The sequence below is a fragment of the Aeromonas sp. PS2Canimalfood6 genome, from assembly GCF_048276795.1.
In the GTDB taxonomy this organism is placed as follows: domain Bacteria; phylum Pseudomonadota; class Gammaproteobacteria; order Enterobacterales; family Aeromonadaceae; genus Aeromonas; species Aeromonas caviae.
This window is the reverse complement of sequence record NZ_JBLUXC010000010.1, coordinates 53,274-102,887: the sequence shown is the minus strand read 5'-3', so window position 1 is coordinate 102,887 and position 49,614 is coordinate 53,274. Positions and strand designations below refer to the sequence as shown.

Below are 49,614 nucleotides of genomic sequence, written 5' to 3'. Positions count from 1 at the left end.
AAGAGTGTTTACCGAGATCAATACCAATAAGCGCAACGTTTTCCATGATGGCCTCTCCTGAAAGAAAAACACCCTGTCAGCGTACCGCTCACAGGGTGGGGGTGACCATCTCATTAGACCCGCACGAGCGCGGGTCATATCAGCATATCAGGCATCCGGCTGGCCGAGCATGGCCTTGAGGTGCTCTTCCAGGCTGGGTTCGGGGGCCTTGAGGGTTGAGAGGAACAACTGCTCTATGCCTACCCTGTCCTGGCTCTTCACGATGAACACCAGCCGGGACTGGGCCTTGCCTTCGGGCCACTCCCCCAGCGCCTGCAACGGATAGAGCTGGCCGTGCACGCCGTGGATCACCACTGGCTGGCTCTCCCCTTCCAGTTGCAATATCCCCTTGAGACGCAGCAGGGCATCGCCGTATTGCGCCTGCACCGCATCGATGGCGGCCAGCAGGCGGGAGGGCTTGAGCGGCTCGCCGATGCGCAGGGAGAAACTTTCGATATTGCCGTGCTCGAAGCGGGTGGGCGCGGCCGTCCCCACCTTGGCGGCAAACGGCGTCATCTTCGGCTGCATGGGCGAAGCCAGCCCCTGTTTCGGGGATTCGGTACGCAGCCAGGCCAGCAACTGGCGCACGTCGCGCCCCGCTGCCTCGTTGTAGGCGCCGAGTTTCTCCAGCACCGCAGGTGAGAGCACCCCATTGCTGACCCGCTGGATGGGGGCTGCCGGATTGAGGGCCGCCAGTTGGGCTTCCACCCGCGCAAGGGTCTCTTCATCCACCAGATCGCCCTTGCTCACCACCAGCAGATCCGCCAGCGCCACCTGTTTGACCGCCTCATATTGAGCCGCAAGCTGCTGCTCGATATGACCGGCATCCACCACGGTGACGGTGCCGTCGAAGCGGTAGCGCTGGGCGATAAAGCCCTCTTCCCTCAACGTGAACAGCACGGGGGCCGGATCGGCCAGACCAGTGGTTTCGATGATCAGCCGTTTGAAGGGTTTGATTTTGCGCTGGATGGCCTTCATGAAAAGCCCCTGCAGCGCCTCCACCAGGGAGCCCTGCACCGAGCAGCAGATGCAGCCGGAATCGAGCAGCACCACCTGCTCGTCCACCTGCTGTACCAGATGGTGATCCAGCCCCACGGAGCCGAACTCGTTGATGAGCACGGCGCACTCCCCGAGCTCGGGCTGCTTGACCCAGTGGTTGAGCAAGGTGGTCTTGCCGCTGCCGAGAAAACCGGTCAGCAGGGTCACGGGGATGCGGGTGTCTTGCATGTCTGTCATCGGGTTGCCCCCCCTCTGATCGGCAGGAGGATGAGTAAGCGAGTGTCTTGCATATCGGTCATGTCAGATCCTTACCGGTTGGCGAACAGGTCGCCGAGCCAGCGGTTTTCGAAACGGCCATGGGGGTCAAGCTCCCGCTTCAGGGCCAGGAAGTCGTGCCAGCGCGGCAACAAGGCAGGGAAGTCGTAGAGGTCCATCGCCAGGTGCTTGCCGAAATGGGGAATGCCGCCGAGGGGCACCAGCAGTTGCTGCAACTCGCGCATCTGCTCCATGGAGCCCCCGACAAAGGTCCCGTCCGCCGCCAGATAGACCAGAAAACCTATCCAGCACACCGACTTGTCATGGGCGGCACTGAGCCAGGCCACGGAGGGACCGGTGCAGCGCAGGATGAAGGGGTAGTGCAGCACGCCGGGGTTCGCCTCCTGCCATGCCTGCAGGATTTCAAGGGCCTCCCCCATGCGTTCGAGGGGCACGGCCACCTCGCAGTTGATCTGGGGCGCCGGGATCCCCTTGCAGAGAATCTGGTAGACGTTGCCCACCAGATCCGAGGCGTCCTTGAAGCGGCGTACCGTCTCGAAGTGCTCGCCTGCCCTGGCCTCGTCCTTGGTGTCTCTGGCCATCTTCTGCAGGGTCGCGTCTATGGTGGCATTGAGCGCCAGGTTCATGCGCTCGTCCATGTCTCCCTCCAGCACCAGCGGCTCGCTGCCCCCGGCCCGGTAGCGGGCCACCTCGTCATCGGAGGCGGGATCCACCAGCCAGATGTGGCTCTCGCCGGTCCAGGCGAACCACCAGCTCTTCACGAAGGCGTGCTCCCGGTTGAGGCGCTCGTTGTGTTCCAGCAGGAAGGGGTAGTCGGTGGTGAACTTGGTGCAGCGCATGATGCGGTTGGGCACGGTGTTGAGGGTCACATCCAGCAGGATGCCGAGCATCCCCATGCCCATCACGAAGGCGCCGAAGCGCGGATCGGTGCGATCCACACGGATGATGTCGCCGCTCGCCAGCATCACGGTCAGGGCAGCCACCGCATCGCACAGGGCAGACTGGTGCAGTCCCTGCCCATGGGTGCCGGTGCTGAGCGCACCGCCCAGGGTCTGGATGCCGATGACGCCGGGGGACGCCGGCAGCATGCGATCCATGGCGATGAGGTCGGCATAGATGGTATCAAGCGGCGTCCCCGCCAGGTAGGTCACCGTATCGGCAGTCTTGTCCAGCTGGCCGCGCAGGTGGTGCAGGTCCACCAGCAGCGCCTGGCTGCCTTCGGCGTAGACGCTGTGGATGGGTTCGAAAGAGAGGCCGGAGCCGATGAGCCGCAGCTTGCGCTCGGGGTATTCCCGCAGCAGTTGCTGCAGCTCGTCACGGGTCGTCGGGCGCCACACCTGATCAAGGGCGCCGAGGGGGTTGGTTCTGGACCAGTTGAACAGCACCTCCCGATTGCCAATCGCCTTGATGCTGTGAAATGCCTGGAACCTGACCGTCATACCGCGCCTCATCTGACTTCAAAATGAGCGCCAATTCTACCGAAAAGTGGCTGCCAAGGCATGAAAAACAAGACCCTACAGTCGGGGGTGGATAGGGGGAGCGCCCCTCCCCGCCTCAGCGCGTCTGCTGGGTCAATGCCAGCAACATGCCGAATCCCACCAGCAGGCCCCCGAACACCCGATCGATCCAGTGGCGTACCGCCAGCAGTCGGTCCCGCACCGCAGGGGTGGAGAAGAAGAGCGCCACCGCACCAAACCAGAGGGCGTGCGCCAGCGCGATGAAGGCGCCATAGCCGATCTGGACCGCCAGCGGCGTCTGCGGCTGCACCACCTGCATGAAGAGGCTGACGATGAAGATGGTGGTCTTGGGATTGAGCACATTGGTCAGAAATCCGGTGCGCAGCGCACCCAGACTGGAGAGGGCAGGCTGACAGATGCTCTCTTCATCGGCAGCCGGTTTGGCCCGCAGCATCTTGATGCCGAGAAAGATGAGATAGGCGGCCCCTGCCAGCTTGATGAGGTTGAACAGCCAGAGGGATTGCTGGATCAGCAGGCCCACCCCCAGCAGGGTGTAGGTCACGTGCACGCAGACCCCGGCCGCGATGCCGATCGCCGTCAGCACGCCGGTGCGGCGCGAGAGCAGCAGGCTGTTACGCGACACCATGGCAAAGTCGGGCCCGGGGCTGATGACGGCAAAGAGGGTAATGGCGACAACGGCTAACAGTTCGGTCATGAAAATAGTCCTGATTACATGGAATATCGGCTATTTTATTTGGCCATGATGCCAATAACGAACGATAACTTCTGACATGAACGGTGAGAATAATTCACAGAAAAACCTGTCGCTGCCCGCCCTGACCGCACTGCGCTGTTTCGAGGTGGCGGCCCGCACCGAACACTTCAGCCGCGCTGCCGACGAGCTGCACCTCACCCACGGCGCCGTCAGCCGGGCGGTGCGCCTGCTGGAGGAGGATCTGGGGGTCATGCTGTTCGAGCGGCGCCAGCGCCGGGTCTTTCTGACCGAGGCGGGCGAACGGCTCTATCAGGCGGTCAGGGAGGGGCTGGGCGGCATCCGCCAGACGGCGCAGGCACTGCGCCAGCAGGGGCGACCATCCTCATTGGTCATCTCCTGTGAGCCGACCCTGCTGATGCGCTGGCTGATCCCGCGCTGGCCCGCCTTCCAGGCCCTGCACCCCGAGCTGGACGTGCATCTGATGGCCGGTGGCGGCGCCCTCAACTTCGGTAGCGGCATCGATCTCGCCATCCGGCGCAACGACTTTCACTGGCCTGCCGAGCTCTACAACCAGTTGCTGTTCGAGGAGCGGACCGGCCCTGTCTGCCCGCCGGGCAAGGTGGCGCACTTTTTTGAATCCAGGGGGGATGTGCAGGCCCTCAGGCCAACGGCCCCCCGTCTGCACACCAAGACCCGTCCGGGCGCCTGGTTGGAGTGGCAGCAGCACGCAGGCATGTCCGCCGACGAGGAGGTGCCGGGTCAGACCTTCGAGCACTTCTATTTCAGCCTGCAGGCGGCAGTCGCCGGGCTGGGAGTCGCCATCGGCCCCTACCGCCAGGTGTGCGACGATATCGAGGCCGGTCTGCTGGTGGCACCGCTCGGCTTCGTCCCCGACGGCACCGGCTATCACCTGCTCGCCCCCGCCCCTCCCGAACCCGGCAGCCCCCACGACATCCTGGTGAACTGGCTGCACAGCCTGGTGGGCGCGGCCTAGCCCTGGGCGGTGCGCCCGGCAGCGACCTGTATCTCTCCCGCCGTCAGCTCCCGGCAGAACTGGCGTATCGGCATGGGGCGGGCAAACAGGTATCCCTGCAGATACTGGACCCCCTTGCCTCTCAGATAGGCGGCCTGCTGCTCCGTCTCCACCCCTTCGGCCACCAGGGACAACCCCAGCCGTCCCCCAAGGTCGATGACGTTGTCCACGATGTGCTCGGAGAGGGACTCCGTCCCGATACGGCCGATGAAGGAGCGGTCGATCTTGAGATAGTCCACGTGGAATTGCTGCAGATAGATGAGGCTGGAGTGGCCGGTGCCAAAGTCATCGATGGCGAGCTGCACCCCCATCTCGTCGAGCTGGCGAAACAGGGAGAGGGTCTGCGGGCTGGTCACCAGCAGCTCCCGCTCCGTGAGCTCCAGCACCAGCACCACCCGTCCCGGAACGAAGTGGCCGAGGAAGTCGCGGCACTCCGCCACCAGGGAGAGGTCCCGGCAGTGGATGGCACTGATGTTGAAGCTGATGTGAAATGCCTCGGGCAACTGCTCCTGTACCGGGTGGAGTGTCTTGGCCACCGTCTTCATCAGGTTGACCGTCATGGGCACGATCAGGCCAGACTCTTCCGCCTGGGGGATGAAGAGATCGGGGCGGATCAGCCCCTCGGTGGCATGTTGCCAGCGCATCAGTACCTCGGCTCCCACCATCTTGCCGCCCTTGCTGGCGATCAGCGGTTGCAGATAGGGGACAAACTCCCTGGATCGCAGCCCGCGTCTCAGCTCGTCCGTCAGGGCCCCCGGCCGCCCAAGCAGCCATCACACCAGCAGTGAGAGCACCAGCGAACTGGCTCCCAGCCAGATCAGCTGCAGATGGCGAGCCTCCCACAGGGCACGCCAGTAGATCGGCATGGCATAACCGGCGTGGATGGTGAAGGGGTAACGCTGGGAGGCGAGTATCAGGGCAAACTTGCTGTGCAGTTTCGGCGGATCGCTTTGGAAGTGGCCGGACTCATCGAGCCAGGCGGACCCCACCTGCAAGAACAGCTCGCTGGGATCGCTGCTCAGGGTGAGCATGAAACTGAGCTGGCTGCTGTCAATGGCGCTCAGTGCCGCATCACGCCCCCGCTCCTGACGCACCACCAGCAAGGGGTGATTCTTGCGCACCAGGTTGCCGCTCATCAGCAGCAACTTGCGATCCGTGTAGCGGGAGCCGTCATCCACTTCCCTGGCAGGCCCAAACAGCGAGGTGCAGTTGATGATCCCCTGTCGCACCAGATTGATGGAGCGCAGGAACGGCTCCAGCGCCACTCGCTTGCGCAGCAGCAACAGGTTGTCGCTGCAGGAGCGACCGGCCAGCGGCAATACCTCGAGGTTGGCCCGCTCGGCCTGATCCAGCATGCGCTCCAGCAAGGTTCTGGCCTTGCTGGCTGACGCACTGGCATCGTTCTTCAGCTCCTGCTCGTAGCTGTCATGCACCATCCACCCTCCCATCACCAGGGGCAGGGCTAACACCAGCAGGGCACAACCAAGGCGCCACTTCATGCGGGCCAGATCAATCCGGAACAGAAACATAGCAACCACGCCGCAATGCGCGGGCCCGCTTCGCAGGTACCGCGGTATAAAAATGCCCACCAGGAAACGGTGGGGCCATCATGGCCAGACAACGAAAGCGCAACGCGCGTACCAGGCAAATCGACGACGCCGTTGCTGGGCATGGCGGGTCATTATCGCGCAGCCCCCTGAAATGGAAAATGCCGCGTCGAGACGCGGCATTGTTATTTTCAGTGGTCAGACCGGCGAGTCTCAGACCGCTTGCTGCAGGATCACCGCATCGGCCTTCTTGGTGTAGGAGGCGATCTCGTTGAAGTTCAGGTAGCGGTAGGTGTCGGCAGCAGTGGCGTCCAGGGTCTTGGCATACTGCAGGTACTCTTCCACGGTCGGGATCTTGCCGATGATGGCGGCAACCGCGGCCAGCTCCGCAGAAGCCAGATAGACGTTGGCACCCTTGCCCAGACGGTTCGGGAAGTTGCGGGTGGAGGTGGAGACCACGGAGGCCCCTTCCGCCACGCGCGCCTGGTTGCCCATGCAGAGGGAGCAGCCCGGGATTTCGATGCGAGCACCGACCCGACCGAAGATGCCGTAGTAGCCCTCTTCGGTCAGCTGATCCTTGTCCATCTTGGTGGGGGGGGCGATCCACATGCGGGTCGGCAGCTCGCCCTGATACTTCTCGAGCAGTTTGCCAGCGGCGCGGAAGTGGCCGATGTTGGTCATGCAGGAACCGATGAACACCTCGTCAATCTTGTCACCCGCCACGTCGCTCAGCAGACGGGCGTCGTCCGGATCGTTCGGCGCACACAGGATCGGCTCCTTGATGGTGGCCAGATCGATCTCGATGATTTCGGCGTACTCGGCATCCTTGTCCGCTTCCATCAGTACCGGGTTGGCCAGCCACTCTTCCATCCCCTTGATGCGGCGGGTGATGGTGCGCACGTCGCCGTAGCCTTCAGAGAGCATCCACTTCAGCATCACGATGTTCGACTTCAGATACTCGATGATCGGCTCTTTATCCAGCTTGATGGTGCAACCAGCGGCAGAGCGCTCGGCGCTGGCGTCCGCCAGCTCGAATGCCTGCTCCACCTTCAGGGTCGGCAGACCTTCGATCTCGAGGATGCGGCCGGAGAAGATGTTCTTCTTGCCCGCTTTCTCGACGGTCAGCAGCCCTTTCTGGATGGCGGCGTAGGGGATGGCATGGACCAGGTCACGCAGGGTGATGCCCGGCTGCAGCTCGCCCTTGAAGCGCACCAGCACGGATTCCGGCATGTCCAGCGGCATCACGCCGGTGGCGGCGGCGAAGGCCACCAGACCAGAGCCAGCCGGGAAGGAGATGCCGATGGGGAAACGGGTGTGGGAGTCACCACCGGTACCCACGGTATCCGGCAGCAGCATGCGGTTCAGCCAGGAGTGGATGACGCCGTCGCCCGGACGCAGAGAGACACCGCCGCGGTTCATGATGAAGTCCGGCAGGGTGTGGTGGGTCTGCACGTCGATGGGCTTGGGATAAGCGGCGGTGTGGCAGAAGGACTGCATGGTCAGATCGGCAGAGAAGCCGAGGCAGGCGAGATCTTTGAGCTCGTCGCGGGTCATCGGGCCCGTGGTGTCCTGAGAGCCGACCGTGGTCATCTTGGGTTCGCAGTAGGTGCCCGGGCGGATGCCCTCCACGCCACATGCCTTGCCCACCATCTTCTGGGCCAGGGTGAAGCCCTTGCCGGTGTCGGCAACAGGCTGCGGACGACGGAACACGGTGGAGAACGGCAGACCCAGCGCTTCGCGGGCCTTGTCGGTCAGGCCGCGGCCGATGATCAGCGGAATGCGGCCACCGGCGCGCACTTCATCGATCAGCACCTCGGTCTTCAGTTCGAACCGGGCCAGCACCTCGTCGGTGCCGTGGCGGGTGATCTTGCCCTCATAGGGGAAGATGTCGATGACATCGCCCATTTCCAGCTTGGAGACGTCCACTTCGATGGGCAGGGCGCCGGCATCTTCCATGGTGTTGAAGAAGATGGGGGCAATCTTGCCACCGAGGCAGACGCCGCCGGCACGCTTGTTCGGCACGAACGGAATGTCGTCGCCCATGAACCAGAGCACGGAGTTGGTGGCGGATTTACGGGAAGAGCCGGTACCGACCACGTCACCCACGTAAGCCAGCGGGAAGCCCTGCTCTTTCAGGGAATCAATGGTCTTGATGGGGCCGATGACGCCATCCTTGTCCGGGGTGATGCCGGGACGGGCGTTCTTCAGCATCGCCAGGGCGTGCAGCGGAATATCCGGGCGGGACCAGGCGTCCGGCGCCGGCGACAGATCGTCGGTGTTGGTTTCGCCGGTCACCTTGAACACGGTGACGGTGATCTTCTCGGCCAGGGCCGGGCGGTTCAGGAACCACTCGGCGTCAGCCCAGGATTGCAGCACCTGCTTGGCGTGGGCATTGCCCGCCTTGGCCTTCTCTTCCACGTCGTGGAAGGAGTCGAACATCAGCAGGGTGTGGGAGAGCCCCTTGGCGGCAAGCGGCGCCAGGGTGGCGTGATCCAGCAGGTCGATCAGCGGTTGAATGTTGTAACCACCCTGCATGGTGCCCAGCAGCTCGACGGCTTCGGCGGCAGTCAGGATGGGAGAGTGGGCTTCGCCCTTGGCGACGGCGGTGAGGAAACCGGCTTTGACATAGGCCGCTTCATCAACACCGGGGGGAATGCGGGAGGACAACAGCTCTTTCAGAAAGTCTTCTTCGCCAGCGGGCGGGTTCTTGAGAAGCGTTACCAGGGCGGCGACCTGCTCTGCATCCAGAGGTTTGGCAACCACGCCCTCGGCGGCACGTTCTGCGACGTGTTTACGGTATGTTTCAAGCACGACTAATTCCTCTTTGGTCTTTTTTTGGGGTTCGCCCACGCTCGCGGCGATCGTCCTTGCGGGACACCCCGTAGGGTGCTCCCCACTATATAAGTTTTAACGACTAATTAAAATCCAAACCCTGTTTACTTATTCACCACAAAATCGTAACCAATTAAACAGCCTGGTATTTTTTGAAAATTAATTGAACGCCCTCAACCAGAGTTAACAAATTGGCATCATTTCGGCATTATTCGAACGTACTGCCCAATTGCAGATAGAAGACGTCATTGCCCCCCTCCGCCATGCCGTAGCCGAGGAACACAGGGCCGAGGAAGCTCTCCACCCCGACATAAACCGACCCGGCGGTAAACGAGCTCTCCAGACTGATATCCTCACCCTTGTTCCAGACCCCGCCCTGCTCCAGAGATCCACCCAGATAGAGCGGCATCTTGAGGGCACCAAAGTCATTATCTGCCACCCGATAGATGTAACGCAGGCCACCAAACAGGCTGTAGCGACCGCTCAGCTGGTAGCGCTGGAAACCGGAGAGGCGGAACAGCCCGCCCAGATCCTGAATATGCAGCGGCACCACCTCTTCACTGCCCGAGCCCCCCCCTTCGAGGATCAGGTTGAGGCTGTGCCTGTCCCATGACCAAGGCTTGATCATCGAGAGCTGATAATTCCAGCCTTCACTGCGGCCATCTGCTGACTCGAGTCCATCCACACTGACGTGTGAGTGGCCCAGTTTCATGTCCCATTTCATCCCCTGATAGGGGAAATAGCGGCTATCCAGATTGTCGTGTTCAAAGCGGACATAGGGGCCCCACGCCGTGGCATCCATCTCCAGCCCCTTGAAGTTCTTCACATCAATCGTGCCCAGTTGTCCCTCCAGTCCCATCGACAACCGGCTCCAGGGCTGGCGGTTCCAGCCCACCGCCAGATCACCGCTGAAAAAGGAGTATTCGGAGTCGAGATAGCTTATCGAAACCATCTCGGGATCCGGATTGGGGAAAAACAGGCGGCGCAGGGTCTGGTCATAGGCCAGACTCGCCTCACCATAGAAGGTCTGGGAGGGTTCGAGCGGGGTATAGAAGTCGGTCTTGATATGTTTGGCCGTGCCCAGCGACGCCTCGGTCAGCCACTCGGCACCCCACTCGTTGACGTTGGTGAGGGTATAGGACATGCCGACGTTGTAGTTGGAGGTGTTCTCGAAGTCATCGGTGAAACCGAACTGGAAGTTGAGGTAGCCCGGCCCCCAGTTCTTCTCGCTGGCGTCCACCACCAGCACGTTCTCCCCGTCCCGCTCCTCCACCTCGTAGGTGATGCGATCGAACGACTCCAGGGCGTAGAGGCGACGGATCCCCGCCTCCAGGCTCTCGTAGGTCTGCACCTTGTCCGGACGCACGTTCAGCATGGCCCGCACCGTGTCGTCGGAGAGGCGCGACTTGTTGATGATCTCCACCTTGTCGATGTAGTAGGCGGGCTGGCCGCTGCGCTCGGCGCGCCGGCTCAGCTTGCCGTTGCGATAGTCGGCGTAGGCGGCGGGCGAGAGAGAGAGTGCATCGAGCCGGGCCGCTGCACTGTTGGCGACCGCCTCCCCGATCTTGATCCCCTCCGGCATCAGGGCGAAGTCGGCGATCCCCATGTTGCCGAACTCGGGGGTCAGCAGGATGTCCCTGGGGCCCAGCAGCGCCTTCTGCTTTTCGGTCCCCACCTGGGTCATGTAGGTGGTGAGCTGATCGATCATGGCCAATCCCGACTTGAGGGACTCCCGGGTACGCAGCTTGGCGCTGATGTCCACCGCGATCACCACGTCGGCCCCCATGGCCTTGGCCACGTCCACCGGCATGTTGTTGACCGTGCCACCATCGGCCAGGATGCGGCCGTCCCAGTCCACCGGCTTGAGGGCACCGGGAATGGACATGGAGGCCTGCATCGCCTTGGCGAGGCTGCCGTGATCCAGCACGAAGGGGGTCACCGTCTCCATGTCGGTCGCCACCGCGCGATAGGGGATAGGCAGGTTGTCGAAGCTCTTTTGCGCCGGCAGGTTGGAGGTGGCGTGGCGCAGCAGGCTGGCCATGGACTGTCCCTGGAAGAAGCCGTGCGGCAGCTGGGTCTGGTCACCGTTGACCCCGATGTCGGTGCGCAGCTGGTACTTCTCGGTCTGCTGCTTCTTGCGCAGGGATAGCTCGTCGCGCCCCACCTTGTCCTGATAGCCCTTGTTCCAGTCGATGGCCAGCGTCGTGCGCTCCACCTCCTCGGCGCTGAGCCCCATGGCATACATGCCCGCCACATAGGAGCCCATGCTGGTCCCGACGATGATGTCCACCGGGATGTGCTTTGCCTCCAGCACCTTGAGCACCCCGATATGGGCCGACCCCTTGGCACCGCCGCCGCTCAGTACCAGGGCGATCCTCGGACGCTCCATCTTGGTTGCCCCCGGGTTTCTGGCCGAAGGCGCGGGATCATTGGCTCCGGCCGCCGCCATGAACGGCAGGGTCGCCAGCAGGAGCACGAGCAGGTGGGTCCATCCCCGATGAAAGATGCGCATATGAGAGTCCATAAATCCGGTGCGAGTCGAGCGGGCAGGCCGCCAGTCAGGTGCAGCCTACTATAAGTGCAAGCACTTTAACCGCAAGCCGGGGTGCTGGCGAGGGGTCGCCCCGCTTGCGACGATGTCTCGGCAAAATCGGGCGCCAATCCAGCCCAATCCGGGTGTGAGCGCAAACGTTAATCGACAATAAAGGCCCCCGCCGCCTCAAGAGCGCGCCAAATCAGCCGCTATTATGAGTTCAACCCTGGTTCACACTTCCGAGTCACCCTTATGTTCGCAAGCCTGACACTGAAACAGAAAATTCTGGCCACCGTCATCCTCGCCGTGGCCCTCTCCTGCCTGCTGGTGGGCTATTTCAGCCAGCGTTCTGCCCAGCAGCTGATCGAGGACCGCATGTTCGAGCAGGAGCTGCCCAACCTGACCCAGCGCATCGGCAAGGAGATCGAAAAGGATCTCACTTCGGTCGCCAATGCCGCCAGACAGCTTGCCAACGACCGCTTCGTGCTGGACTGGGTCGAGCGCGGCATGCCCAAGGAGCAGGAGTCCATCCTCATCAACCAGCTCAAGGACATGACGAGCCAGTATGGTCTGGTCACCGCCTCCTTCGCCGATCGTCAGAGTGCCGCCTACTACAACCAGGACGGTTTTCTGCGCATCCTGAACCACGAGCAGGACAACTGGTTCTATGACTACACCAAGAGCCGCCAGGATCTGATGCTTAGCATCTTTCGGGAGAGCAACGGCGAGGTGAAACTGTTCGTCAACTTCCAGCAACTCGACGGACGCGGCCTCGCCGGCCTCGCCAAATCCCTCGACAGCATGGTCAGCATGCTCGCCAACTTCCGCATCGGCGACAGCGGCTTCGTCTTCATGACAGACGGCAGCGGCAAGGTGAAGCTGCACCCCGACGCCACCCGCATCGATCGGGACAACCTGACCCAGCTGGCCAGCGGCAGCAGCACCAACCTGCTCAACAAGCAGCCCTTTGCCGCCACCCATGCCGAGGTCGACGGCCAGCCCGTGATCCTGGCCAGCAGCTACATCCCTCTGCTCGACTGGTATCTGGTGGCCCAGGTGCCGGAGGCCGAAATTTATGCCGAACTGGACAGAGCGCGCCTGCACATGGTGCTGGTCAGCCTGGCCATCGCCGTCGGCATGGGGCTGCTCGGCGTTCTCCTGGCGGGCTCCGTGAGCCGCCCCCTCAACGAACTGGCCCGCCTGTTCCGCGAACTCGGCAGCGGTGATGGCGACCTCACCCATCGCCTCAAGGTCGATGGCCGTGACGAACTGGCCCAGGTGGCGACCGGCTTCAACAACTTTGTCGCCAAGATCCACGGCTCCATCGAACAGGTGGCGAGCAACTCCCGCCAGCTCGCCGCCACCGCCAACGAGGTGGCAGCCAAAGCCCAGCTCACCCAGCACAACTGCACCGCCCAGCGGGATCGCACCGTCCAGGTCGCTACCGCCATCCACGAGATGGGGGCCACCGTCAGCGAGATCGCCGGCAATGCATCCCTGGCAGCCGACGTCGCCAAGCAGGCCAACGAGCAGGCCGATGCGGGGGCCCAGGTCGTCGCCCAGGCCCGTCACGGCATCGTCGGCCTCTCCGGTGAAATCGAACAGGTCGCCGGGGTCATCGAGTCCCTGGCGAGCCAGACCGACTCCATCGGCAGCATCCTCGACACCATCCGCAGCATCTCGGAGCAGACCAACCTGCTGGCCCTCAACGCCGCCATCGAGGCCGCCCGTGCCGGCGAGCAGGGCCGTGGCTTCGCCGTGGTGGCCGACGAGGTGCGCAACCTCGCCAGCCGCTCCGCCGCCTCCACCGCCGAGATCCAGGGCATGATCAACAGCCTCCAGGAGCAGAGCGCCCGCGCCGTCAGTGCCATGGCCCAGGGACGCAACCAGAGCCTGCGGGTGGTGACCCAGGCCGACGAGGCCAACGGCGCCCTCGACCAGATCACCGGGCACATCACCCAGATCAGCGACATGAACATCCAGGTCGCCACCGCCACCGAAGAGCAGTCCAGCGTGGTCGGGGAGATCAACCGCAACGTGGAGGACATCAACCAGCTCACCATGGAGACCGCTGATATCGCCCACCAGTTGACCGAGTCCAGCCGCAGCCTGCAACAGCTCTCCGGCGAGCTCGACAAGCTGGTCGGCAACTTCCGGTTATAAGATGAAAGGGCGCTGCGGCGCCCTTTTTTCACCGGGTCGACAGGGAATACCGACCCCCATGACGGCGAACCGTCATGACAAGCCGCTACAGTAGCGACACAGCAACACACCAAGGAGTCAACATGCTGGCAGGCAACCTCACCATCAAAACCCAACTGATCCTGGCCGTCACCGTGCCCTGTCTCGCCCTGCTGCTGGTTGGCGCCGCCAGTCTGCGCAGCATGGACAACATCAGGCAGCAGGCCGAAGAGCTGTTCCAGAATACCGCCACTCCCATGCGGGCCATGGCGGAAGTGGCCTCCCGCATCCCGCGCATGCGCGTCGGCATCGACATGATGCTGCTGCAGGACACCTCCCTGCGCGACGAAAAGGGGGTGCAGACCCGGGTCAAGGAGACCCGCGAGGAAGACATTCCCGAGATGCGCCAGGCCATGGAGCAGGCCGTCAAGGCCCAGGTCGATCCCGACGCCCGGGCCAGGGCCCAGACCCTGCTCGATCAATTCACCCGGGTGGAGCGGGAGGAGCTGACCCCCATGTTGCAGGCGCTCTCTGACAACAAGATGGACGAGGCTCGCGCCATCTACCGGGATCGCTACAGCCAGAGCTACGGAGTCATGCGCAAGGGCGCCAATGAGCTGCTCGACGGGTTGATAGGTCAGGCCCAGCATCGCAACGACCTGAGCGAAAACAGCTATGACAGCGGTCGTACCCAGATGATCGCCATCATCGTCATCGCCATCGCCATCTCGCTGCTCGTCTCGACCCTCATTCTCATCGGGCTGCGCCGCCGGGTCTCCTTCCTGCAATCCCATATTGGCGAAGTGGCCCGCCACCTCGCCCTCGACAGCCGCGCCAGTCTCACCGGCAAGGACGAGCTGGCCGAGATTGCCCACAGCTTCAACCAGTTCGTGACCCGGATCCACGGGGCCATCGTGCAGGTGGCGAGCAACTCCCGCCAGGTGGCCGCCACCGCCAGCGAGGTGGCCGCCAAGGCCCAGCTCACCCAGCACAACTGCACCGCCCAGCGGGATCGCACCGTCCAGGTCGCCACCGCCATCCACGAGATGGGGGCCACCGTCACCGAGATCGCCGGCAATGCATCCCTGGCCGCCGACGTCGCCAAGCAGGCCAACGAGCAGGCCGATGCGGGGGCCCAGGTCGTCGCCCAGGCCCGTCACGGCATCGTCGGCCTCTCCGGTGAAATCGAACAGGTCGCCGGGGTCATCGAGTCCCTGGCGAGCCAGACCGACTCCATCGGCAGCATCCTCGACACCATCCGCAGCATCTCGGAGCAGACCAACCTGCTGGCCCTCAACGCCGCCATCGAGGCCGCCCGCGCCGGCGAGCAGGGCCGAGGCTTCGCCGTGGTGGCCGACGAGGTGCGCAACCTCGCCAGCCGCTCCGCCGCCTCCACCGCCGAGATCCAGGGCATGATCAACAGCCTCCAGGAGCAGAGCGCCCGAGCCGTCAGCGCCATGGCCCAGGGCCGCAACCAGAGCCTGCGGGTGGTGACCCAGGCCGACGAGGCCAACGGCGCCCTCGACCAGATCACCGGACACATCACCCAGATCAGCGACATGAACATCCAGGTCGCCACCGCCACCGAAGAGCAGTCGAGCGTGGTGGGCGAACTCAACCGCAACGTGGAGGACATCAACCAGCTCACCATGGAGACCGCCGATATCGCCCATCACCTGACCGAGTCGAGCCGCAACCTGCAGCACCTCTCCGGCGAGCTCGACAAGCTGGTCGGCAACTTCCGCCTCTGAGCGTCCGGCACCTCTTCCTGACCCGCACCAGGGCGCTTCGGCGCCCTTCTTCATGACCACGGCAAGCCGTGACGCACGGGGGATACGTCGTCTCCCACCGCCCTGCCACATGCCTCATAATCAGGAAAACGCGAGGAGGTATGATGGGCAAGCTGGTCGTGATGATAGTGCTGGGGGGGCTGCTCAGTGCCTGCAGCAGCGGGCCCGTGCGGGTGCACGGGGCCGATGTGAGCGTGGACGATACCCGGATCCGGGTCAGCGACGGGGATCGCGGAGGCGACGGTACCTTCTGCCCACCGGGACAGGCCAAGAAGGGGCGCTGCTGACCGCTGGGTGCCGAAAGACAGACAACAAAAAGCCGCTCCATGGAGCGGCTTTTCTTATGAAACGGGCAGAAGATTATTTTTTCTTCTTGGCCTTGGCGTTCGGCAGGTCGGTGATGGAGCCTTCGAACACTTCGGCAGCCAGACCCACGGACTCGTGCAGAGTCGGGTGAGCGTGGATGGTCAGCGCGATGTCTTCGGCGTCGGCACCCATCTCGATGGCCAGACCGATTTCACCCAGCAGTTCACCGCCGTTGGTGCCCACGATGGCACCACCGATGACGCGGCCGCTCTCCTTGTCGAAGATCAGCTTGGTCATGCCGTCGGAGCAGTCGGACGCGATGGCGCGACCGGAAGCAGCCCACGGGAAGGTGGCGACTTCGAAGTTCAGACCCTGTTGCTTGGCTTCCTTCTCGGTCAGACCCACCCAGGCCATCTCAGGCTCGGTATAGGCGATGGACGGAATCACTTTCGGGTCGAAGTAGTGCTTCTTGCCGGCGATGACTTCGGCCGCCACGTGGCCTTCGTGTACACCCTTGTGGGCCAGCATGGGCTGACCGACGATGTCGCCGATGGCGTGGATGTGGGCCACGTTGGTACGCAGCTGCTTGTCGACTTCGATGAAACCGCGCTCGTTGACGGCAACACCGGCCTTCTCGGCATCCAGCATCTTGCCGTTCGGCACACGGCCTACGGCAACCAGCACGTTGTCGTAGCGAACCGGCTCGGCCGGGGCGTGCTTACCTTCGTAGGAGACGTACAGGCCGTCTTCACGGGCTTCAACGGCGGTGACCTTGGTCTCCAGCATGATGTTGAATTTCTTGGCAACGCGCTTGGTGTAGATCTTGACGATGTCTTTGTCGGCAGCCGGTACCAGCTGGTCGGCAAATTCCACCACGTCGATCTCGGAACCCAGGGAGGAGTACACGGTACCCATCTCCAGACCGATGATGCCGCCACCGATGACCAGCAGCTTGCCAGGAACGGTCGTCAGTTCCAGCGCATCGGTAGAGTCCCATACGCGGGGGTCGTCATGGGGGATGAACGGCAGCTTCACCGGACGGGAACCGGCGGCGATGATGGCGTTGTCGAAGGTGACGGTGGTCTTGCCGTCGGCGCCTTCCACTTCCAGCGTGTTCGGACCGGTGAACTTGCCGAAGCCGTTCACGACTTGGACTTTACGCATCTTGGCCATGCCAGCCAGACCGCCGGTCAGCTGGTTGATGACCTTCTCTTTCCACAGACGCACCTTGTCGATGTCGGTCTGCGGGGCACCGAAGACGATGCCGTGCTCGGCCAGCGCCTTGGCTTCTTCAATGACTTTGGCGACGTGCAGCAGTGCCTTGGACGGGATGCAACCCACGTTCAGGCAGACGCCACCCAGGGTGGAGTAACGCTCGACGATAATGGTATCCAGACCCAAGTCAGCCGCACGGAAGGCAGCGGAATAACCGGCAGGGCCAGCACCCAGTACTACGACCTGGGTTTTGATTTCTTTACTCATCATGACCTCTTTGTCGTTCTTATATCCCCGGACAGCACAGTCTTATGCCAAACAAGGCCGCTGCAGCCGTGAAAAAAACGGGGCAAGTTTACAATCCTGTTAACGAAATGAGAAGCAAAAAGGGCGGGCTCTGGGCCCGCCCTCTCACTTACAGGACCAGTCGACGAATGTCGGACAACACACCACTCAGGGTGGTGATGAAGCGGGCACCGTCGGCGCCATCGATGACGCGGTGGTCGTAGCTCAGAGCCAGCGGCAGCATCAGGCGCGGCACGAACTCTTTACCGTTCCACTTCGGCTTCATCTCGGACTTGGAGACGCCCAGGATGGCCACTTCCGGCGCGTTGACGATCGGGGTAAAGCTGGTACCGCCGATGCCACCCAGGCTGGAGATGGTGAAGCAACCGCCCTGCATGTCGGCAGCGGTCAGCTTGCCGGCACGGGCCTTCTTGGAGATCTCGGCCAGATCGCGGGACAGCTCGTGGATGCCCTTCTTGTTGACGTCGCGAACCACCGGAACCACCAGACCGTTGGGGGTATCCACCGCCACACCGATGTGGATGTACTTCTTCATGATCAGCTTGCTGCCGTCTTCGGACAGGGCGCTGCAGAAGCGCGGATGGGCTTCCAGGGCCTTGGCGGCCGCCTTCAGGATGAACACCAGCGGGGTGATCTTCACGTCCAGCTTCTGCTTCTCGGCCAGGATGTTCTGCTCTTTGCGGAACGCTTCCAGATCCGTGGTATCGGCTTCGTCGAACTGGGTAACGTGGGGGATCATGGCCCAGTTGCGGTGCAGGGCAGGACCGGAGATCTTCTGGATACGGGTCAGTTCCAGCTCTTCGACCGGGCCGAACTTGCTGAAATCAACCTTCGGCCAGGCCACGACGCTCATGCCGTTGCCAGTGCCGGTGCCGGCAGCCGGAGCGGACTCGGCGCGCTTGACCGCATCCTTCACGTAAGCCTGCACGTCTTCTTTGACGATGCGACCCTTGCGACCGGAGGCTTTCACCTTGGCCAGGTTGACGCCGAACTCGCGCGCCAGACGGCGTACAGCCGGGGAGGCGTGGACATAGGCGTCGTTGGCGACGAAATCGGAAGCGGCAGCAGCCTGGGCAACCGGTGCAGGAGCGGCGGCAGCCGGCGCGGCAGCAACGGGCGCCGCGGCAGGAGCCGGAGCAGCCACGGCAGCCGGGGCGGCACCCGCCACTTCGAATACCATGATCAGGGAACCGGTGGAGACCTTGTCACCCGCCTTCACCTTGATCTCCTTGACCACACCGGCGAACGGCGCAGGCACTTCCATGGAGGCCTTGTCGCCTTCCACGGTGATCAGGGACTGGTCGGCTTCAACCTTGTCACCCACGGCAACCATGATCTCGGTGACTTCGACTTCATCGCCACCGATATCCGGCACGTTGACGTCCTTGGCACCGGCGGCAACCGGAGCAGCGGCAGCCACGGGGGCAGCAGCAGGAGCCGGCGCGGCAACAGCGGCCGGGGCAGCGCCCGCCACTTCGAAGACCATCACCAGGGAGCCGGTAGAAACCTTGGCGCCGGCGGCAACCTTGATCTCGACCACGCGACCGGCGAACGGTGCCGGGACTTCCATGGAGGCCTTGTCACCTTCCACGGCGATGATGGACTGGTCGGCTTCAACCATGTCGCCCACGGCAACCATGATGTCAGTCACTTCGACTTCGTCACCACCGATGTCCGGCACGTTGACGTCCTGGCGAGCGGCAGCAGCAGGAGCGGCGGCCGGCGCGGCAGCAACCGGGGCAGCAGCCTGGACCGGAGCCGGTGCGGCAGCACCCTCGGCTTCGAAGACCATGATCTGGGAACCAGTGGCAACCTTGTCGCCCACCTTGATCAGGATCTCTTTGACGATACCGGCGGCGGGGGCCGGGACTTCCATGGAGGCCTTGTCACCTTCCACGGCGATCAGGGACTGGTCCAGCTCGACCTTGTCACCCACGGCCACCATGATCTCGGTGACTTCAACTTCATCGGCACCGATATCCGGCACCATAATCTGTTTGGACATTGCGCTTTATCCTCTTGCGTGCATCCGCGTGGCTGCCTGAGCATCACCACGCGCATCCCGCGTTATCCGTTTAAACCCAGGCAAGGTCGCGCCGGATACCCGGCGCGACACTCAATCCTCTTACGCGTACAGCGGGTTGACCTTGTCGGCATCGATGCCGTACTTGGCGATGGCTTCGGCCACAACCTGCTTGTCTACCTCGCCGCGCTTGGCCAGTTCGGTCAGGGCAGCAACCACTACGTAGAACTCGTTCACTTCGAAGTGACGACGCAGGTTGGCACGGCTGTCGGAGCGGCCGTAACCGTCGGTACCCAGGACACGGTAGTTCTCGGTCGGAACGAAGGCACGCACCTGATCGGCGAAGGACTTCATGTAGTCGGTCGCAGCGATGGTGGCTTCGGAACCCAGTACCTGAGCGATGTAGGGCACACGCGCTTCGGCGGTCGGGTGCAGCATGTTCCAGCGATCCGCGTCCTGACCGTCACGAGCCAGCTCGTTGAAGGAGGTGACGCTGAACACGTCGGAACCCACGCCGTACTCGCTGGCCAGGATCTGGGCAGCCTTGCGCACGTGACCCAGGATGGAACCACAACCCAGCAGCTGTACCTTGGCCTTGGTGCCGGCCACGGTTTCCAGCTTGTAGATACCCTTGCGGATGCCTTCCTCGGCGCCTTCCGGCATGGCCGGCATGGCATAGTTCTCGTTCAGGGTAGTGATGTAGTAGAACACGTTTTCCGGGTTCTCACCGTACATGCGGCGCAGGCCGTCCTGTACGATCACCGCCACTTCATAGGCGTAGGACGGGTCGTAGGAGATGCAGTTCGGGATGGTGTTGGCCAGGATGTGGCTGTGACCATCTTCGTGCTGCAAGCCCTCTCCGTTAAGAGTGGTACGACCGGAGGTCGCGCCCAGCAGGAAGCCACGGGCTTGCTGGTCACCGGCTGCCCACGCCATGTCGCCGATCCGCTGGAAGCCGAACATGGAGTAGTAGATGTAGAACGGGATCATCGGGCAGTCGTTGGTGCTGTAAGAGGTGGCAGCAGCCAGCCAGGAGGACATGGCGCCCAGCTCGTTGATACCGTCTTGCAGAACCTGACCCTGCTTGTCTTCCTTGTAGTAGGAGACGATGTCGCGGTCTTGCGGGGTGTACTGCTGACCGTGCGGGCTGTAGATACCGATCTGGCGGAACAGGCCTTCCATACCAAAGGTACGGGCTTCGTCAGCCAGGATCGGGACGATGCGCTTGCCGATGGACTTGTCTTTCAGCATCACGTTCAGGGAACGCACGAACGCCATGGTGGTGGAGATTTCGCGCGCCTGTTCACCCAGCAGCGGACCGAAGGCATCCAGCGCCGGGATTTCCAGCTTGGTGGTGCTCTCGCGCAGACGGGTCGGTACATAGCCCTTCAGTGCGGCACGGCGGGCGTGCAGGTACTTGTGCTCTTCGGTACCCTCTTCGATCTTCAGGTACGGCAGGTTTTCCAGCTGCTCGTCGGTGACCGGCAGGTTGAAACGATCGCGCAGGTGACGCACGGAGCCCAGATCCATCTTTTTGACCTGGTGAGCGATGTTCTTGCCTTCGGCCGCTTCGCCCATGCCATAGCCCTTGATGGTCTTGGCCAGGATCACGGTCGGCTTGCCCTTGGTCTGTGCAGCCTTGGAGAAGGCGGCGAACAGTTTGCGGGGGTCGTGACCACCGCGGTTCAGGGCGAAGATCTCCTCGTCGGTCATGTCTTTGACCAGCGCGGCGGTTTCCGGGTAACGGTTGAAGAAGTGCTCGCGCACGTAGGCACCGTCACGGGACTTCATGGTCTGGTAGTCACCGTCCACGGTCTCGTTCATCAGCTGGATCAGCTTGCCGGAAGTGTCTTTCTTCAGCAGCTCATCCCACTTGCGACCCCAGATGACCTTGGTCACGTCCCAGCCAGCGCCGGCGAACAGGCCTTCCAGCTCGTTGATGACCTTGCCGTTGCCGACAACCGGACCATCCAGACGCTGCAGGTTGCAGTTGACCACGAACACCAGGTTGTCGAGCTTTTCACGCACGGCAACAGTCAGGGCACCCTTGGCTTCCGGCTCGTCCATCTCGCCGTCACCCAGGAAGGCGTAAACGGTCTGCTCGGAGCAATCCTTGATGCCACGGTCGGTCAGGTACTTCAGGAAACGCGCCTGATAGATGGCGGCGATGGGGCCCAGACCCATGGAAACGGTCGGGAACTGCCAGAATTCCGGCATCAGTTTCGGGTGCGGGTAGGAAGGGATACCCTTGCCATCCACTTCCTGACGGAAGTTGTCCAGCTGCTCTTCGGTCAGGCGACCTTCGGCGAATGCGCGGGCGTAGATGCCCGGGGAGATGTGACCCTGGAAGTAGACCAGATCGCCACCGTCCTTCTCGTTGCGGGCACGGAAGAAGTGGTTGTAGCAGACTTCGTAGATGGTCGCGGAAGAAGCGAAGGAAGACATGTGACCACCCAGGTCCAGATCTTTCTTGGAAGCGCGCAGCACGATCATCATGGCGTTCCAGCGGATGATGGCGCGAATGCGGCGTTCCATTTCCAGGTCGCCCGGGTAAGCCGGCTCGTCGCTGGACGGGATGGTGTTGATGTAGTCGCGGTTTGCCTTGGCAGCCACGTCCACACCGCTTGCGCGGGCTTTCTCGGCCAACTGTTCAAGGATGAACTGAGCGCGTTGCGGACCCTCTTCACGCAGCAGGGATTCCAGAGAGGCAAGCCACTCCAGCGTTTCTATCGGGTCCACATCGTTCTTCAGGATATCAGACATGGCTGGTTCCTATGTTGTTGTGATTGCACGGCATTGCACGGCGAAGGGCGCAAGCATTCGACAATTAAGAAAGCCTTGTGGGATTAGTTTTCCTGCTGACGGATCCGACGCATGGATCGCTGGATCCGGCTGTCTTCCCTCTGCATATCCAACAAGGTGTCCTCGATAAAGGCCAGGTGCTCATGACAAGCAGCCCTGGCCCGCTCCGGAGCCCCCGACAGGATAGCCTCGATCAGGCTCGCACGATGGCGACGGATCTTGGCGACCACTCCCGGACGGCGATTCAAAATTTCGTTATTGCGTAAAATGTTCTGCTCAAGCATGGGGCCCATGGCCCGCAACAGGTGCAGCAGCACCACGTTGTGGGAGGCCTCGGCCACGGCCAGATAGAACTGGGTCACGGCGGCCGATTCGACCACCAGCGAGCCTTGCTGACCGGCTTCTTCGATGGCGGCTTGCGCCAGGCGAATCCGTTCGAAATCAGCCTCGGTGCCCCGCAGCGCAGCATAGTAGGCACAGATGCCTTCCAGCGCGTGACGAAACTCCAGCAGGTCGTACTGGGCTTCCGGGTGAGTGCTGAGCAGTTCGAACAGGGGGTCGGCGATCCCCTTGCTCAGGGCATTTTGTACGTAAGTGCCACCGCCCTGACGACGATACAAGAGTCCTCTCGCTTCCAGGCGCTGGATGGCTTCGCGCAAGGAAGGGCGCGACACCTGAAACTGGATGGCGAGTTCCCGCTCGGGCGGCAACTTCTGGCCCGGCTGCAGGCTGCCTTCCAGAATCATGCTTTCCAGCTCGGCGACAATGGCGTCGGCCAGCTTGGGCTGAGTTATCTTGATATAGGGCATGAGGCTACTTTGTTAAATTGGTATTACCAATTTTATGGTTGGGGCGAAAATTAGCAGAGGGCTTGAAAAAAGTCCACCCAAAAGATGATCTGAATCAAGAAGCTCGGTTGCCACTTTGGGGGTAAAAACGCGGAATCATGATATAGCTCATAGAAAATGGTCTGACCAATATTTGTGAGCTTGCTCACCGATAACATTTGTTCAACAGCATGAAAAATGGCTTGCCAGACAAGGCAAGCCATTGATTCTAAAAACACAAAATAATTTTTAGATTTTTCATTCAAAGTGAAGCTTTTCCCGATAGCGAGGCCATTCGAAACTGTCACCCGGATCCGTCTTGCGGCCCGGCGCGATGTCGCAGTGGCCGACAATACGGTCCGCCGTGATGGCGGGATAACGGTGAACAATCGCCCGGCTGAGGTCCGACAGCACCTCGTATTGCTTGTCGCTGTAGGGAAGCTCGTCGGTCCCTTCCAGTTCGATCCCGATGGAAAAATCGTTGCACGCCTCCCTCCCCTCCCAGCTCGAGACTCCCGCATGCCATGCCCTGGCGCCAAAAGGCACGTACTGTACCAGTTCCCCATCGCGGCGGATCAGGCAGTGGGCCGAGACCCTCAGTTGATGAATACCGGCGAAATAGGGGTGAGCACCGGGATCGAGCCGCCCCAGAAACAGATCGTCGATAAAGGGGCCACCAAACTGCCCGGGGGGCAGGCTGATGCCGTGTATCACCAGCAAGGAGACATCCTCCGGGCTGAGCCTCTCATTGTGATGGGGGGAAGGCACCTTGCGGGCCTGCTCGCACCATCCTTCACGATCGATGGAAAACAGGGTTGTGGGTTGTGTCATCGTCTGCTCGACTCACAAATGGAAGCGATGTGCCTCTGGCGGGATGGGAAAACTGGGAACAAGTCTCTGAATTCATGGATAACGCTATGTTAGGCTGAGCCATTCACTCGCGCGATATGGGACACACTATGCACCCGATGGCACGCCGTCTCTGGCTGCTCGCCTGGCTCTCGCTGCTGGGTCTGCTGACCCTCTACTTTCATGGTCGTGAACAACCGTCGGTGACCGCCAGCGGCGATCTGCTGCTCAAGGCCGATGCCAGCGGCCATTATCGTCTGGAGGGTGCCATCAACGACCAGCCGGTGCAACTGCTGCTGGACACAGGAGCAACCCGGGTGACCATACCGAGCCAGGTGGCCGCCCGGCTCGGCCTCGTCGCCACGGGCCGCAGCCGGGTCAACACGGCAGCCGGAGAGATCCAGGTCGAAACCAGCCGGATCGAAAGTCTGGCGATGGGTCCGCTGACCCTGTACGATTTGTCCGTCTTTATCAATCCGGCTGCCGATGGGGAGGAGATCCTGGTGGGCATGAATGCTCTGGGCAGGCTGGAATTGCGCCAGAAAGACAGGCAATTGCTTCTCAGACCCTTGCAGGAATAAGGCATGTTACAACAGGACATCCGCCGCGCCGTGCGCGCCGCACTTCTCGAAGACTTGGGCGATGCCCTCACCGCGCTGGATCAACCGGATGCCAGCGCCGACATCACGGCCCAGCTGATCCCGGCCGATCGCATCTCGACCGCGCGAGTCATCACCCGCGAGGCGGGCGTCTTCTGCGGCCAGCCCTGGGTCGACGAGGTCTTTTTGCAACTTAAGGCCCAGCTCGGTGGCGAAGTGAAGGTCGAGTGGAAAGTGCAAGATGGTGAACGCCTTGCCCCCAATCAGGAGCTGTTCCGCCTCCATGGCCCCGCCCGCGTGCTGCTGACCGGCGAGCGCAATGCGCTGAACTTCGTGCAGACCCTTTCCGGGGTCGCCACCCTGACCGCCCGTTATGTGGCCGAGCTGGAAGGCACTGACTGCCGCCTGCTCGATACCCGCAAGACCCTGCCCGGCCTGCGCAGCGCCCAGAAGTATGCGGTCACCTGCGGGGGCGGCAAAAACCACCGTATCGGTCTGTTTGATGCCTACCTCATCAAGGAGAACCACATTCTCGCCTGCGGCGGCATCCCTGAAGCAATCAGCGAAGCGCGCCGTCTCAATCCGGACAAACCGGTGGAAGTCGAGGTCGAATCCCTGGCCGAGCTGGAGCAGGCCCTGGCCGCACGGGCCGACATCGTGATGCTGGACAACTTCGACATCCCCATGATGCAGGAAGCCGTTCGCCTCAATCAGGGCAGAGCCAAGCTGGAAGTCTCCGGCAACGTCACCCTCGATACCCTTGCCGGATACGCCGCGACCGGGATCGACTTCATCTCGGTGGGAGCGCTGACCAAGCATGTGCGGGCACTGGATCTCTCCATGCGCTTTGTCGAGGCTTGAGCAAGCCCCATCCGTTGCTCGTGCCCAAAAATATTACAGGGCTCGAAACTTGCAAAAGGCGCCATCGGCGCCTTTTCTTTATGCAGGATCCCACGACATAAGGAGTGTGAAGATGGGCCCTCCCGCCTCATGACAAGTGCCAATGGAAGCCATTTAATCTTTGATTTTTCTACACATTTCACTAAATGACATAAAAGTGGCTAACAAGCTCCCCGCCTCTGTTGCCAACCCGAAGCGCTCGGATAAGATACCAGCGTGGATAGCATTCCACCGGTGCTTATCAGGAAACATGGAAAAAAGGATATTTCACATGAAAAGACAGTCAGGGTTTACGCTAATCGAATTGATGATCGTCGTTGCGATCGTCGCCATCCTCGCCGCCATCGCCTTGCCGGCGTATCAGAGTTATACCAAACGCGCCAAATTCTCTGAGGTGATTGCCGCTGTAGGTCCGGCCAAAACCGCCGTAGAAGTCTGCGTTCAAGGGTGGGCTGGTGCTTCTGCAGCGATTGGTGATAGTTGTGCAACAGCAGGTAGAAATGCAGTGTCTGGGGCCAGTGCACAAACCGATAATTTTGATAACGTCGCTGTTTCCAATGCTGGTGGCACCATTACCATTACCGGCACAGCAGCCGCAGCTCTGGATAATTCCACTTATCAACTGGTAACTTCTGGTGCAGTTACGCCTAATGGACAAGTGCTCTGGAATATTTCAGGGTCTTGTAAAACAGATGGTATGTGCTAGTGCATGACCTCTAGCCTTAATAGCGGCCTGGCCACCAGCCTGGCCGCTTCTTCCCTCCTCAGTGAGCCAGACTCACAGCGCTATCTGAGCCAGGCCAGGGCGCAGCGTAAGCCCTTTGTCACCTTCCTGATTGAGAACGAGATCCTCGACAGCAAGGCGCTCGCCGATTTCTGCGAGCTGGAGTATGGGGTACCTCTGCTGGATCTGGCGGCCTTCGATCTCGCCGAGATCCCGCAGAAATACCTCAATCAAAAGCTGATTGAAAAGCACCATGTCCTGCCCATCTACACCCAGGGGCATACCCTCTATATCGCCATGTCCGATCCGACCAATGTGTCGGCTCTGGAGGATTTTGGTTTCAGTTTTGGCCTGCACACGGAAGCCCTGCTGGTCGAAGAGAGCAAGCTGACCGCCGCCATCGGCAAGCTGATGGAGAGCGAGCAGGATACCCTGGGCATAGATCATATCGACGAGGCCGAGATCTCCGAACTCGAGGTCTCCGACGAGAGTTCCCGCCTCGACGAGAGCGTCAACACAGCGGACGATGACGCCCCCATCGTCAAATACATCCACAAGATCATGATGGATGCCATCAAGCGCGGGGCCTCCGACCTGCATTTCGAACCTTACGAGACCAAGTACCGGATCCGCTTCCGGATCGACGGCATACTGCACGAAATCGCCACCCCGCCGGTGAACCTGGCAAACCGTTTCGCAGCGCGCTTAAAAGTCATGGCGCGGCTCGACATCGCCGAGCGGCGTCTGCCCCAGGATGGCCGGATCAAGCTCAAGATTTCGCGCAACAGATCCATGGACATGCGGGTCAACACCCTGCCCACCATGTGGGGGGAGAAGATCGTCATCCGGCTACTAGATTCATCTGCAGCCAGGCTCAATATCGATCAACTCGGCTTTGACGACCGCCAGAAGGGGCAATACCTGCATGCCCTCTCCAAACCCCAGGGGATGATACTGGTCACCGGCCCCACGGGGTCGGGAAAGACGGTGTCGCTCTATACCGGTCTCAACATCCTCAATACCAACGAGGTCAACATCTCCACCGCCGAGGATCCGGTGGAAATCAACCTGCCCGGCGTGAACCAGGTGCAGATCAACCCCAAGGCGGGGCTCACCTTCGCCAGCGCCCTGCGCTCCTTCCTGCGCCAGGATCCCGACATCGTCATGGTGGGGGAGATCCGGGATCTGGAAACCGCCGAGATCGCCATCAAGGCCGCCCAGACCGGCCACCTGGTGCTGTCCACCCTGCACACCAATTCGGCGGCCGAGACGCTCACCCGGATGATGAACATGGGTGTCCCCGCCTTCAACATCGCCTCCTCGGTCACCCTCATCATGGCCCAGCGCCTCGCCCGCAAGCTGTGCGATCACTGCAAGGCGCTCGAGGTGGTGCCGGAAGCCGAGCTGCTGGAGCTGGGCTTTACCCAGCAGCAACTGGCCGCCGGCTTGCGACTGTTCAAGCCCGTGGGGTGCAAGGAGTGCTCGGGAGGCTACCGAGGGCGGGTCGGGATCTATGAGATCATGCTGATGTCAGACAACATCGCCAAGCTCATCATGCAGGGAGCCAACTCGCTTCAAATCGCGGCCATCGCGCAGAAGGAAGGGATGCGTACCCTGCGGACCTCGGGCCTGGAAAAAGCCCGCCTGGGGGTCACCAGCCTGGCCGAAATAAACAGGATCACTACCAACTGAGTACGCTGTGTTCGAGTCATCTCACCGGGTGACGCTGCTGCCAACACCCCGATGATGTTTTCCAAGCCAAGATGAGCCGGACTGGCAGCAGCATCCGGCCACCGTCGCCCAATTGCAGGATGCAGTGATGGCCACATTAGCTCAAAGAAAGAACGTCCCCAAGAAGGTTTTCTCATTCCGCTGGCACGGCTTCAATCGCAAGGGACAGAAGGTGTCCGGCGATTTCCAGGCCGACAGCATCAATACCGTCAAGGCGGAACTGCGCAGGCAGGGCGTCAATGTCACCAAGGTCAGCAAGCAGGGCCAGGGGCTCTTCTCCAAGGGCGGCGCCAAGATCAAGCCGATGGACATCGCCGTCATCTCCCGCCAGATCACTACCATGCTCTCCGCCGGCGTGCCTCTGGTGCAGAGTCTTCAGATCATTGCTCGCGGCCACGAGAAAGCGGCTGTGCGCGAGCTCATCGGCCAGATCGCCGCCGATGTGGAAACAGGCACCCCGCTCTCGGAGGCGTTGCGCCGCCATCCTCGCCACTTCGACGACCTCTATTGCGACCTGGTCGAAGCCGGGGAGCAATCCGGCGCCCTGGAGACCATCTACGACCGTATCGCCATCTACCGCGAGAAGAACGAAGCCCTCAAATCCAAGATCAAGAAGGCCATGTTCTATCCGTCCATGGTCATTCTGGTGGCCATCGTCGTCACCTCCATCCTGCTGCTCTTCGTCATTCCCCAGTTCGAGGATATCTTCAAGAGCTTCGGTGCCGAGCTGCCTGCCTTCACCCGGTTCGTCATCGCCATCTCCCGCTTTATGCAGGAGTGGTGGTACGCCATCTTTGGCGGCGCGGCTCTCGCCGTCTTCCTCTATGTGCGGGCCTGGCGAAAATCCCAGAAGGTCAGGGACAACACGGACAAGTTCATCCTCACCATTCCCGTGGTGGGCAACATACTGCACAAGGCGGCCATGGCCCGTTTTGCACGCACCCTCTCCACCACCTTCTCCGCCGGTATCCCACTGGTGGATGCCCTGGTCTCGGCGGCCGGAGCATCGGGCAACTATGTCTATCGCACTGCGACCATGGCCATTCGCAACGAGGTGGTGGCCGGCATGCAGATCAACGTCGCCATGCGCACCGTGGATCTTTTCCCCGACATGGTGACCCAGATGGTGATGATCGGTGAGGAATCCGGCGCCATCGACGACATGCTCTCCAAGGTCGCCGCCATTTTCGAACAGGAAGTGGACGACATGGTCGACGGCCTCACCAGCCTGCTCGAACCCATCATCATGGTGGTGCTCGGGGTGCTGGTCGGCGGCATGGTCGTGGCCATGTACCTCCCCATTTTCAAGCTGGGCTCTGTGATACACTGACCCCCTCGACAGAGGGCCGGGCGGTACATTTCCCCCGGCCATCTGCCATCCCCGTTCCCGACACAAGCGATTGATCTATGGTGCCTTTGATCGAACTGGCCCAGGGCTTGCCCTGGCTCTATCTCTCCTTGATTTTCCTTTTCTCCCTGATGGTGGGCAGCTTCCTGAACGTGGTGATCCATCGCCTGCCCATCATGATGGAGCGGGCCTGGCATGCCGAATACAGCGACTATTTCGGTGACGGTGAAGAGACTCCTCCTGCAACCGGACGATACAACCTCATGGTGCCTCGCTCCCGCTGCCCCCACTGCGACCACCCCATAGGGGCGCTGGAGAACATTCCCCTGCTGAGCTGGCTATGCCTCAGAGGGCGCTGCCGCAACTGCCACGCTCCCATTTCGGCTCGCTATCCCCTGGTCGAGCTGCTCACCGCCCTGCTGTCGGTCTCGGTGGCAGCCGCGCTTGCCCCTGGCTGGGGCACCCTTGCTGCTCTGCTGCTCACCTGGACATTGGTCGCACTGACCTTCATCGACCTGGACAAGATGCTCTTGCCGGATCAGCTCACCCTGCCCCTGCTCTGGGGTGGCTTGCTGTTCAATCTGGCGGGCGGTTTCGTGCCCCTAGCCGATGCGGTGATCGGTACCATGGCGGGCTATCTGGTGCTCTGGAGCCTCTACTGGGCCTTCAAGCTGCTGACCGGCAAAGAGGGGATGGGGTACGGGGATTTCAAACTGCTGGCGGCGCTGGGCGCCTGGCTGGGCTGGCAAGCCTTGCCCATCGTGCTGCTGCTCTCTTCGCTGGCAGGCGCTATCATCGGCATCGGTCTCATCCTGCTGCGCAACCACCACCAGGGCAAACCCATTCCCTTTGGCCCCTATCTCGCCATCGCGGGCTGGATAACGCTGCTGTGGGGCGATAGCATCACCCGCTGGTATCTTGATGTCGTGCTCTAGCAAAAGGATCTCTGACCCATGTATGTAGTCGCAATCACAGGGGGAATCGGCAGCGGCAAAACCACGGTTGCCAACCGCTTTGCCGAGCTGGGCATCGAGGTGGTGGATGCGGACATCATCGCCCGCGAGGTGGTGGAGCCCGGCACCCCTGCTCTGGCTGCCATCGCCGCCCATTTTGGCCCGGATGTCGTTGCCCCCGATGGCCAGCTCGATCGCCGCCGGCTGCGAGAGCGGATCTTCACCGACTCGCAGGCCAAGGAGTGGCTCAATGCCCTGCTCCATCCCCTCATCCGCAGCGAGATGCTGCGCCAGTGTGCGGCAACCCGCTCCCCCTACTGCCTGCTGGTCGTCCCCTTGCTGGTGGAAAACAGGCTCACTTCCCTCGCCGATCGGGTACTGGTGATCGATGTGGACGAAGCGACGCAAATCGAGCGTACCTGCCGCCGCGATGGCGTCAGTCGGGAACAAGCCCAGGCGATACTGGCGTCCCAGGCGAGCCGCAGCGAGCGCCTGGCGATGGCCGACGACGTCCTGGACAACCAGAGTGGTACGAGTGAGACCATCGGACAGCGAATTTTCGCCCTGCACCAGACATATCTGGCATTTGCCTCTCAACAAGCCCACCAACTGTGAGTACACTAGGCCGGTTTATGGCTGGCCAGGATTAGGCATGATTTACGATTTTCCCCTCAATGAAAAAAGCCGGACCTATCTTCGTCTGGAGTCCCTGTTTTCCCAGATCCGCGACAATCTGGAGAGTGACCAGTCCTGGGCACATATCGCCTTCTTCAAGGGGTTGTTCGATTTGCAGGAGTTGCTGGAGCGTGGTGACCTGCGTGCCGACCTCATCAAGGATCTGGAACGCCTCGGCCAACGCCTGAGCCACTGGGCCAGTCTACCTGACGTCGACCTCGAGCAGATCCAGCGGATGCAGCAGGAGAGTACCCAGCTCTCCCGCAACTTGCTGAACTCCCCGCGCCCCGGTGCCCGTCTGAAAGAGGATCGCCTGCTCGGCTCCATTCGTCAGCGTTTCTCCATTCCGGGGGGGCTGTGCGCCTTCGACGTACCTCAGCTGCACCACTGGCTGGCGACCCCGGCCGTCACCCGCCACCAGCAGATGCAGCAATGGCTGAGTGACATCACCCTGCTGATGAACGCCATCTCCCTGTTGCTGCGCCTGTGGCGCGAGTCGGGCAACTTCAGCGACCAGGTGGCCACCAACGGCTTCTTCCAGGATACCGCCGAAGGGGCTGAACTGATCCGCATCCGTCTGGCGGGCACCCAGCCCTGCTATCCGACCCTGAGCGGCCACAAGAACCGCTTCGCCCTGCGCTTCCTGCCGACGACGGAACAGCAGATAGGCGACGTCTCCTTCCAGCTCGCCTGTTGTTGAGGAGCGCCCCATGGTGACCAAGGTAAAGTGCCCGACCTGTCAGAGCGAGATCGAATGGGGTCCGCAGAGCCCGTTTCGCCCCTTCTGCAGCAAGCGCTGCCAGCTGATCGACCTCGGCGAGTGGGCGGATGAACAGAAGCGCATCCCGGGCGAGATCAACCCGGATCTGCTGCCCGATTCGGAACAGGGCGATCCCTGGCAATAAACACTTCACGATCAAAAAAGGGCCCTCAGGCCCTTTTTCGTTGGTATCGATTCCCTTTCAGGCAAGCGAGGCCTGCAACCGCGCGACGATGGGGCCGTTGGCATCCGGGAAGCGGTATTCGTGCAGCGAGGCCAGTGGCACCCAGCGACACTCCTGCCCCTCCTTGCCAAAGGGCTCGCCGTGGAAGCGGGTCACCTTCCAGATATCCAGCAAGACCTGCTTGTCGGGGTAATCGTGGTGCAGCTCCATGAAGGGGGCACAATCCTGCACCCGGATCCCGATCTCTTCCCACAATTCCCTGTCCAGCGCGGTGAGCAGATCCTCCCCCGACTCCACCTTGCCACCAGGAAACTCCCAGCGATCCCCCTGATGGCGATCGGCTGAGCGTTTGGCGATGAAGATATCGCCCCGTTCGTTCTCGATGACGCCCACCGCCACCCAGATCCGTTTCTTCTGTTCCATCATTGTCCTCAGCGTAAACACGGCAAACGGGCGATCCAGGGGGCAAGCCGAATGGCCTGCCGATCCCCCCGGGCCCTGAAGAGATCCTGCCCGACATGCTCATTGCCCGGCGGCGCAACCTGCGGCCAGGGCACCGCACCGGGCGGAGTGAAACAACGATCGTGTACCCGCGCGCTCTGGCGCAGATAGCGCCATAAACAGTCTCGCAAGAACCACTGGTCGATGTTCGGTGTTTCCATGGTACTGGGCTGATAGCTCGCCATCAGCGGCGCAAGGGGAGGCAGCACACCGGCCACACCGCCCCACATGCCGGCCAGCACCAGATCGGTGTGGCTCCACCAGTCACGCATGATATGGAACCAGCGCCCCGATGCAAGCCAGTCATCGACCGCCAGCCGCTCCCGCAGATTCATCACGGAGTCCGCATCGCGCACAAGAAAGCGCCCCACGCCGGGATCATTGGCGACCTGGAAGCGCCAGCAGAGGCGCTGACGCTGGGATTGGCCATCGGGCTGCACCTTTATCTCGGCGCCATGTTCCTGCAGGCAGGCCAGAAACCCCTGAGGGACACTGCCATCCACATAGAAGCGCACCCGCCAGCCAGGATAGAGGTAAGCTGCGGCCAGCACATTGTCGAGCGCTCCCCGCAAATAGCGAGGCTGTGCTCCCCACAAGGAGAAGGCGATGACTGCCTGCTTCTCCCCCTGCTCCGCGAGCCAGTCATCCGGCCCCTCTATCGGCAGCACCCACCCTGCGACAGGCTGCGAGACGGCCTCATCCTTGAGAGTCAGGGCACGGGTTCCCGCTTGTGCCGCTTCTTCATGGCGTCCTAGCTTGGCAAGGGAAGTGCAAAGCCCGTCATGGACCAGATAATCATCCGGCTCGCGCCGCACCAGTTCGACCAGGTGCATCACGGCCCGCTCATGTTGATCGGAGCGCGAGAGGCAGACACAGAGATTGCGCAGCACCTCAGTGTTATCGGGCGCGGATCGGTACGCCAGCGTCAGCACCTGGGCCGCCGAGGCGGGATCGCCGGACAAAAAGAGGTAATAGGCAAACTGCAGTTGCAGGGGAACAGATTTGTTCGTCTCTGCGTTCAGCCTGCTCAGCACACAACGGATCGCCTCCTGGCGTCTCTCCTGCAGCCAGTGCCCATGTGCCTCCCCATCCCATCCCGCCGGCAATCTGCTCATCGTCCCCTCCTTGGTCCGAAAATGAATACACCGCCCGAAGGCGGTGTATTCATCATGGCAGGGTGTCAGGTCAGCTGACCGTGACAGTGCTTGTATTTTTTACCCGAACCACAGGGGCAGGGATCGTTGCGCCCGATCTTCTGCTCGTCGCGCACGAAGGTGGTATGGCCCTCGGCCCCACCCGTATCCTCGTCAGCCAGCTGGTTTTCGGCCGTGGCATGGGTGTAGGTACGAGGAGCGGCTTCGGCCTGCTGGCGCTGCTGCTCTTCCATCGCCTCCACATCCCGCTCCTGCACCTGTACCCGGCTCAGGATGCTGACCACGTCGCGCTTGAGGGTCTCCAGCATCTGGGTGAACAGATCGAAGGATTCGCGCTTGTACTCCTGCTTGGGGTTCTTCTGGGCGTAGCCGCGCAGATGGATGCCCTGGCGCAGGTGATCCATGGCCGCCAGGTGCTCCTTCCACAGACCATCCAGCGTTTGCAGCATCACCGCCTTCTCGAAGTTGCGCAGCACCTCCTTGCCGACCAGCTCTTCCTTGTGGGCATAGAGCTTGGTGGCTTCATCCAGGATACGTTCGCGCAGCTTCTCTTCATACAGCTTGTCGTCTTCCGCCAGCCACTGCTGCAGCGGCAGATCCAGGGCGAAATCGGACTTCAGACGCGCTTCCAGACCCGGCACGTCCCACATCTCTTCCAGGGACTGGGGCGGGATGTACTCGTCGATGATGGCGCCGTAGACGTCGTCACGGATGACGTGAATAGTCTCGGAGATGTCGTTGGTGTCCAGCAGTTCGTTGCGCTGCTCGTAGACCACCTTGCGCTGATCGTTGGCCACGTCGTCGAACTCGAGCAGGTTTTTACGGATGTCGAAGTTGCGACCTTCCACCTTGCGCTGGGCATTCTCGATGGCCTTGGTCACCCAGGGATGCTCGATGGCCTCGCCCTCTTCCATACCCAGCTTCTTCATCATGCCGGTCACGCGGTCGGAGGCGAAGATCCGCATCAGGGTATCTTCCATGGAGAGGTAGAAGCGGGAGGAACCCGGATCACCCTGACGACCGGAACGGCCGCGCAGCTGGTTGTCGATACGGCGGGATTCGTGACGCTCGGTACCGATGATGTGCAGGCCACCGGCCGCCAGTACTTCGTCATGACGCACCTGCCAGGCCGCTTTCAGCTCGGCAATCTGCTCGCTTGACGGGTTTTCCAGCTGGGCGATCTCCGCCTGCCAGTTGCCGCCCAGCACGATGTCGGTACCACGACCGGCCATGTTGGTGGCGATGGTGACGGCGCCGGTCTGGCCGGCCTGGGCGACGATCTCCGCTTCCATGGCATGGAACTTGGCGTTCAGTACCTTGTGCGGGATATTTTCCTTGGTCAGGATGCCGGAGAGCAGCTCGGAGTTCTCGATGGAGACGGTACCGACCAGCACGGGCTGGCCGCGCTTCACGCACTCGCGGATGTCCTGCACGATGGCCGCGTATTTCTCCTGGGCGGTCAGGTAGACGAGATCGCCCATGTCTTTGCGCACCATCGGCTTGTTGGTCGGAATGACCACGGTATCCAGGCCATAGATCTGCTGGAATTCAAAGGCTTCGGTATCCGCAGTACCGGTCATGCCTGCCAGCTTGTCGTACAGACGGAAGTAGTTCTGGAAGGTGATGGAGGCCAGGGTCTGGTTCTCGTTCTGGATCTTGACCCCTTCCTTCGCCTCGACCGCCTGGTGCAGACCGTCTGACCAGCGACGACCCGGCATGGTGCGGCCGGTGTGCTCGTCGACGATGACGATCTCGTCTTTCTGGACGATATAGTCGACGTTGCGCTCGAACAGGGTGTGTGCGCGCAGGCCGGCATTGACGTGATGCAGCAGGCTGATATTGGTGGCGGAGAACAGGGAGTCATCCTCGGCCAGCAGTCCCTCTTTCTTGAGCAGCTCTTCCACGAAGATCTGGCCGTTTTCGGTCAGCAGCGCCTGGCGGTTCTTCTCGTCCACCGTGTAGTGGCCGTCGCCGGTGTACTCCTCGGAGTCTTCCTTGTCCTGCTTGACCAGCAGCGGGATCAACTTGTTGATCTGGGTGTACATGGCGGAGCTGTCTTCCGCCGGACCGGAGATGATGAGCGGGGTGCGGGCTTCATCGATGAGCACCGAATCCACCTCATCCACCAGCGCGTAGTTGAGCGGACGCTGTACGCGCTGTTCCGGCGAGAATGCCATGTTGTCGCGCAGGTAGTCGAAACCGAATTCGTTGTTGGTACCGTAGGTGATGTCGGCAGCGTAGGCATCGCGCTTCTGGGACGCATCCATGCCGGGCACGTTGCAGTCCACCGTCATGCCGAGGAAGGCGAACAGCGGGCGGTTGGCTTCCGCATCACGCTTGGCCAGATAGTCGTTCACCGTCACGACGTGCACACCGCGGCCGGTCAGAGCGTTCAGGTAGGCTGGCAGCGTGGCCGTCAGGGTTTTACCTTCACCTGTCTTCATTTCGGCGATGCGGTTGGAGTTCAGCACCATGCCGCCGATCAGCTGGACGTCGAAGTGACGCATGCCGAACACACGGCGGGAGGCTTCACGGACGGTGGCGAACGCCTCCGGCAGCAACTGCTCCAGTGTTTCGCCCTGCTCCAGACGTTGACGGTACTCGGCGGTCTTCGCCTGCAGTTCCTGATCGGACAGTGCCTCGAACTGAGGCTCCATCGCATTGATTTGTTTTACAATTTTGCGCAAAGCCTTGAGCGTTCTGTCATTCCGGCTGCCGATAATCTTGGTGAGCAGTGTGCTAATCATGGGTACCAACTGTTTTGGTTATATAAGCGTTCCGTCACTGGAACCTGAAGAAAAAACCTAACCCCGTCTGGCATTCAGAAAGCGCGCGGGGTTGACCTGACGACCATCTTTCAACACTTCGTAATGCAAATGAACTCCGGTTGCACGACCGGTTCGCCCCATCAGGGCAATCTTCTGGCCCTCATCGACCAGGGTGCCCACATCCACCAGCAACTTGGAATTGTGGGCATAGCGGGTGACCAGACCATTGCCATGGTCAATCTCCACCATGTTGCCAAACTCCGGATGGCGCCCTGCCCAGCTGACAATCCCCTTGCCTGTCGCCAGGATGGGGGTGCCGGGCCTGCCGCGGAAATCCACCCCTTTGTGCATCTTGGCGCGACCGTTGAAGGGATCGACCCGCCCACCGAAGCCGGAGGAGATCCAGACACGCTCCTGCTTGACCGGTGAGCCGGGGATGAAACCCGCATCGGTGATATGGTGGTTCATGATGAAGGATTCAAGTACCGACAGCTGTTCTTCGCGGCTGCTGAGCTGACGGCTGAGGTGTTCCATGGAATCTTGCAGTTCACCCAGGCTGACTTCCAGGTCTGCATCGTAGGAAGGGCCGCCCATCGGGGGCAGCTCCTTGAAGTTGAACTCCTCGGGATCGAGGTCCGCCTTCTCGGTCAGGCGCTCGCCGAGGGCGTTGAGGCGACCAAGTTGTCCCTGCATGGTGCCCACCTGGGCGGCCAGCATGGCAAGCTGTTCGCGGGCTTCATCGGCCCCTTGCGTGGATTTTTGCTGCTGCGCCAGGGTCAGCGCCACTTCCAGCGCCTCCATTTTCTGCTGCCAGCTCTGCCAGAGCCAGCCGCCCCCCAAGGCCAATACAGTGAAGAGAATACCGCCGACCCAAGCCAGACGTTGTTTGGGTAAGTGCAACCTGCGGCGCTGCTTACCGTGGAGGATCAGGGTAATACTCATAGAAATCTGTCTTCTCGGTCAGGTGAGGCCAAGGGCCTGCACGGGCAATAAAACCGGGAGATAATCGGTATTAAAGGATGGAATAAACAAATGACAGGACGTCGGTGCGGAGAGATGACCGACGTCCTGTTGCACAGCTATCAGGCCAGAACCAGACCGTTGTCGTAGTAAGCGATAGGCGCTTTGTCGCCCTCACCCTCGAAGGTCACCAGTTCCCAGGCCTCCTGCTGGGCCAGCAGGGCACGCAGCAGCTTGTTGTTCAGGGCATGGCCCGTCTTGTAGGCACGGAATTCACCGATGATACTGCGATTGCACATGTACAGATCGCCGATGGCATCCAGCATCTTGTGCTTCACGAACTCGTCTTCGTAGCGCAGACCATCTTCGTTCAGCACCCGGTAGTCATCCAGCACCACGGCGTTTTCCAGGCTGCCGCCCAGTGCCAGGTTCTGGGAACGCAGGTACTCGATATCACGCATGAAGCCGAAGGTACGGGCACGGCTGATCTCTTTCACGAAGGAGCTGCCGGAGAAGTCCAGCACGCAACGCTGGTTGCGGCCTTCAAACACCGGATGTTGGAAATCGATCTCGAGATCCATCTTGAAGCCGTTGCGATAGGGGTGGAATTCCGCCCACTTGTCGCCGTCTTCAACCCGGATGCTCTGCTTGATCCGCACGAACTGCTTGGGCGCGTTCTGTTCACGAATACCCACTTCCTGCAGCAGATAGATGAACGGATGCGCACTGCCGTCCATTACCGGGATCTCGGGGGCATCAACCTCGACATAGAGGTTGTCGATCCCCATCCCGGCCAGAGCGGCAGACAGATGTTCGATGGTCGACACGCGAACACCGGCTTCGTTCACCAGAGCGGTACAAAGCACAGTATCACGCACCTGATCGGCGTTGGCTGGCAGCGCGACCACAGGATTCAGATCGGTACGCAAGTAAACGATCCCTGTGTTAACAGGCGCCGGACGGAACGTCATAGTGACTTTCCGGCCCGAATGCAGGCCCACACCGGTGGCCTGGACACTCGTTTTCAAGGTTCTTTGTCTAATCATGGGCGTATCCGCTTTAACAGCTCAAATTCCTGACCAGATGGTCGTTGCCGGGCCATCTTAGCACAATCCTTAAGCAACAAACAAACCAGAGCCATCAGAGGCTTAGTCTGCCTGCTTGCGCAGGAACGCAGGAATATCGAGATAATCCGGTTCGCGACGAGCTTGCGGCTCGGCGTTCACCACCTTGGCCGGGGCCTCTTCCATCACGCGAGACTGCAGGGCTTCGCTGATCAGGGGCTGACGGGCCGGACGCTCTTGAACCATGTTGTTCTTGACCAGGGTGATGTCGGGCTTGCGCTCGGCACCGATACCGGTCGCTACTACGGTAACGCGCAGTTCGTCGTGCATTTCCGGGTCGATTACGGTACCCACCACCACGGTGGCGTTCTCGGACGCGAAGGCCTTGACCGCGTTACCCACGGTCTCGAACTCTTCGATGGTCATGTCCATGCCGGCAGTGATGTTGACCAGGATGCCGCGGGCACCGGCCAGATCCACATCTTCCAGCAGCGGGCTGGAGATGGCCTTCTCGGCCGCTTCTTCGGCACGGTCGTCACCGGAGGCGGAGCCGGTACCCATCATGGCGGTACCCATCTCGCGCATCACGGTACGCACGTCCGCGAAGTCGACGTTGATGAGGCCCGGGCGGGTGATCAGCTCGGCGATGCCCTGTACTGCACCCAGCAGCACGTCGTTGGCCGCCTTGAAGGCGTCCAGCAGGGAGATGCCGCGACCCAGCACCTTCAGCAACTTATCGTTGGGGATGGTGATCAGGGAGTCGACGTTCTTGGAGAGCTCTTCGATGCCGTGAGCGGCGAAGCCCATCCGCTTCTTCCCTTCGAAGGAGAACGGCTTGGTCACGACGGCAACGGTCAGGATACCCATCTCGCGGGCCACTTCGGCCACGATCGGTGCAGCACCTGTACCAGTACCACCACCCATGCCGGCAGCGATGAACACCATGTCGGAACCGGTCAGCAGCTCGCGCAGCGCTTCCCTGTCTTCCATGGCGGCGTCACGACCCACTTCCGGGTTGGCCCCGGCACCCAGCCCCTTGGTGATGCCACCGCCGATCTGCAAGGTGGTATTGGCACTGGAGTTGCGCAGTGCCTGGGCGTCGGTGTTCACGGTGATGAACTCGACACCTTCGATGTTTTGACGAACCATGTGCTCGACTGCGTTGCCGCCGCCGCCACCCACACCTATCACCTTGATGACGGCTTCGTCAGTGTGGCTATCCATAAATTCAAACATGTTGTCTCTCCGCTTTATTTGCCTGACTCAGCAAAATCTTTAGAACTCGCCACGCAACCAGTTGCTGACCCGTTTGACCAGCCCACCTACGCTTGCCTTGGCGGCATATTCCTTGTTACTGCCGGTGGATTGGTTGGTGCGGCCGTACTGCAACAACCCGACCGCAGTCGAGTACACCGGTGCCTGTACGTAGTCACTCAATCCCCGGATATTCATGGGCTCGCCTACCCGGACCTGGCTCTGGAAGATCTGCTCTGCGCACTCCACAATGCCTTCGATCTGGGCCGCGCCACCGGTCAAGACCACACCGGCGGCCAGCTGATGCTTGACCCCCTGTGCCTTCAATTCGCTCTGCACCCGCACCAGCTCATCATTCACCATGGAGAGCAACTCGGTGTAACGGGGTTCAATCACTTCCGCCAGTGTCTGCCGTTGCAGGCTGCGCGCCGGGCGACCGCCGACACTGGGCACTTCGATATTGTCTTCCTTGCTGACCAGGCGGCCGAGGGCGCAGCCGTAGCGCACCTTGATCGCTTCCGCATCCAGCGGCGGCGTGCCGAAGGCATAGGCGATGTCGCTGGTCACCGTGCTGCCCGCATAGGGAATCACCTTGGTGTGACGCAGGGCACCGCCGGTAAAGAGCGACATGTCCATGGTGCCGCCACCGATGTCCACCACGCAGACACCCAGCTCCTTCTCGTCTTCGGTCAGCACGGCGTAGCTGGAGGCCAGGGCGGAGAAGATCAGCTGATCCACCCGCAGACCCACCTTCTCCACACACTTCTCGATGTTGCGCGCCATGTCGTTGTGGCAGGTGATGAGATGCACCTTGGCTGCCATCCGCACGCCGGAGAGGCCGACCGGGTTCTTGATCCCTTCCTGATAGTCGATGGCGAACTCCTGGGGCAGCACGTGCAGCACCCGGAGCTCGTCAGACAACCGCACCGACTTGGCGGTGTGGATGACGTTGTCCACATCCTCCTGGGTCACCTCTTCGTCGGAGATGGGCACCATGCCGGTCTCGTTGCGGCAATCGATGTGCTTGCCGGACAGCCCCAGATAGACGGAACTGATCTGGCAGTCTGCCATCATCTCGGCCTCTTCCACCGCGCGGCGCAGGGACTTGACCACGGAGTCGAGGTCATTGACCCCGCCCTTCTCCATCCCGCGAGAAGCGTGGCTGCCCATGCCGATGACATTGAGTTCGCCATCAGGCAATACTTCGCCAACCAGTACCGCCACCTTGGTCGTGCCGATATCCAGTCCGACAATCAAATTTCTATCTGCGGTGTTGGTCATTCACTTTCTCTTCGCTTTTCTTCCAGCCAACTGCCATCCCGGTGTCGTATCGAAGATCCACGTAAGCAACCCGCTCACGGGGCTCGATGACGGGAAAGGCATCGATAAACCGCTGCAGACGAAGCGCGATATCCGAGCGCCCCACAAACAGCTGAATGTTGCCATCCAGGGTCAGTTCCCAGGCATGGCGGGGGGTCAGATTCACCCCCAGCAACTTGTATCCCTTGGCCGCCAGCAGCGTTTCGTACTGATGGCTGGCTTCCAGCACCTTGGCGGCCTGATCATCGGGCCCGGACAACTGCATCAGGGGCTTCTTCACCCTGTCCGGGGCACTGAATACCTCACCCTTGGTGTTGACGAAGCGGTTGCCGTTCCAGCGAGCCGCCACATCCTGTTCCGTGAGATAGACCTTGATCTTGTTCGGCCACTTCTTTCGTACCGAGACCTGGGCCACCCAGGGCAGAGCGTTCAGACGCGCCTGCAATTCGTTCACATCCAGCTCGAAGAAGTTGCGAAGTTCGGCACCATCCAGCACGGCAGCACGCAACTCATCGGCCTTCAAATATTCGTGTTGCCCCTGCAGCAACAGCTCGCTCATGGGCAACCGACTGGCATCCGTCAGCCAGTCTTTAACATCCAGCGCAGTCTGGTAGAGCCCCCACATGACCAGGATGAAAAATGCCACCCCGGCGATGAAGCCCCCCTTGGTGCGCCCTTGTGCCCTTGCCTCCACCCGATCGATCCCCGTAAAACGCGCCATGCCGGCCACTTGCAGACCGGTTCGCCATTATATAGGCCTCGGCTTGGCGGTCAAAATACTCATTGGGCCCTCAGGCACCGGATTTCATGCTATCCACGCTCAATTTCATCTCGCCGAGACGACGGGCCAGCGCACCGACGTTACCCGCCCCCTGGGTCAATACCAGATCCCCCTCGCCAATCAGGTCGGCCAGCACCGCGGGCACATCGTCCGGCGTTGCGACAAAGATGGGCTCCAGGGTGCCGCGGGAGCGGATGGAACGGCACAAGGCACGGCCATCGGCACCGGGAATGGGCTCCTCACCGGCGGCATAGACCTCCAGCATCACCAGCACGTCCACCTTGGAAAGCACATCCGCGAAATCTTCGTAGAGATCCCGGGTCCGGCTGTAGCGGTGCGGCTGGAACACCATCACCAGCCGCTTCTCGGGCCAGCCGGCGCGAGCGGCGTTGATGGTCACCTTCACTTCGCTCGGGTGATGACCGTAATCGTCCACCAGCATGGCCTTGCCACGGCCGGTTTCAAACTCGCCATATTGCTGGAAGCGGCGCCCCACCCCTTCAAACTTGGAAAGTGCCTGGATGATGGCCTCGTCGCCGATGCCGTCTTCGGTTGCCACCGCAATGGCGGCGGCGGCGTTGAGGGCGTTGTGGATGCCCGGCAGATTCAGGGTCACCTCCAGCTCACCCGCCCCTGCACGGCGCACCCGGAAGCGGCTGCGATTGCTGGTCTGCACGAAGTCCAGCACCTGCACATCGGCATCATCGCTCAGACCGTAGGTGAGGGTGGGACGGGCGATCTCCGGCAGCATGGCGCGGATCACGGGGTCATCCACGCACACCACGGCCAGGCCGTAGAACGGCAGGTTGTGCAGGAAATCGATGAAGGTGGCCTTCAACCTGGAGAAATCGCCACCATAGGTGTCCATGTGATCCGCTTCGATATTGGTCACGATGGAGACCATGGGTTGCAGATGCAGGAAGGAGGCGTCGCTCTCGTCCGCCTCGGCAATCAGATAACGGCTGCTGCCCAGGCGGGCATTGGTGCCGGCGCTGTTGAGCAGACCGCCGATGACGAAGGTGGGGTCGCGATCCGCCTCGGCATAGATGCTCGCCACCAGACTGGTGGTGGTGGTCTTGCCGTGGGTCCCAGCAATGGCGATGCCGTGACGGAAGCGCATCAGCTCCGCCAGCATTTCGGCGCGGCGCACCACGGGAATACGCAGCTCGCGGGCAGCCAGCAGCTCGGGGTTGTCCTGCTTGATGGCGGTGGAAACCACCACCACGCTGGCACCGTCCACATGCTCGGCACTGTGACCGACAAAGATGTGTGCGCCCAAAGAGGCCAGGCGTTCAGTCACCCCGTTGCGGGCCAGATCCGAGCCGGTCACCTGATACCCTTCATTGGCAAGCACTTCCGCAATACCGCCCATACCGGCGCCACCGATGCCGATGAAGTGGATGCGACGCACGCGGCGCATTTCGGGGATAACGGTACGCAGTTTTGCCAGTTCAACCTTGGTCATAGTTCTTTCTCAATTCGCGGCCACAGGCCATTTTCATTCGGCGACACATGTATTCGAGGAGCGGGTGGGTGGCTTTGGCCAGCACCCCGTCCGTCAATCTCGTTCGACTCACCCTGTCGCGAGCCGTTTGCACTCATCGGCAACCCGTTCGGCGGCATCGATGATGGCGACCCGGCGCGCGGCCTGGGCCATGTTAAACAGGGTTTCCCTGCGCCCGGCGAGCCAGGAGAGGCGCGACGCTAGAGTGGCCGGCGTCAGCTCGGACTGGGGCAGGAACTCGGCCGCACCGCCGTCGACCAGGGTCAGGGCGTTGCGGGTCTGGTGATCGTCCACCGCATGGGGCAGGGGCACGAAGATGGCGGCCACACCGGCGGCGGCCACTTCGGAGACGGTCAATGCGCCGGCGCGGCACACCACCAGGTCCGCCCAGGCATAGGCATCCGCCATGTCCTTGATAAATTCACTCACCTCGGCCTCGACCCCCAGCCCGGCATAGGAAGCAGCCACGGCCTCCTCGTTGCCCTTGCCGCATTGGTGACGCACCTCGATGGGCACACCGGCAGCTGCAACCGCAGGAGGCACCTGCTCGTTGAGGACCCGGGCCCCCAGGCTGCCACCAACCACAAGCAGGCGCAGAGGATCGCTGCTGCTGCGCAGTTGGGGATCCGGCAGCGCCACCACCTCGGGGCGCACCGGGTTGCCCACCACTGCGGTACGGGCATTGGGGGCGAAGGCACCCGGGAAGGCCATCAGTACCCGCCTGGCGATACGGGCCAGCAGCTTGTTGGTCAGGCCGGCGGCGGCATTCTGCTCGTGCAGCAGCAGCGGAATGCCGGACAGCCAGGCGGCCACGCCACCCGGGCCGGAGGCGAAGCCCCCCATGCCCAGCACCACATCGGGCTGGATGGTCTTGAGCACCTGGCGGGCCTGCAGCACGGATTTGATGACACGGTAGGGCGCCGCGAGCAGACGCTTGATGCCGTTGCCACGCACCCCCTGGATGTCAATGAAGGAGATGGGATAACCATGGGCAGGCACCAGCTCCGCCTCCATCCGGTCGGCAGTGCCGAGCCAGTGGATGGTCCAGCCCTGGGCCTTGAGGCGATCGGCGACGGCCAGGCCGGGGAACACATGGCCCCCGGTACCACCCGCCATCACCAGTAACGTCTTGCTCACGCAACCTCCCGCACGCGCGCCTGGGCACTTGCCTGGCGCAACTCGAAATCGATACGAATCAACATGCTCACCGCCACCATCATGATGATGAGACTGGAGCCGCCATAACTGACCAGTGGCAGGGTCAGCCCCTTGGTAGGCATCATGCCGCTGGCGGCACCGACGTTGACGAAAGTCTGGAAGCTGAACCAGATGCCGATGCCGATGGCCAGATAACCTTCATAGAGCCGCTCGGCCACCAGCGCCTGGTGACCCAGCTTGAGCGCCTTCACCGCCAGCGCAAAAATCAGGAAGAGTGCGCCAAGCACCCCCACGTAGCCCAGCTCTTCGCCCAGAATGGCGAACACGAAGTCGGTGTGGGCCTCCGGCAGGTACTCCATCTTCTGGATGGAGTTGCCGAGCCCCTCGCCAAACCAGCTCCCCCGACCAAAGGCCATCAGGGACTGGGTCAGCTGATAGCCGCTGCCAAAGGGATCGGCCCAGGGGTCGAGGAAGGAGGTCACCCGCCGCATCCGGTAGGGCTCCGCGATGATCAGGGTCACCACGGCGCTCACACCCACCAGGATGAGACCGATGAACTGCACCAGCCGGGCACCGGCCAGGAACAGCATGCCGAGGGAGGTGACGAACATCACCACCACTGACCCGAGATCCGGCTGGGCCAGCAGCAGGATGGCCACCACGAACAGCACCGCCATGGGTTTCATGAAGCCGATGAAGCGCTCGCGCACCTCGCTTTGACGGCGCACCAGATAACCCGCCAGATAGACGAACAGCGCCAGCTTGCCGAACTCGGCCGGCTGCAAGTTGAAGGGGCCCAGCGGCAGCCAGCGTACCGAACCGTTGACGCTGCGCCCCACCAGCAACACCATCACCAGCAACACGATGGCCAGCAACAACATGGGGCCGTTGTAGTGCTGCCAGCGTGCCATGGGCACCTGCAACACGAACCAGGAGATACCCAGCGCCATCACCAGGAACATGCCGTGGCGCTTCACGAACATGAAGGGATCGTTGTTGATGGCGATCCCCTCAGGAATGGAAGCGGACGCCACTATTACCAGCCCGACGCCCATCAGGGCGAGGGCCAGTACCACCAGTTGCCGATCATAAAGACCGGCGGGGCGTACCGGTAGCAACCAGCGCTGTAAGAATCCCGCAACCACGCGCAGGGCGTTCATAAGCCCATCACCAGTTCGGTGAAGCGATCGCCGCGCGCTTCAAAGGATTTGAACTGATCCAGGCTCGCGCAGGCCGGCGCCAGCAGCACCCAGTCACCAGGCCTGGCGTCGGCCGCCGCCTTGGCGACAGCAGCGTCAAGATCGGCAACCCGCTCGGTCTGTTCGCCCAGGGCCAGCAGCACCTCGGCATCCTGACCAAAACAGTACATGTGATCGATCTGGCTGCCGAGCAGCGCCTGCACCGGGCCGAAGTCCTGCCCCTTGCCCTGGCCACCGGCCAGCAGCAGCAGGCGGCCCTTGACCGCTTCACGCACCCCGGCCACGGCGGCCAGGGTCGCCCCCACGTTGGTGGCCTTGGAGTCGTTGATCCAGCGCACCCCATTTACCTCACGCACGAAGCGGGCACGGTGAGGCAGGCCTTCAAAGCGGCGCAGCACGGCAAGTTGTGCCTCGCGGGGAATGCCCACCGCATCGCACAGGGCCATGGCCGCCAGGGCATTGGCCTGGTTGTGGGCACCCACTATCTTCATCTCGTCCACCGCCAGGAGCGGCTCACCGTGCAAGGTCAGCCAGTGACGGCCCTCCAGCTCGCAGCGACCGTAGCCGTTGCAGTCGAGGCCGAAACTCTGCCACACCTGACCCACATCGGGCAGGGTCTGGGGATCGTCGCGATTGATCAGGATGTGCTGGGAGTACTGATGGATCTCCATCTTGGCGGCGCGGTAATCCGCCATGCCGGTATAGCGATCCATATGATCTTCACTGAGGTTCAAGACCACGGAGGCGGCGGCCCGCAGGCTGTAGGTGGTCTCCAGCTGGAAGCTGGAGAGCTCCAGCACGCAGAGATCCATGGGCTGCTTGAGGAGCGACAGCGCCGGGGTGCCGATATTGCCCCCCACACCGACCTTGAGTCCCGCCTCGGCGATCATCTCACCCACCAGGGTGGTGACCGTGCTCTTGCCGTTGGAGCCGGTGATGGCGATGACGGGCGTCTGGGTTTCACGCACGAACAGTTCGATGTCACCGACGATGCGCACCCCGAACTCGGCGGCGGCCTTCAACTCCGGAGTCGCCAGGGCGATGCCCGGGCTCGCCACTATCATGTGCGCCTGCTTGAGCCGCTCAGCGTCCAACCCGTGGATGAGCTCCACCTCGGGGGGAAGCTCGTCCTTGCCCGGCGGGTTGGCACGGGTGTCCATCACCAGCGGCGTGACGCCGCGGTCGAGGAAGTAATCGACGCAGGAGAGTCCGGTTTTGCCGAGTCCGATGATGATGACCATGGCTTACCTCACCTTCAGGGTGGCGAGGCCAAGCAGCACCAGCATGAGGGTGATGATCCAGAAGCGCACGATGACACGCGGCTCCGGCCAGCCCTTCTTCTCATAGTGGTGATGGATGGGGGCCATGCGGAAGATCCGCACGCCGCGCAGTTTGTAGGATCCGACCTGCAGGATCACCGAGACGGTCTCCATCACGAAGACGCCCCCCATGATCACCAGCAGGAACTCCTGGCGCACCAGCACCGCGATGGTACCGAGCGCGCCGCCCAGGGCCAGGGAACCCACGTCCCCCATGAAGACCTGGGCCGGGTAGGTGTTGAACCAGAGGAAGCCCAGGCCCGCGCCCACGATGGCGGTACAGACGATCACCAGTTCGGAGGTGTAGGGCACGTAGGGAATGTGCAGGTAGTTCGCGAAGTTGACGTTGCCGGTCGCCCAGGCGATCAGGGCGAAGCCCCCCGCCACCATCACGGTGGGCATGATGGCGAGGCCATCCAGACCATCGGTCAGGTTGACCGCGTTGGAGGTGCCGACGATGACGAAGTAGGTCAGCAGGATGAACATCAGGCCGAGCTGGGGCATCACGTCCTTGAGGAAGGGCACCACCAGCTGGGTTTGGCCATCGTGGGTGGCCGTGGCGTAGAGGAAGACCGCCACACCCAGCGCGACCGCGGACTGCCAGAAGTACTTCCAGCGGGCGATGAGGCCGTCGGTGTTCTTGCGCACCACCTTGAGATAGTCATCGGCAAAACCGATGGCGCCATAGGCCCCCAGCACGAACAGCACCAGCCAGACATAGGGATTGTCGAGGCGGCACCAGAGCAGCACAGAAGTGAAGATGGCGGCAATGATCATCAGGCCGCCCATGGTCGGGGTGCCCTTCTTGCTGAGGTGGGACTCGGGACCGTCGTTGCGGATCACCTGGCCGAACTTCATGATCTGCAGGCGACGGATGAGGCGCGGCCCCATCCAGAGCTCCACCACCAGACCGGTGATGATCGACAAGATGGCGCGAAACGTCAGGTAGGAGAAGACGTTGAAGAAGGTGAAGTGCGGGGTGAGCAGTTCCGCCAGCCAGACTAGCATGTGGCTGACTCCTGATGGCCCTTGACCATCTCGACGATATCTTCCATGTGGGAGCCGCGGGCACCCTTGACCAAGATCGCGATTTCTTGATGTGTATTTATCATTTGCGCAAGCACTTCAAACAACGACGCCTTGTTATCGAAATGTCGGCCAGCCGCGGCATCTGCGGTGTGGCGACTCTGTTCCCCTACGGTCAGCACGGCATCGAGGCCCTGCTCACGGGCGTGGTGTCCGACCCGGGCATGCTGCGCGGCGGACTCCTCACCCAACTCTTTCATGTCACCGAATACCAGCACCTTGTAGCCGTTCATGGCGGTCAGGGCATCGATACCCGCCAGCACGGACTCCACGCTGGCGTTGTAGGTGTCATCCACCAGAGTGAGGCCACCCCAGCGTTGCACGCAGAAACGGCCCTTGACCGGCGCCATCTGCTCCAGCCCCGCCTTGACGGACGCAAGCAATGCGCCCAGGGCCAGGGTACCGGCGGCAGCAGCCAGGGCGTTGGCCACGTTGTGGCGACCCGGAATGGCCAGGGTCAGATTCACCTCTCCCAGGGGCGTCACCATCACGAACCCGGCACAACCCTGCTCGTTGAGCACGATGTCGCGGGCGTGGAACGGCTGACGCTGATCCTCAAGGGAGAAGGCGCAGTGGATGCCCTTTTCACGCCACTTCGGCCAGAACTCGTTGTCGGCATTGACGATGGCGGTGCCGCCCTCGCCTAACCCTTCGAAGATTTCGCTCTTGGCATGGAACACCCCTTCCAGGGAGCCAAAGCCTTCCAGGTGCGCGGCAGCGACGTTGTTGATGATGGCGGCGTCGGGTCTGGCGAGCGACGTGGTCCAGGCGATCTCGCCCGGGTGGTTAGCTCCCAGCTCCATCACCGCGAACTGGTGTTGCGGCTCGAGGCGCAGCAGGGTCAGCGGCACCCCCACCTCGTTGTTGAAGTTGCCGGCGGTGGCCAGCACCTCCCCTTCACAACGCAGGATGGCCGTCGCCATCTCCTTCACCGTGGTTTTGCCACAGCTGCCGGTGATGGCGAGGACTTTCGGATTGATGCGCTCGCGCACCAGCCTGCCCAGACGTCCAAGCGCCTTGAGGGTGTCGCCCACCACCAGTTGTGGAATGGCCAGCGGCAATTCGCGCTCCACCAGCAGGGCACTGGCGCCGGCGGCAACCGCCTGGTCGCAGAAATCGTGGGCGTCGAAACGCTCGCCGCGCAGGGCCACGAACAGCGCCCCCGCGCCCAGGGTACGGGTGTCGGTGCTGACCGCCGTGATCTCATGGTCGCCCCCGATCAGACTGGCATCGAGCACCTGCGCCAGGTCGGCAAGCCTGAGGGTCATCATTTGAATGACTCCATTAATGTGTGCAAGGCGGCTGCGACGGTTTCCCGATCGCTGTAGTGCCGCTTGTCGGTTCCAATGATCTGATAATCCTCGTGGCCTTTGCCGGCCACCAGGATGATGTCCTCTTTGCTCGCTTGACTCAGTGCCAGCTGGATTGCCTTGGTCCTGTCGTGCTCAATCTGCACGGCGCCGGGATCGCGAAGACCCGCCACCATGTCGGCCATGATCCGGGCCGGCTCCTCGGTACGGGGATTGTCGTCGGTCAGGATCACGCAGTCCGCATGCAGCTCCGCCATGGCAGCCATCATGGGACGCTTGCCGCGATCCCTGTCGCCGCCGCATCCCACTAGGCACCAGAGCCGACCGTGACAGTGCACCCGCAGGGCCTGCAATGCCTTCTCCAGCGCATCCGGGGTGTGGGCGTAATCGACCACGGCGAGCGGCGCATCACCACCGCCGAAGCACTCCATGCGACCGGTCACCGGTTGCAGTCTGGGAGCCGTCGCCAGCAGGTCATCGAAGTCGTAGCCGAGCACCAGCATGGCGCCCATGGCGCCCAGCACGTTGCTGACGTTGAAGCGGCCGAGCAAGGGGGCGGATAATACACCATTCCCCCAGCTGGAGTTAATGCGCGTATCAAAACCTTGTTGGTGGAAATGGGGATCCTGCGC

At 61.9% G+C, this 49,614-nt stretch carries 38 protein-coding genes and 1 pseudogene (1 of these 39 cut by a window edge); 13 read left to right on the top strand and 26 right to left on the bottom strand.

Going from position 1 to position 49,614, the window contains the following annotated elements; translation table 11 throughout:
• Window positions 1-147 precede the first annotated feature (147 nt).
• The 3 genes from ACNPAA_RS06775 to ACNPAA_RS06765 all read right to left on the bottom strand — a co-directional run bounded on the left by ACNPAA_RS06775 (window position 148) and on the right by ACNPAA_RS06765 (window position 3,486).
• The gene (locus tag ACNPAA_RS06775; RefSeq protein ID WP_029314837.1) at window positions 148-1,275 is read right to left on the bottom strand and encodes a CobW family GTP-binding protein; all 1,128 of its coding nucleotides are present in this window, start codon (window positions 1,273-1,275) and stop codon (window positions 148-150) included.
• Window positions 1,276-1,346: 71 nt separating this feature from the next.
• Window positions 1,347-2,753, bottom strand: a complete 1,407-nt coding sequence (locus tag ACNPAA_RS06770) for a D-arabinono-1,4-lactone oxidase (protein WP_128297046.1) — start codon at window positions 2,751-2,753, stop codon at window positions 1,347-1,349.
• Window positions 2,754-2,868: 115 nt separating this feature from the next.
• A complete protein-coding gene (locus ACNPAA_RS06765) occupies window positions 2,869-3,486 on the bottom strand; it encodes a LysE family transporter (RefSeq protein ID WP_103244165.1) in 618 nt (205 codons plus the stop codon).
• Between the two features lie 76 nt (window positions 3,487-3,562).
• Here ACNPAA_RS06765 and ACNPAA_RS06760 point away from each other — a divergent pair, with 76 nt between their 5' ends.
• Window positions 3,563-4,480 (top strand): LysR family transcriptional regulator, encoded by a 918-nt coding sequence (locus tag ACNPAA_RS06760; RefSeq protein WP_417891656.1) that lies wholly within the window; start codon window positions 3,563-3,565, stop codon window positions 4,478-4,480.
• Here ACNPAA_RS06760 and ACNPAA_RS06755 read toward each other — a convergent pair.
• The 3 genes and pseudogenes from ACNPAA_RS06755 to ACNPAA_RS06745 form a co-directional block, all read right to left on the bottom strand.
• Window positions 4,477-6,048: pseudogene (locus ACNPAA_RS06755) on the bottom strand (EAL domain-containing protein). The gene ACNPAA_RS06760 and the pseudogene ACNPAA_RS06755 sit on opposite strands and share 4 nt — an antisense overlap.
• A 231-nt stretch (window positions 6,049-6,279) precedes the next feature.
• Window positions 6,280-8,877, bottom strand: coding sequence for a bifunctional aconitate hydratase 2/2-methylisocitrate dehydratase (gene acnB / locus ACNPAA_RS06750; protein ID WP_201872794.1), 2,598 nt, complete (start codon window positions 8,875-8,877; stop codon window positions 6,280-6,282).
• A 229-nt stretch (window positions 8,878-9,106) separates the two neighbouring features.
• Complete coding sequence (locus tag ACNPAA_RS06745) at window positions 9,107-11,410, bottom strand: patatin-like phospholipase family protein (protein WP_201872795.1); 2,304 nt, start codon at window positions 11,408-11,410, stop codon at window positions 9,107-9,109.
• A 273-nt stretch (window positions 11,411-11,683) separates the two neighbouring features.
• Here ACNPAA_RS06745 and ACNPAA_RS06740 point away from each other — a divergent pair, with 273 nt between their 5' ends.
• The 3 genes from ACNPAA_RS06740 to ACNPAA_RS06730 all read left to right on the top strand — a co-directional run bounded on the left by ACNPAA_RS06740 (window position 11,684) and on the right by ACNPAA_RS06730 (window position 15,689).
• Entirely contained in the window at window positions 11,684-13,594 is a 1,911-nt protein-coding gene (locus tag ACNPAA_RS06740; protein WP_161469882.1) for a methyl-accepting chemotaxis protein, read from the top strand.
• Window positions 13,595-13,716: 122 nt separating this feature from the next.
• Window positions 13,717-15,363, top strand: coding sequence for a methyl-accepting chemotaxis protein (locus tag ACNPAA_RS06735; RefSeq protein ID WP_252593306.1), 1,647 nt, complete (start codon window positions 13,717-13,719; stop codon window positions 15,361-15,363).
• Window positions 15,364-15,506: 143 nt separating this feature from the next.
• Entirely contained in the window at window positions 15,507-15,689 is a 183-nt protein-coding gene (locus ACNPAA_RS06730) for a hypothetical protein (RefSeq protein WP_042015109.1), read from the top strand.
• 73 nt (window positions 15,690-15,762) lie between these two features.
• On the opposite strand, the gene lpdA is transcribed toward ACNPAA_RS06730, so the two are convergent.
• The 5 genes from lpdA to ampD form a co-directional block, all read right to left on the bottom strand.
• Window positions 15,763-17,190 (bottom strand): dihydrolipoyl dehydrogenase, encoded by a 1,428-nt coding sequence (gene lpdA, locus ACNPAA_RS06725; protein WP_010675812.1) that lies wholly within the window; start codon window positions 17,188-17,190, stop codon window positions 15,763-15,765.
• A gap of 148 nt (window positions 17,191-17,338) precedes the next feature.
• On the bottom strand, window positions 17,339-19,234 hold the full coding sequence (gene aceF / locus ACNPAA_RS06720) for a pyruvate dehydrogenase complex dihydrolipoyllysine-residue acetyltransferase (RefSeq protein WP_128296222.1): 1,896 nt from the start codon (window positions 19,232-19,234) through the stop codon (window positions 17,339-17,341).
• A 120-nt stretch (window positions 19,235-19,354) separates the two neighbouring features.
• Window positions 19,355-22,015 (bottom strand): pyruvate dehydrogenase (acetyl-transferring), homodimeric type, encoded by a 2,661-nt coding sequence (gene aceE, locus ACNPAA_RS06715; protein ID WP_417891655.1) that lies wholly within the window; start codon window positions 22,013-22,015, stop codon window positions 19,355-19,357.
• 83 nt (window positions 22,016-22,098) lie between these two features.
• Window positions 22,099-22,863: a pyruvate dehydrogenase complex transcriptional repressor PdhR gene (gene pdhR / locus ACNPAA_RS06710; RefSeq protein ID WP_010675815.1), complete on the bottom strand. Its 765-nt coding sequence runs from the start codon at window positions 22,861-22,863 to the stop codon at window positions 22,099-22,101.
• A 276-nt stretch (window positions 22,864-23,139) separates the two neighbouring features.
• Window positions 23,140-23,712 (bottom strand): 1,6-anhydro-N-acetylmuramyl-L-alanine amidase AmpD, encoded by a 573-nt coding sequence (gene ampD / locus ACNPAA_RS06705; RefSeq protein ID WP_039040507.1) that lies wholly within the window; start codon window positions 23,710-23,712, stop codon window positions 23,140-23,142.
• A gap of 128 nt (window positions 23,713-23,840) precedes the next feature.
• Between ampD and ACNPAA_RS06700 the strand changes: the two genes are divergently transcribed.
• From ACNPAA_RS06700 to yacG, 9 genes are all read left to right on the top strand, one after another.
• Complete coding sequence (locus ACNPAA_RS06700) at window positions 23,841-24,311, top strand: retropepsin-like aspartic protease family protein (RefSeq protein ID WP_128296226.1); 471 nt, start codon at window positions 23,841-23,843, stop codon at window positions 24,309-24,311.
• A gap of 3 nt (window positions 24,312-24,314) precedes the next feature.
• On the top strand, window positions 24,315-25,190 hold the full coding sequence (gene nadC, locus ACNPAA_RS06695) for a carboxylating nicotinate-nucleotide diphosphorylase (protein WP_171864954.1): 876 nt from the start codon (window positions 24,315-24,317) through the stop codon (window positions 25,188-25,190).
• Window positions 25,191-25,500: 310 nt separating this feature from the next.
• Window positions 25,501-25,935 (top strand): pilin, encoded by a 435-nt coding sequence (locus ACNPAA_RS06690; protein WP_202039918.1) that lies wholly within the window; start codon window positions 25,501-25,503, stop codon window positions 25,933-25,935.
• Between the two features lie 3 nt (window positions 25,936-25,938).
• On the top strand, window positions 25,939-27,645 hold the full coding sequence (gene tapB, locus ACNPAA_RS06685) for a PilB family type IVa pilus assembly ATPase TapB (RefSeq protein ID WP_279976852.1): 1,707 nt from the start codon (window positions 25,939-25,941) through the stop codon (window positions 27,643-27,645).
• Between the two features lie 127 nt (window positions 27,646-27,772).
• Window positions 27,773-29,014, top strand: a complete 1,242-nt coding sequence (locus ACNPAA_RS06680; protein ID WP_417891654.1) for a type II secretion system F family protein — start codon at window positions 27,773-27,775, stop codon at window positions 29,012-29,014.
• Between the two features lie 77 nt (window positions 29,015-29,091).
• On the top strand, window positions 29,092-29,967 hold the full coding sequence (locus ACNPAA_RS06675) for an A24 family peptidase (protein WP_319878099.1): 876 nt from the start codon (window positions 29,092-29,094) through the stop codon (window positions 29,965-29,967).
• 18 nt (window positions 29,968-29,985) lie between these two features.
• Window positions 29,986-30,600, top strand: a complete 615-nt coding sequence (gene coaE, locus ACNPAA_RS06670) for a dephospho-CoA kinase (protein ID WP_109111851.1) — start codon at window positions 29,986-29,988, stop codon at window positions 30,598-30,600.
• Between the two features lie 37 nt (window positions 30,601-30,637).
• Entirely contained in the window at window positions 30,638-31,360 is a 723-nt protein-coding gene (gene zapD, locus ACNPAA_RS06665) for a cell division protein ZapD (RefSeq protein WP_010675825.1), read from the top strand.
• A 10-nt stretch (window positions 31,361-31,370) separates the two neighbouring features.
• Complete coding sequence (yacG, locus tag ACNPAA_RS06660) at window positions 31,371-31,565, top strand: DNA gyrase inhibitor YacG (protein ID WP_103858092.1); 195 nt, start codon at window positions 31,371-31,373, stop codon at window positions 31,563-31,565.
• Window positions 31,566-31,622: 57 nt separating this feature from the next.
• Here the strand turns inward: yacG and mutT are convergent, their stop codons facing one another.
• The 15 genes from mutT to murE form a co-directional block, all read right to left on the bottom strand.
• Window positions 31,623-32,027: an 8-oxo-dGTP diphosphatase MutT gene (gene mutT, locus ACNPAA_RS06655; RefSeq protein WP_171864957.1), complete on the bottom strand. Its 405-nt coding sequence runs from the start codon at window positions 32,025-32,027 to the stop codon at window positions 31,623-31,625.
• Window positions 32,028-32,035: 8 nt separating this feature from the next.
• Entirely contained in the window at window positions 32,036-33,220 is a 1,185-nt protein-coding gene (locus ACNPAA_RS06650) for a tetratricopeptide repeat protein (RefSeq protein ID WP_223937775.1), read from the bottom strand.
• A 65-nt stretch (window positions 33,221-33,285) separates the two neighbouring features.
• Window positions 33,286-36,006, bottom strand: a complete 2,721-nt coding sequence (gene secA / locus ACNPAA_RS06645; protein WP_041211791.1) for a preprotein translocase subunit SecA — start codon at window positions 36,004-36,006, stop codon at window positions 33,286-33,288.
• Window positions 36,007-36,063: 57 nt separating this feature from the next.
• Window positions 36,064-36,969 carry a M23 family metallopeptidase gene (locus ACNPAA_RS06640; protein ID WP_039040495.1) on the bottom strand — a complete coding sequence of 302 codons (906 nt, stop codon included), beginning with the start codon at window positions 36,967-36,969 and terminating at the stop codon, window positions 36,064-36,066.
• Window positions 36,970-37,109: 140 nt separating this feature from the next.
• On the bottom strand, window positions 37,110-38,033 hold the full coding sequence (gene lpxC, locus ACNPAA_RS06635; protein WP_010675831.1) for a UDP-3-O-acyl-N-acetylglucosamine deacetylase: 924 nt from the start codon (window positions 38,031-38,033) through the stop codon (window positions 37,110-37,112).
• A 102-nt stretch (window positions 38,034-38,135) separates the two neighbouring features.
• Complete coding sequence (ftsZ, locus tag ACNPAA_RS06630; RefSeq protein ID WP_005305686.1) at window positions 38,136-39,287, bottom strand: cell division protein FtsZ; 1,152 nt, start codon at window positions 39,285-39,287, stop codon at window positions 38,136-38,138.
• 39 nt (window positions 39,288-39,326) lie between these two features.
• Window positions 39,327-40,586 carry a cell division protein FtsA gene (ftsA, locus tag ACNPAA_RS06625; RefSeq protein WP_010675832.1) on the bottom strand — a complete coding sequence of 420 codons (1,260 nt, stop codon included), beginning with the start codon at window positions 40,584-40,586 and terminating at the stop codon, window positions 39,327-39,329.
• Entirely contained in the window at window positions 40,567-41,319 is a 753-nt protein-coding gene (locus ACNPAA_RS06620) for a cell division protein FtsQ/DivIB (protein WP_029314839.1), read from the bottom strand. Before ACNPAA_RS06620 ends, ftsA begins: the two co-directional genes overlap by 20 nt.
• A 97-nt stretch (window positions 41,320-41,416) precedes the next feature.
• A complete protein-coding gene (gene murC, locus ACNPAA_RS06615; protein WP_045522161.1) occupies window positions 41,417-42,871 on the bottom strand; it encodes a UDP-N-acetylmuramate--L-alanine ligase in 1,455 nt (484 codons plus the stop codon).
• A gap of 108 nt (window positions 42,872-42,979) precedes the next feature.
• Window positions 42,980-44,047: an undecaprenyldiphospho-muramoylpentapeptide beta-N-acetylglucosaminyltransferase gene (gene murG, locus ACNPAA_RS06610; protein WP_201872173.1), complete on the bottom strand. Its 1,068-nt coding sequence runs from the start codon at window positions 44,045-44,047 to the stop codon at window positions 42,980-42,982.
• A complete protein-coding gene (gene ftsW, locus ACNPAA_RS06605; RefSeq protein ID WP_113978315.1) occupies window positions 44,044-45,228 on the bottom strand; it encodes a cell division protein FtsW in 1,185 nt (394 codons plus the stop codon). The genes murG and ftsW overlap by 4 nt, the downstream gene beginning before the upstream one ends.
• Entirely contained in the window at window positions 45,225-46,508 is a 1,284-nt protein-coding gene (gene murD / locus ACNPAA_RS06600) for a UDP-N-acetylmuramoyl-L-alanine--D-glutamate ligase (protein ID WP_113978317.1), read from the bottom strand. Before murD ends, ftsW begins: the two co-directional genes overlap by 4 nt.
• 3 nt (window positions 46,509-46,511) lie before the next feature.
• A complete protein-coding gene (mraY, locus tag ACNPAA_RS06595) occupies window positions 46,512-47,594 on the bottom strand; it encodes a phospho-N-acetylmuramoyl-pentapeptide-transferase (protein ID WP_113978319.1) in 1,083 nt (360 codons plus the stop codon).
• Window positions 47,588-48,943, bottom strand: a complete 1,356-nt coding sequence (gene murF, locus ACNPAA_RS06590) for a UDP-N-acetylmuramoyl-tripeptide--D-alanyl-D-alanine ligase (protein WP_113978321.1) — start codon at window positions 48,941-48,943, stop codon at window positions 47,588-47,590. The genes mraY and murF overlap by 7 nt, the downstream gene beginning before the upstream one ends.
• Window positions 48,940-49,614 carry the end of a UDP-N-acetylmuramoyl-L-alanyl-D-glutamate--2,6-diaminopimelate ligase gene (murE, locus tag ACNPAA_RS06585; RefSeq protein ID WP_069785543.1) on the bottom strand. The gene runs 810 nt beyond the window's last position, so only the last 675 of its 1,485 coding nucleotides appear in the window; the start codon falls outside the window, past its right edge; its stop codon occupies window positions 48,940-48,942. Before murE ends, murF begins: the two co-directional genes overlap by 4 nt.

What these genes read in the sequence shown, in the direction of transcription:
- aceE (WP_417891655.1), bottom strand. Translation starts at nt 22,015, where the DNA reads ATGTCTGATATCCTGAAGAACGATGTGGACCCGATAGAAACGCTGGAG.
- ACNPAA_RS06690 (WP_202039918.1), top strand. Translation starts at nt 25,501, where the DNA reads ATGAAAAGACAGTCAGGGTTTACGCTAATCGAATTGATGATCGTCGTT.
- ftsZ (WP_005305686.1), bottom strand. Translation starts at nt 39,287, where the DNA reads ATGTTTGAATTTATGGATAGCCACACTGACGAAGCCGTCATCAAGGTG.
- mutT (WP_171864957.1), bottom strand. Translation starts at nt 32,027, where the DNA reads ATGGAACAGAAGAAACGGATCTGGGTGGCGGTGGGCGTCATCGAGAAC.
- ACNPAA_RS06650 (WP_223937775.1), bottom strand. Translation starts at nt 33,220, where the DNA reads ATGAGCAGATTGCCGGCGGGATGGGATGGGGAGGCACATGGGCACTGG.
- murC (WP_045522161.1), bottom strand. Translation starts at nt 42,871, where the DNA reads ATGACCAAGGTTGAACTGGCAAAACTGCGTACCGTTATCCCCGAAATG.
- ftsW (WP_113978315.1), bottom strand. Translation starts at nt 45,228, where the DNA reads ATGAACGCCCTGCGCGTGGTTGCGGGATTCTTACAGCGCTGGTTGCTA.
- ACNPAA_RS06735 (WP_252593306.1), top strand. Translation starts at nt 13,717, where the DNA reads ATGCTGGCAGGCAACCTCACCATCAAAACCCAACTGATCCTGGCCGTC.
- nadC (WP_171864954.1), top strand. Translation starts at nt 24,315, where the DNA reads ATGTTACAACAGGACATCCGCCGCGCCGTGCGCGCCGCACTTCTCGAA.
- secA (WP_041211791.1), bottom strand. Translation starts at nt 36,006, where the DNA reads ATGATTAGCACACTGCTCACCAAGATTATCGGCAGCCGGAATGACAGA.
- lpxC (WP_010675831.1), bottom strand. Translation starts at nt 38,033, where the DNA reads ATGATTAGACAAAGAACCTTGAAAACGAGTGTCCAGGCCACCGGTGTG.
- ACNPAA_RS06770 (WP_128297046.1), bottom strand. Translation starts at nt 2,753, where the DNA reads ATGACGGTCAGGTTCCAGGCATTTCACAGCATCAAGGCGATTGGCAAT.
- ACNPAA_RS06640 (WP_039040495.1), bottom strand. Translation starts at nt 36,969, where the DNA reads ATGAGTATTACCCTGATCCTCCACGGTAAGCAGCGCCGCAGGTTGCAC.
- ACNPAA_RS06680 (WP_417891654.1), top strand. Translation starts at nt 27,773, where the DNA reads ATGGCCACATTAGCTCAAAGAAAGAACGTCCCCAAGAAGGTTTTCTCA.
- ftsA (WP_010675832.1), bottom strand. Translation starts at nt 40,586, where the DNA reads ATGACCAACACCGCAGATAGAAATTTGATTGTCGGACTGGATATCGGC.
- ACNPAA_RS06760 (WP_417891656.1), top strand. Translation starts at nt 3,563, where the DNA reads ATGAACGGTGAGAATAATTCACAGAAAAACCTGTCGCTGCCCGCCCTG.
- pdhR (WP_010675815.1), bottom strand. Translation starts at nt 22,863, where the DNA reads ATGCCCTATATCAAGATAACTCAGCCCAAGCTGGCCGACGCCATTGTC.
- mraY (WP_113978319.1), bottom strand. Translation starts at nt 47,594, where the DNA reads ATGCTAGTCTGGCTGGCGGAACTGCTCACCCCGCACTTCACCTTCTTC.
- zapD (WP_010675825.1), top strand. Translation starts at nt 30,638, where the DNA reads ATGATTTACGATTTTCCCCTCAATGAAAAAAGCCGGACCTATCTTCGT.
- ACNPAA_RS06675 (WP_319878099.1), top strand. Translation starts at nt 29,092, where the DNA reads ATGGTGCCTTTGATCGAACTGGCCCAGGGCTTGCCCTGGCTCTATCTC.
- coaE (WP_109111851.1), top strand. Translation starts at nt 29,986, where the DNA reads ATGTATGTAGTCGCAATCACAGGGGGAATCGGCAGCGGCAAAACCACG.
- aceF (WP_128296222.1), bottom strand. Translation starts at nt 19,234, where the DNA reads ATGTCCAAACAGATTATGGTGCCGGATATCGGTGCCGATGAAGTTGAA.
- ACNPAA_RS06700 (WP_128296226.1), top strand. Translation starts at nt 23,841, where the DNA reads ATGCACCCGATGGCACGCCGTCTCTGGCTGCTCGCCTGGCTCTCGCTG.
- ACNPAA_RS06730 (WP_042015109.1), top strand. Translation starts at nt 15,507, where the DNA reads ATGGGCAAGCTGGTCGTGATGATAGTGCTGGGGGGGCTGCTCAGTGCC.
- yacG (WP_103858092.1), top strand. Translation starts at nt 31,371, where the DNA reads ATGGTGACCAAGGTAAAGTGCCCGACCTGTCAGAGCGAGATCGAATGG.
- lpdA (WP_010675812.1), bottom strand. Translation starts at nt 17,190, where the DNA reads ATGAGTAAAGAAATCAAAACCCAGGTCGTAGTACTGGGTGCTGGCCCT.
- tapB (WP_279976852.1), top strand. Translation starts at nt 25,939, where the DNA reads ATGACCTCTAGCCTTAATAGCGGCCTGGCCACCAGCCTGGCCGCTTCT.
- ampD (WP_039040507.1), bottom strand. Translation starts at nt 23,712, where the DNA reads ATGACACAACCCACAACCCTGTTTTCCATCGATCGTGAAGGATGGTGC.
- ACNPAA_RS06740 (WP_161469882.1), top strand. Translation starts at nt 11,684, where the DNA reads ATGTTCGCAAGCCTGACACTGAAACAGAAAATTCTGGCCACCGTCATC.
- ACNPAA_RS06745 (WP_201872795.1), bottom strand. Translation starts at nt 11,410, where the DNA reads ATGCGCATCTTTCATCGGGGATGGACCCACCTGCTCGTGCTCCTGCTG.
- ACNPAA_RS06775 (WP_029314837.1), bottom strand. Translation starts at nt 1,275, where the DNA reads ATGACAGACATGCAAGACACCCGCATCCCCGTGACCCTGCTGACCGGT.
- murD (WP_113978317.1), bottom strand. Translation starts at nt 46,508, where the DNA reads ATGGTCATCATCATCGGACTCGGCAAAACCGGACTCTCCTGCGTCGAT.
- murF (WP_113978321.1), bottom strand. Translation starts at nt 48,943, where the DNA reads ATGATGACCCTCAGGCTTGCCGACCTGGCGCAGGTGCTCGATGCCAGT.
- ACNPAA_RS06765 (WP_103244165.1), bottom strand. Translation starts at nt 3,486, where the DNA reads ATGACCGAACTGTTAGCCGTTGTCGCCATTACCCTCTTTGCCGTCATC.